Source organism: Verrucomicrobiota bacterium (genome assembly GCA_016200005.1).
In the GTDB taxonomy this organism is placed as follows: domain Bacteria; phylum Verrucomicrobiota; class Verrucomicrobiia; order Limisphaerales; family PALSA-1396; genus PALSA-1396.
The window spans coordinates 1-54661 of the sequence record JACQFP010000018.1 but is presented as its reverse complement, the minus strand read 5'-3'; the positions used below and the strand labels follow the sequence as shown (position 1 = coordinate 54661).

Here is a 54661-nt window from a genome sequence, read left to right as displayed (position 1 = left end):
GCCGCAGGCATCCGTCGCCTGCCATGTCCGGGTCGCGTCAAAGGTTGTGCCGCAATGACCGCTGGTGTTGGTCACCGTGCTGACGATCGTGATCACGTTGCCGCCGCTGTTGTCGGTCGCCGTCGGCGGATCAAAGGTCCAGGCCGTCCCCTGTTGCACAGTCTTGTTGGGGCTGGCGCTGCAATCGATCACCGGCGCCGTCGTATCGACAATCGTCACCTTCTGGCTGCATTGTGAATTGTTGCCGCAGGCGTCCGTGGCCTGCCATGTCCGGGTCGCGTCAAAGGTCGTGCCGCAATGACCGCTGGTGTTGGTCACCGTGCTGACGATGCTGATCACGTTGCTGCCGCAACCGTGAATTGCTGCAGGCTCGTCAAATGTCCATGTGGCACCAGCCTGCACAGTTTTGTTGGTCGAACATGTAAACGTCGGCGGAGTCGTATCCACAATGGTCACCGTCTGACTGCATTGGGCAGTGTTGCCGCAGGCATCCGTCGCCTGCCACGTCCGGGTCGCACTGAAGGTCTGACCACAAAGAGCGTTAGTTGTGGTGCTCACGACGCTCAGCGAGTTGGAGGCGGCGGCATCGCTGGCCGCGGGAACATCAAACGTCCAAGGGGTGCCACACTCGATTGATTTGTCGCTCGCGCAAGTCAACACCGGCGCCGAACAACCAGGGGTCACCGTTGTGAGCCATGTGGAAGTGTTATCGGCATAGTTTGCGTCGTCTTCCGAACTGAGAATCTGGGAATAATTAGTGACGACACGGCCGACGGGGGTGTTGATATTGATGACAGCTTGAAAGGTTACTTGTCCGCTGGCGTGAGCGAGGACATTGGTGAGGTCCCAGAAGATGGTGTTGCCGATGAGCAGAGCATTGGCGGAGAGACTGTTGGCGTCCACGGTGATTTCGGGTGGCAGGATGTCGCTGATCTGCGTTCCGACGGCGGAGTTGGTGGCCGCCTGATTGGTGTAGGCGAGTGAGTAAGTGATAGTTCCCCCTTGCGGAGCTGTGGCGGGTCCCGTCTTAACGATCGCGAGGTCGGGCTGACCCGGTCCGGGGCCTGGCTTGTGAATTTGGAGGTTGCCCATGGACTCCGGATCGCCCCGGAGCATCAGCGAACTGCCGGTGTTGAGGTGCGCGCCTGCTGCCAGCCGTGCGAGAAACTGGATCGTGGCGGTTTTGTTATCCGTGACGCTGACTGTGAAGCTGTAGCTCCAATCACCAACCAAAGGCGCAGTGAGCTTCGGCGGCGTGACAAAAACGACGTTGGGCGAGGCAGTGAAGTTGTAGAGGTTTTGGAAGCCGGGCGTGGTGCCGGTAATGTGAGGAAACGAGATGGTGAGCATTTGACTGTTGACGGGGCCGCCCGTGATGCGCACGCGGCACGGAATGTAATCCAGTTCCAGCCAGTTCTGAAGGTTGCCGGCGAACCAACTGCTGGCGTTACCTTTGTTTTGACCTTCCAACACGAGTGTTGAGCCGCGGCTTGCGCCGCTGACAAAGAGCAAGGCGAGTAACGCCAACACCGTCGCTGCACAATTGGCTTTCCGGTGCAAACAAATCTTGTCGTTCATAATGGGTAGAATGTCCTCATGTTTTCTTCCAACTGATGCACCGTAAGTCGCACCGGCCCACCTCACAATCGGGGAATAGCACCGATGATGCCCCGGAAAACTAACGGAATGCAGTCCAAGGGAATCCCCTGGGGTATCCGGGAAGCATGGAAGATCAGGCGATGGAGCGGGAGGTCAGGGTCGCGACCGACGTGGTCAGGAGGGAATGCCGCGCTGCACCCAGGACGTGGCGTATTGCGTCAGTGCACCCGCATCCTTCAAGGCGAGTTTGCGTTTGATCTGCTCGCGGTAATACTCGACGGTCTTGACGCTCAGATGGAGTTCGGCGGCGATGTCTTTGGTCTTCTTCCATCGCCCGATCAACTGGAAGACTTCCAGTTCGCGGTCGCTCAGACTCTTGACCGGGGATTGGTGAATGTCGGTCTGCCCGCGGACCTGTTGCTGCAGCATCTTGGCGCCGAGCGCGTCACTCACGTAAATGTTTCCACTCAATACCCGGCGGATGGCGGTGGGTATTTTTTCCAGCACCGCCTCTTTCATCAGATAACCCAAGGCGCCGGCGCGGAAAGCGATTTCTGCGTAGATGGCTTCATCGTGAACGCTGACGACGAGCACCGGCAGACCGGGATGTTGTGCCTTGATGTTGCGCATCAATTCCAGGCCGCTGCTGTCCTTGAGCGCAATGTCAGCGATGACTAGGTCGGGCTTCAACCGTTCAATGGCGCTCAATGCTTTCGAGGCGTCTTCCTCTTCGCCACAAACGACAAGGTCGCCCTGGCGGTTGATCAATTGCGCGATGCCGAAACGCACGACGGCGTGGTCGTCCACCAACAGGATGCGTTTCCTGCTGTCCTTAGGCCCGGTCTGTTTCGTATGCGCCATGTCTCACCGATCCGTTTGCCGTCCGACGTGCCACTGGGGCCGCGCACAGCCTTGCCCACACTGGACGCCGGTCATCTAACCTCAAACCTCCGCGCGACGCAAGTTGGAAGCCAGCTCGGTTCGTTGCGGCGTTGGAGGACACCACGAACAAAGCGAACACCAAAATGAGAGAAGCAGAAACCATGTTGGGTGCCGTTGCTTTGGTAAGCGGCTTTTGACCTGAAACCTGATAGCCACCGTAGCGTCACGGACGCGCGTTGACTCTGAAGTAAGCCGGTGAGGCTATCGGACCGGGCACGACGAACACGTTGGTGATCGGCGTCGGCGGTGCATTGGTGTAAATATCATTCCACGGTCCCGCAAGGCTCGCCGCGCGTTGGATAATCTGCCAAAGGCGGGTCGGACCGGTCCAGTTCAGAACCAGGTTTCCATTTTCATTGTGCACGCTGGTGAACTCGAGTTGTGAGTTCACCGCGGCGGCCAGGTCCTGTCGTGACAGGATCAAGACGCTGTACGGGCCGATGGCGATTTCACCGCTGCCACCGGACACCGTGACGCGGGCGCTGCCCAGGTTGCCAAAGTCAGAACCGTACCGGGTCGAATCAGAATTGAGATTGGCGTACCACACCCCGTCGGCCGGCCAGCCGGAAATCCAATAACTCGGGATTACGGTGTTGGCAAAGTTGAGCACGACCATCACCTGGTCATTCGGGCCGGCGCCCCAGCGATGGAAGGCGAGCAGTTTGTATGTTGTGTCATCGCGGACCACGTGCCAGGTCAGGTTCGGCCCGGTCAGGCCAAGGCTGACGCCGTCCAGGTTGCGCCGAAGTTGAATCAGGTCGCGATAAAATTCCAGCACTCCCGCATACGTGTTGGTGCGCGACCATTGGAGCGGGTTCCCGGTTCCAAATTGGTTCACCTCCAACAATTCCTGCCCCATGAACAACATGGGAATACCAGGTGTCGTCAGCACCGTTGCCGCCGCCAGCATGGAACGTTTGCGCGCCCAATAGCTGTCGGGTGTCGCTGGATCGATTCGCTTGGGCAAACGCTGATTCGCCGGACCGTTGAGGTCGCCGACCAAATCGTGACTCTCAGAATAGAGCACCCGCGCAAAACCAGCCCCGCTCATCACGGCCGACAACACATTCATGTCCCTGTCCGCGTCGCTCGTTTTGGTCACTTGAGCGATCAACGTGTCCCCGAAACCTGTGTTCCACTGCGCGTCAAAATCCATGCCAGACGAGTCGTCTTCGGCAATGCTGATGGAGTTGCTGTCAATGACGGCCGAGTTGATGTATTGGATCAGCGTGTCCGCTTCGGGAATGGACACATAACCCGGATCGTAATGTCGCATCGCGCCCACCGCATCCCAGCGGAAGCCATCCACGTGATACTCGTCCTGCCACATGCGGATGTTATCAATGATGAACGACCGAACTCCTTCGTTGGCATAATTGGGACGGTTGCCCCACGCTGTGCAGCAGATGCCTGAGTTGGTATAAACGTAGAAGCGGTTCGCTGATCCCGTGTCGAAACCAAACAGCTCGAAATCCGTCGGGCCCCAATGGTTGTGGACCACATCCAACAGAACGCGAATGCCGCGCCCGTGCGCGGCGCGCACGAATGACTTCAACCCGTCCGGCCCGCCGTAGCCGCTATTTTCAACGGCATAGAGGTCCGCCGGATTGTATCCCCAACTGTTGTCGCCGGGAAATTCCGCAATCGGCAGCAACTCGACCGCATTCACACCGAGCGCTGACAAGTGATCGAGTTTCGCAATCGCATCCATAAACTTGCCCGGCCCGCCGGAGGCAGGGGTCGGATCATGGAATGTCCCGACATGCATCTCGTAGATGACCAAATTGGGCGCGTTGACGGCGAGACGCGCATCGCCCATCCAATCGAACGCACCAGGATCGTAGATGATCGAGTTGGCGCCGGGGGAATCGTAGCCGCTGTAAGTCACCTTGCGGCTACGCGGATCCTTCCACCAATAGCTTCCATTGATGAAGTATTTGTATTCGTGACCGGCTCTCGCGGCGGGAATGTCCGCGGACCAGAGCCCTGACAAGCCTTCTTGCACCAGCGGATTCGCAGTCGTGCTCCAGCCATTAAAAGTGCCCGGCACGTTTACGGATGCGGCGTGTGGTGCCCAGACCCGAAACGTGACGCCAGTCCCCGCCGCATCAGCGTAGGGAATTGAACCCATACCCGGTCTGCTGGACTGCGCGAGGCCCAACGCCGGATCCCATGCGAACAAACCGATGAGCGCCAACCGGATCAACCAGAACTGGTGTCGCGAGAATTTACGAACGGGCGGCGCCGCGCGCTGCGTGGCCATGGCGCCCACGCGTTGCGGGTAGCACGCCGGCGCGCACTGGCCGGCGTCAGTTAGGAGTTCGACAGGCATTCGACCCGGAACGACGGTCGTCCCGGTTTAGCTGGATACCATTACTCCGATTGCGGCGGTTCGCAAGCGGGCAGGCGACGGTGCAATGAGCTTGATTTCGAATTCTCGAAACACCGAAGCAGGCCGATATCCGATGGCCCAAATACGCTCGTGCAGCAGGGCGGAGCAATGGCTCCAAAGCCAACCGCTGGATCAGGAGCGTTCGGGCTTCGGATTTCTTTGGCATCCCGGAAGTCGAACTTCGGATTTCGGGTTCCGTTCCCAGCGCTTCCATCTCGGCCGGTGTTCTTCCAGCGCCGCTTTTCTACACGAAGCGCAACCGACCAAACCTGGGAATTGGTGACAGCGTGCAAACTTTCCGGGATAGCGCAGCCTCCAAGATAGGCTGGGGAAGCCAACGAAGAGGGTTGCAATGAAACCGACGGGACCAAATCGTTTAGCAAAAGGAACTGAATGAAAATCCAAATCGTAAAAGAACTATTGGCTTTGATCGGAGCCGCGACTTTGCTGGTTGGTTGTGCAACTCCCGACCACCGCGCGGCGGGTGGAATGGGAAATGAGAGTCAAACGATGTCCGGCCGAGGTTCAAACGCTTCGGCGTTTTCCGACAACCCGTTCAGCTTCGGGGCGGGCAGCGGTATTTCACGGGCTCATTAACTGGTCGCTCTGACGAGTGGGCTTCACGGAGTCGAGTCTGTCCCGCCTCTGGGTCTGTTGATCAGCGACCAGGCCGACTCCGTGGTCGCGCTTCGCAGCCGCAGGCGGGCGCAGTGGCCTCGACGCATCGGCCGCAGGGGAGTACAAGTTCAAAAACAAGATGATCCCGGCGCGACAGCCATCGCCAGATTCGATCGAACGGGTGGAGTTGATCCGCAGGCTGCCGTCGAGATGGCACCGGACGAGAATTGCGGTGGCGCCTGAAATCGATTTGTAGAAGTATCCCAAACGCGGGAGCCTCCCCAAACCCCAATATAACTCGAGCGCGACGGCGATTTTGGTTTCGGATGAAATGGTGTAAGTTGAGAAACCATGAATTTGGACTTCTTCAAGTTTGTGAGCGAAGTGTGGCACGACAAGCCTGTCATTATCGTGCTCTGTCTTGCTGGTGTTTTCATTTTTGTCCTCCTGGTCATTGACACTTATCTCCATCGGAAAAAGCGCAAGGAGCGCCATCGGATCACGCGATTTCACTGAGAGGTGAGAGTCAGCACGGCATCGGGATGCCCGCCGGTTGGCAGGCAGTCCGCTTTCGCGTTCCGCAATTTTTATTTACTCAGCGGTTCGAGTTCGGTTATCGAATGTAAATTCAACCGAAGATGATAACTGACCAACGGCTACTGCGGCTCTGCTGGCGTTGGTCGATCCGGCTGCCCCGGCTCGTTCTCGTTTGCACGTGTGTAAACGCGACTGTCCGCGCGCGCGCGGGCGGGCCGATCAACCCAGCTCCCACCAAAAACGTCGCCGCCATCGTTACCGTTTATCGGCATAACGCGCACGCTGACGTGATCGTCAGCCGCCTGCTTCAGACCGACACGCTCGACGGCAAGGGCAAGGACTCTCCGCTCAAGCTCGTTTCGCTTTACACAGACCAGCGACCGGCCGACGACATCAGCCGATTGCTCGCCGCATCCCATCGGTTTCGGCTCAGCCAGACGATTGAAGATGCGCTCACCCTTGGCACCGGTCGGCTGGCCGTGGACGGTGTGTTGCTCATCGCCGAACACGGGGATTATCCCAAATCGCCCACCGGCAATACGCAATATCCCAAACGGCGGTTCTGGGAGGAAGTGTTGAAAGTCTTTCGAGCCAGTGGCCGCGTCGTGCCGGTCTTTATCGACAAGCATCTTTCCGACAATTGGGCGGACGCCAGATACATTTACGACACGGCGCAGGAGTTGAACGTTCCCCTGATGGCGGGGTCGTCATTGCCCGGCACGTGGCGGCATCCGCCCGCTGACGTCAAACGCAGCGCGCGCATCCGCGAGATCGTCGCCATCAGCCTGCCCACGACGGATGCCTACGGCTTTCACACTCTGGAATTCGTTCAGGCCCTGGCAGAGCAACGTCAAGGGGGCGAGACCGGCATTCAAGCCGTGCAGAGTTTTTCCGGGGAAGCGGTGTGGCGCGCGTTTGACGAAAAGGCGTTCGACGTTCAATTGTTCGAGGCCGCGTGGCGGCGACAGTCACAACCGGAAAACCACGCCCGTCCGCTCCGCGAAGTCGTCCGCGAACCGAAATTGTTTCGCGTGGAATACGCGGACGGCTTGCGCGCACATCTCTTGGAGTTGAGCGGTGCCGCGACCGGATGGACTGCCGCATGGCGCTACGCTGACGAGGATCGCCTCGAGTCCTCGCAGTTCTGGACGCAGGAAGGCCGGCCGGCGATGCACTTCGCCTTGCTGCTGCACGGCATCGAACAGATGATGTTGACGGGCAAACCGACGTGGAACATCGAACGAACTCTTTTGACCAGCGGCACCTTGGACGCCCTGCTGGTTTCGCTCAAAGAAAACCAGCGGCGCATTGAAACTCCATATCTGATGCTGAAATATCAACCCATCTGGCGCTGGTCAGCACCGCCGCCGCCACCGCCGATGCGACCCTGGTCTGAACAATGAAAACGAATTGGAAAGCCAGAAAAGGAATCTTGCGCGGCCGCCCAAGCCATGAACCCGCGCTCGACCGACCCATCCCCTACCCCTCCCAAAAGTGGAGCAAAGAACGGCGGATCGTTCCTCTCTTGGGACCGGCCAGGCGTCGGCGCACGCGAAGGGCGAGCCTGATGATGGTCTGCTTCGTCGCGACCTTGGCAATCGTGACCCTCAATGTCCTCCACGCAGCCGATGAACCCCCTTTCGGCATCGAACGCCGGATTCCCTGGACCACCTCCCGTTTGGTCGGCTCACCTGATCCACCGTTGCGGTACACCGTCGAAAGGACTTTCACGAACCTCGAATGGAAGCTGCCAATTTTCATCACTGCGGAACCGGGAACGGACCGGTTGTTCGTCATCTTGCAAGGCGGGGAGACGAACAAACCGTCGCGAATCCTCCAGCTGCATGATGACCCAAACACGGCGCAGGTGGAAACGTTCCTGGCGCTAAGTAACCGCCTCGTTTACAGCTTGGCGTTTCATCCGGGCTATCACACCAACGGCTACATCTTTGTGTTTAGCAATGGCACCACGTCCGAGCAGCAACGCACGAACCGCATTTCGCGCTACTTCGTAGCGCGTCATCCCCCATTTCGCTGTGATCCCGAATCAGCGCATCCCATCATCGAGTGGCATTCCCAGGGCCACGACGGCGGTGGCCTTGTGTTTGGGAACGATGGGTTGCTTTACATTTCCAGCGGCGACGGCTCCAGTGATTCGGATGATTGGGTGACCGGCCAGGACCTCAGCGGGCTTAACGGCGGTATTTTGCGCATCGATGTCGATCGCGCGGACGCCACGCAGCCTTACGCCGTGCCGAAGGACAATCCCTTCGTTGGACGTAAAGACGCCCGACCAGAAAAATGGGCCTACGGTCTGCGCAATCCCTGGCGACTGACCGTCGATCCCAAGTCCGGTCAAATCTGGGTGGGCAACAACGGGCAGGACCTTTGGGAAACGGCCCATCTGGTGGGTCGCGGTGAGAATTATGGATGGAGCGTCTATGAAGGCAGTCATCCTTTCTACCTTAACCGCAGGCTCGGTCCGACGCCGGTCGTTCTGCCCACCATCGAGCACAGCCATTCGGAAGCGCGCTCGCTGACGGGGGGCGTCGTCTACCGCGGCGCCGAGTTTCCAGACCTCGACGGCGTTTACGTTTACGGTGATTACTCGACCGGCAAAATCTGGGGCATGCGCCACGACGGGAAACGCGTGACCTGGCACCATGAGTTGGCGGACACCGAACTGCAAATCACGGCTTTCGTCGTCGATCAACGCGGCCAACTGTTGATCGCCGACCACGCAGGCAACATTTGTCGTCTGGTTCGATCGCCCAAACAAAGCGCGATGCCCACATTCCCGACGCGCCTGAGCGAAACCGGTTTGTTCGCTTCCACTCGCGCCCACCAGGTGCAGCCCGGGGTGATTCCGTACTCGGTGAATGCGCCGGCGTGGGCGGATGGTGCCTCGGCTGAACGATTCATCGCGTTGCCCGACGACACTCGTCTGGATTACAGCTCCACCGGCAGTTGGAATCTGACCAACGGCGCGGTGCTCGTGCAAACACTTTCGCTGGAGCGCGAGGCTGGCCACGCGGCGTCCCGCCAGCGCCTCGAGACGCGGCTGCTCACCCGTCAATCCGGTCAGTGGGTTGGTTACTCTTATCGCTGGGACGACGCGCAATCCGACGCGACGCTGGTTCAGAAAACCGGCGGGCAGAAAGAATTCGTGATCCAGGACCCTCGCGCACCGGGCGGTGTCCGCCGACAAGTCTGGCATTATCCGGGTCGTGCGGAATGCAGCGCCTGCCACAGTCGCGCGGCCAACTTCGTCCTCGGTCTGACGGAACAGCAGATGAACAGAGTGCATGATTACGGCGGCGTCAAAGACAATCAGTTGCGCACCTTGCGCCACCTCGGCCTGTTCACCAATTCGCTTCCCAAGTCCCTGACTGGACTGACGGTAGCTTATTCGCCCTCTCCCCCCTCCGACTCCTCCCTCTCCGCAAAGGTAAGGGGAGAGGAGGGTGGCACGGAAGGGGGAGAGGCCCACTTGGAATTGGTCAATCCTTACGACGTAACCCAATCCCTCGAAGCCCGCGCCCGCTCATATCTCCACGCGAACTGTTCGGTGTGTCATGTCGGAACCGGGGGCGGCAACTCGAAAATGATTCTTAGTTTTAGCACCAAAGCGGACGACATGAATGTGATTGGCGCGCGACCGCAACACGACACCTTCGGCATCAACAACGCGATGCTGGTTGCGCCCGGCGATCCAGATCGTTCCATTCTGTTGCAGCGGCTGTCGCGGCGTGGACGTGGCCAGATGCCACCAGTCGTCATCGCGACAGTGGACGAGCAGGCCGTCGCGCTGTTTCGCGAATGGATTCGTGCCATGAAGTCCGCGCAACAATTTGTGCGCGATTGGACGATGGACGACCTCCTGCCAAAGCTTGAGCAGGCCAAACAGGGACGCTCCTTCGACTCGGGCAAAGCTGCCTTCAAGCTGGCGGGTTGCGGCCAGTGCCATCGGTTCGCCGGCGATGTTGGCAGCGTCGGGCCTGACTTGACCGGTGCAGGCCAACGACTGTCATTGCATGACCTGCTTGAATCAATTGTGCTCCCCTCAAAGGTCATTGTGGAAGGATATGCGGCGACTGAGATCGAAACGAAATCCGGCGAGATCAGCAACGGTCGAATCGTGCGCGAGGACGACCAGGTGGTGGTGGTTCTTCCCCAGACGGCGACCTTGCCCCGTGGAGTATCAGCCAGCACCACGCCTGGGGTTGGCCGCCCGGCTACTCCACAGGGCGAGGATGCCATCACGATCCGCAAAACCGATATTCGCCGACGTGAGTTGTCGAAGGTTTCGAACATGCCCGCCGGGATTCTGAATACGCTCCAGGAAACTCAAATTCTCGACTTGCTGGCTTATGTGATATCCGACGGCAGTTCGAATCATGTCGCGTTCGGTTCTGGTGCAGCCGCAATTCCGTCAACAAAATGAACCTTCAACCCGCCACCTTCAATTCTTCTCTTTTCCCGATGGCGGTTTTGCTTCATTGGCCAGTTTGCGCTTATTTAACTGCGTCTTGAGATACCCATCGGGCATCGCCTGTTCCCATGCTGAATACCACAGGTCGCCCAACATCTGCCCGCCGACAACGATTTGCCGGGAAATGAATTCACGCCCGCCTTGTCCGGCCTCGCCTTCGCCGGAAAGTTTCCCCTCCTTTTCAAGTTGATACAGCGGCTCCACGAGTTTGTATTGAGCCAGCAGATAGGTCATCACAAGCGGAAACACATCGTCGTGTTTGGCCTTAGGGTCACCAGGCCAAAGCATTCGCGCCGGACGCAACTGCGCATTCATCCTCCGCATATCCAAACCGGCCTTTTGAATGAAGCCGCCGTCAATCCAGGCGTGAAATGACTTGCTGGTTGTGAAACCGTGGGGATTTGCTTCCACCCAACCGTTGTAATTTTTCGTCGTGTGCAAAGGCTGCGACCCGTCCCCCACGAAGTGACCCATCACGCCCATGAGGTAGATGATGTTCTGCTGGGCGTTGATGATTTCCTCCGGCGTGCCCAGTTCCTCGAAGGTCTTGAGATACGAGAATGCCGACTTCAATTTCGCGTAATACTCTGTGATCGTCCACGGCAGAAAACCAATCAGTTCGCGCGTGTGATCCTCGTTCCTGGCCGGATCAATCGGCGGAAAGTTCGTCGGATGAAGCGCGCGCGCCACGGCCAGTTGTGCCGCGAATTCGTACCTGAAATGACTCAGCGAACCCGGTTCCAGTTTGTAGTCCGCCAGTTCTTCGAGGTCGAGAAAGTGGTCCGGCCCATTGAAATGTTTCAACGGCAGATCGGTTGTGTTGCGCCACCGGTCTGGTTCGCCCGATAGAAAGGCAATGCGTTCCTGTGCCACCTCCGTCTTCACAAACGCGGGAAAGTCTCCCGGCAACGAGGCCAGCGCCAATTCATTCACCATCCGATGACCTTCGTAATCCCAGGCGAAGGCGAGACCGGCAATGTACAGGTAGGCAACCAGCGAAAGGACGCGCACGAAGATTCGTTTCATAATTTGAACGCCGTTAGGTTGACTCCATTTTAGGGCGGCGAATTCAAAAGGCAAAAGCCAATTTCCACTGCTAAAGCCAGGCGCGATGAGAACGGGCGTGTTTCTTCGTGTCCATCCATGTCGCTTCGTGGTAAATCATGTCCATGAAGATCATCACCGATGAACATTGCACGGGTTATTTTTCACCCGGCCATCCCGAACGCCCGGCGCGCATCACGCGGACTTTGGAAAAGCTGCGCACCCAAACCGAATTGAAACTTACTTGGGACAAGCCTGCGCTGGTGGATGAAGCCGCCATCCAGCGCGCTCATTCTCCGCAATTCATCGCCCGACTCAAGCAGCCACAGGATTTCGATACCGACACTCCGTTCCTTCCCAACATTGCGGATTACGCGCGGTTGGCCGTGGGAGGTGCGCTGGAGGCGCTCAAAGCGGCGCGCAAGGGCGAAACCGTCCTCAGTTTGTTGCGTCCGCCGGGTCATCACGCCACGCGCGACCGCGCCATGGGTTTTTGTTATCTGAACTCCGTCGCCATTTCTGTTCTTGAGGCGCTTGCCACCGGCACGAAGAAAGCGGCCGTCTACGATTTCGACGTTCATCACGGCAACGGCACGGAAGCCATCCTGCTCGATCAACCCGGGGCCGCATTCTTTTCAATTCATCAACATCCGTGTTATCCGGGCACGGGGACGAAGAAAGTTGGAAAGAATTGTTTTAATTATCCCGTCGCGCCCAACACGCCGCGCGAACAATACCGCAAGTCGTTGTCACAAGCCCTCGAAGAACTGAAGAAATTCAAACCCGATCTCGTCGCCGTGTCCGCCGGGTTCGATGCATATCGCAACGACCCCATCGCCCAGGAGACACTGGAAGCGGAGGATTACTTCTGGCTTGGCGAATCCATTCGCAAGCTCGGCATGCCGGCCTTCAGTGTTTTGGAAGGCGGTTACAGTGATGAATTGCCGGAACTGATCTTCGCTTATTTGAAGGGATTGGCCGGCTGAGCCACGGAGTCGCTGATTTGTTTCAGCCGCGCGACTGCCTTTCTGTTCTTGGGTTGCAGGCCGAGATCAACTTGTTCGAATGGATCGTTCTGGATGTCGTAAAAGCGCCCATCATTGTGCAGCAGCCAGCGTTGATCCCGCACAAAACTCTTGCCGCCCAGTTGCACGTAAACCCATTCACGAGGCCGGGCGCGCTTCCCGCGTAATCGCGCCGCGAAACTATGGCCATCAATCCTCACGTCGCGCGGCAACTGAGCGCCGGCAACTTCGGCCAATGTTGGCAGGACGTCGCTGAAATCAATCAGGTCTTCCACAACGCGCCCGGCCGGAATCGTTCCCTTCCAACTCGCGATCAACGGCACATGCGCACCAAGATGCGTCACCGTCCCTTTCCCGCCGCGGATGATCGTCGCACCGATCCGTGAAGTGACAGGCGGCGGCGTGCCATTGTCACCCGTGAACAGGATAAGCGTGTTCTCACGCAAGCCAAGTCGATCCAACGTGGCCAGGAGTCGCCCGACGGTTTTGTCCATGTAGGCCACCATCGCGGGAAAGTGTGAAACGTCGGATCTCTTTTTTTCAGTTTGATTGACGCCGTTTTTCTTTTCGTCAGGTGTCGGTTGAAACGGTTCGTGCACCAGCACCATCGGGTAATAAGCGAAAAATGGCTTCGTCTGATTGCGCTCAATGAAGTCAATGAGGAAATCGCAGAAGATGTCTTCCCCATACTTGTCACTCACGTCGTCGCGCAATTTCCCATCCTGCCAGACTGACGGCTTCCAGTATCGGTCTGTGCGTTTGCCGTCGTAAAGCCAGGTCCAGCAACAATACTCGTCGAAGCCGCTCTCGTTGACGTGCCGGGGGTGTTTCTGAAACTGGGCGAGCTGCCATTTGCCCGCCAGGGCCGTTGTGTAACCGGCAGCTTTTAACACGTGACCAAAAGTGCGTTCCTGGCTGGGATCAAAGAACTCATTCACCGCGCCCTCGCCGCGCTCAATCATGTTCGTCCAGCCGGTGCGGAATCCATAACGACCGGTCATGAGTTCAACACGCGACGGCGAACACAGCGGCGTCGCGTAGCAGTTCAGAAACCGGATGCCGCCGCTGGCCAGCGCGTCGAGATTCGGCGTTTTGTAGGAAGTGCTGCCGTAACACGAAAGACACTCCGCGCCCAGATCGTCGGCGAGGATGACAATGATGTTGGGCGGTCGCCGACCGGGCATTGCTGCAGTCGCCGAAATTGAAACGGCGGCGGTCAGCGACAGCCAGCCAGCCGCCAGCACAATTCCGCACGAACGCTTTGGCAAGGGACACTTCAAGTTGCGTAGTGATGAGGATACCTGCCGCCAGAATCTTTCCAAGCAACAAAATGATTCAACCACTCCGGAATGGATGCGCGCAAGCCGGCCCGCAGAATGGGAGTCGAGCGTCTTTCCACATCGCTTGACGGCCGTACAACCTTTTGTCTCATATGAGACAAAAGGTTGTACAAAGCGCTTCCGAATTTCGACGCCTGCTGTTCAACCGTAAAATCCGCACGATACCGCCGATCATTGAGAAACTGCGTGCCAACAGGGCGATTATCCGTTACTTCAAAGCCGTGAACGCCGCTCGTCAAATACGCAACCTCGCCCTCGTCGGTTTCATGGGCACGGGCAAATCCTCGGTCGGCCGGCTCGTCGCCGATCAGTTGCGTTTTACGTTCCTCGATACCGATGAGGTCATCGAAGCGCGCGCCGGCAAATCCATCCGCAATATTTTTGCACAGGATGGCGAGGCGGCATTTCGCGCCCTGGAGCGACGCGTGACCGAGGAACTGGCCGTTCGCAAAAACACCGTCATCGCCACCGGCGGTGGGCTCGTGGCCAGCGACGAGAATCTGGCCAGTCTTAAAAGCCACGCGCTGGTCGTCTGTCTCTGGGCGACGCCGGAAAAAATCTGGGAGCGCGTGCGCCACCAGACTCATCGACCGTTGCTGAACAAGCCTGATCCGCTCGCAGAAATCCGCCAACTGTTGCTCGACCGCCAGCCGTATTATCGCCAGGCCGACGTGTTATTGAACACCGCGACGCGCTCGCTCAACGAAGTCGCGCATCAAGTCATCCACCAGTTCAACCTCGCACGTTCCGACTCGCGGTGAAATCCGTCATTCAACAACGCGCCCGCGAACTGGAGTTCGACGCCTGCCGTTTCACCACCGCGACTCCGCCACCTAACGCGCCGAAGTTCAAACAATGGCTGGCCGCGCAGCATCACGGTGAAATGGCCTACCTCCAACGCAACGCCCACAAACGAATCGACCCTCAACGCGTCCTGGCGAACGCCAAGAGCATCATCACACTCGCTGTGAGTTATGATAACAACAACGATACGGCCAACTTTCAACCTTCAACTCTCAACTCTCAACCAGCCGGCCTCATCGCCCGTTACGCTCGCTTCACCGATTACCATGAAGTGCTCGGTGAACGGTTGAAACAATTGTCCGCCTTTGTGAATCAACTCGGCGGCAAAGGCACGCGTTCGTTGTGGTATGTGGATACGGGCCCATTGCTGGAACGCGACCTGGCCGAGCGGGCCGGTCTCGGCTTCATCGGCAAGCACACGAATCTTATTAGCCGTCAGCTCGGCAACTGGATTTTTCTCGCCGAGATCATCACGACGCTCGAACTGGAACCGGACGCGCCGGAGAAAAATCGTTGCGGCAACTGCGCGCGGTGCATCGCCGCGTGTCCCACACAAGCCATCACCGCGCCATTCCAACTCGACGCTCGTCGTTGCATTTCCTATCTCACGATTGAGTTGAAAGGCCCGATCCCGATCGAGTTTCGCGCCGCCATTGGCAACCGCATTTACGGCTGCGACGATTGCCTCGCCGTCTGTCCGTGGAATCGGTTTGCCCGGGAAGGGAAACTCATGCAGCAGCACGCGCGGCCTGATCTCGCCACTCCCGACCTGGTGGAACTGCTCGCGCTCGACGACGCCAAATTCAAGCGACGCTTCGCCGGCACGCCGATACTGCGCACCAAACGCCGAGGTTTCTTGCGCAACGTCTGTGTGGCCTTGGGCAACGTCGGCGACACCGACACCCTGCCCGCGCTGACTCGCGCCGGCAACGACGCCGAACCATTGATCGCCGAACACGCGCAGTGGGCCATCGAACAAATTCACGGAAGAGTTGCCGCATCCCCTCAAGCTGGAAGCCGATGACGGCAAAATTATGCGTGAATCCGGCCGCCGATAATGCAAGGCTGGCCGAGCATCAACACACCATGCAATGAAGCCGCGGACAAATCGCAAACCACCACTCCACCAAGTATGAAAAACACTCGTCGTTTCTCCCGCCGCACTTTCATCCGGCGCACGGCCACCACGGCCTGCCTTGCCGCCGTCGCCCCGCAGATAGTGCCCTCCTCGGTCCTGGGCGCCGATGGCCAGACTGCGCCCAGCAACCGCATCACGGTCGGCTTCATCGGCACCGGCGGCCACGGCATGGGTTGGAACCTCAAGCCCTACCTCCAGCACAAAGACGCCCAGGTGGTCGCGGTATGTGATGTGGACCATGGCCATCTGATGAGCGCCCGGGAGACCGTGAACGAGCATTACCAGAACGAGGATTGTTTCGCGACGAAGGATTTTCGCGAAGTGCTCGCCCGCAAGGACATTGATGCGGTCATGATCTCCACGCCGGACCATTGGCACACGCTCATCAGCCTGTTCGCCATCCAGGCGGGCAAGGATGTGCAATGCGAGAAACCCACGCTGACGATTCATGAGGGCCGGGTGCTCGCGGAGGCAGTCCGCAAACACAAGAAGGTGTTCCAAACCAGCACCGAGGATCGGTCCGTCGTGGAATATCATCGCCTGGCCGAACTGGTCCGCAACGGTCGCATCGGCAAGCTCCAGCGCATCGAGGTGATCCTGCCCAAACAGCCCACCGTGCCGGGCGACGCGACGCCCCAGCCGGTGCCGGCCAGACTGGATTATGAAATGTGGCTCGGCCCGGCGCCGTTTGCCCCCTACACGCGCGACCGCGTCCACTTCAACTTCCGCTGGATCTGGGATTATTCCGGGGGAATCATTTGCGACTGGGGCGCGCACCTGTTCGACACCGCGCAATGGGCCAACGACACTGAGCACAGCGGGCCGGTGGAGGTCGAAGGCACCGGCACGCATTGGGAAGGCGGCCTCTACAACACCGTCAAGGACTACGATGTCACCTATCGTTACGCCAATGGCGTCGTGATGACCTGCAAACCTGGCAACCCCAGCATCAAGTTCATTGGCACCGAAGGTTGGGTCGGCAACACCGGCTGGCGCGGGCCGGTCCAGGCCAGTTCCAAGGCGATCCTCGAATCGAAGATCGGCCCGAACGAACTCCACCTTTACACCAATCCGAAAGGCGAGCACGACGACTTCCTGCAATGCGTCAGGAGCCGCAAAGATCCCTATTTCCCGGTCGAGATTGGCCACCGCGTGTCCACGGTCTGTCACCTCGCCAACATCGCCCTCAAGGTCGGACGCAAACTGAAGTGGGATCCGGTGAAGGAGCAGTTCATCGGCGACGAGACGGCGAACGTGATGCTCGACCGGAAGCGCCGCGACCCCTGGCAACTGCCGAAAGTCTGACGGCGCGCGCGGGCGCGCCTTCTCATTGCTGCTTCTCGCCGCTCTTCAATTCCTTCACCTGAATGTTGCGGTAACGTACGAACTGCTTGGTGTAGTCCCCGCCGCCGTGCACTTGCAGGGCGATCCCTCCTTCATTGGGATGTCGGACTACGGTCTCCTGCCATTCCATGAACTTCACGCCGTTGATCCAGGTCGTGATGTGCGGGGGATTGCCGACGATGCGGGCGCGAAGTTCGTTCCATTGTCCGTGCCGCCAAAAGTATGGCCAGGCCTCGGGCAGCACCGGGAGCGGCGTGGGCGGCTCCCCGGTCCGCTTCGGGTCAATCACTGTGACCTTGTCAGTGAAACTGTAATTGCGCAAATGCGGTTTGCCGCCGAGCCCTTCACCGTAGATGCCCATCAGGTTGCCGCCCGCATGGTAATCGATCATCGCCTGCCACGCCTTGCCATCCTCGGTGCTGCGCAGAAACAAACCGCTGTCCGGCCCGAAGTCATTCTTCATCTCCAGCTTCACCTCGAAGTCCGAATACTTCTTGTCCGTGATGACGAGGCCGCCGTTGGCCGGAATATCCTGCGAGCCGACGATGGCGCCGTCCTCGACCACCCACCTGCCGCCCGATAGGTTCTTGCTCGCGCGACTGTGCCCCGTCTTCGCGCTGACATGCCAGCCGGTGAGCGACTTGCCGTCGAAGATCGACACAAAACCCGTTTCGTTGGTCTGCGCGGAAGCTGAGAACTCCACCGCGATACAGAGGATTATGAGCAGGCAGGTCTTCATAATGATTGGGATATTAAGCCGCCCGGCACACCCGGCGTCAAGCGAGAGTTCATCCGGGTGAGGGTGGTGGGGATGAAGACAAACTTTGCGAGTGAGGTGTCGATTCGTTTTTTGTAGTGCGTTAGCTTCTTGTCGAACGTCTGCCTTGCAGGGCAGAGTATTTCAAACAGTTGCCGACGCAACACTTGAAACGGGGAACGTGAAGAAGGCGGCGAGTGCGGCCCATCCGAGGAACTGGTTGGCGACCGCCGAGTCGAACTGCCATCCCGAGCAAGGCTATTGGCCTCGCTCACCGAGGAGGTCGGGATCTGAGTCGCAGAACCAGCGCCAAGTCAGCTTTGGAACACATCATTGCACACGGGCTGCCAGCGGTGAATTAGATCCTGTTCCTCCGTGCAACGAGCGCCTTGCCCCGCGGTACAATAATGGGCATGGAGATGCGTCGCACCCTTGGCAATGGCATCCTCCCGGCTCACGTGACCCTCAAGCCGCTGATGCAGACCCCGGGTTTGAGAAATGTAGATCGGCGCCCAACCACCGTCCGCCAACTGTTCGGCATAAATGTAAATGCCAGGCAACGGTTTGAAGGTGGTGTCGAGCGGATAGATCTCGAATTCATACTCCTTGCCGGACTGCCCGGGCCAATTGGACTTGGAGGGTGTTTCCTGATCCGGATGCGGGTGGTGACTGAATAAGTGTTTTATAAAGTTCACGCTATTTATATTAGACCCCGGAATCATAGGGCTGTCAAACGCTTCAGCAGGTTGTTGCCGAAAGGCGGGATTCGGATCGCGTCCGACGTCACGCGGTTTCGGATTAAAGTCAGCCGTGCAGTTCAGCCAGTCCGGTCTTGATCTCCGTTACTTTGCGCGCCGGAAGATTGTGTTGCCCGTGCAATGGAATGATGATCAGCGCCCAGGCTCGGCTGCCATGATAGACCGCCTTCTCGACCGCAGGAGAGCACTCGTAGGAAACGCTGTAGGTGGCGACTCCTCCGCGCGTCAATTGAACGACCACTTGATGGTCATGACGACAAGCCACATGCCAGCCATCGCAATCCAATTGGTGCTGGAGGTACTGCGTGGCCCGACTCACATCGAGATGATGTCCCAGCGAAAATGTCCTTCGCCGAATGGGAATGTCCTGCTGATCAGGACGGGCCGAGTTCGGCGCAGGCAGCGTGCAACTCGCCCGTGGTCGATGCCGTCGAGTAAAGGGCCATCGGCTCATTGCCGCCGCTAGCGTAGTCGTTCTGCGCTCCTGCCGACGGTGAAACCACGGTTGAAGCCATGCGATTCTCATTGTTGCAGCAGTGTCCGCAACCACCAGCCGCTCTTAACCTGCCTCATAGCAAGCCTTGCCGCAAGTTCTGACCTATTGGAGCGCGCCGGGCCTGGTGTCCGTGACGCCACTGAATTCCACATGGTCTTGCGCAACCACACCGTCCTTGGGACTCATAACCAGCAACACCTCCAAAATGCCAAAGCAAGCCGGGCAATTACTTCTTCACCGGAACGGCCAGCAATTCGGTTGCGGTCCACTGCACAGACCTGCCTTCGGTTTGTGGTCGAATGGCCTTTACTTGTTCTGCCGTCACGGGCGGGGCCTTATTCCCCCAAGCCTGGCGGACGTAACTCAGCACGGCGGCCAGGTCCTGGTCCGACAAGCCCAATTGCTTGCCGTTGACCGACATGATCAGGTTCCATTCCTGACCATTGACGGTGATCGGTCCTTGCGCGCCATCCAACGCAATCCGAATCAGCCGGGCTGGATCGGGTTCGTTGACCCACTCGGAGCTGGCCAATGGCGGAAACTGCCCCGCGGCCCCCAGGCCGGTTGGCTGATGACACACGCCGCAAGTTCTTTCGTAAACAGCCTTGCCATAACGTGGATCAAATCCACTGGTTGGTTTCGGCTCCAAAGCGCGAAGTTCATCAAGACCGCTATACGGCTCGTAGGCGAGCGCCTGAAATCCGCCGCTGTGTTGGTCAAGGTAATACATGCCCCAGTAGGTCAAGAGCAGCAGCAGCACGAAAAGAAATACCGGCGTGGCGGCGGTGCCGGCTGTCGGCTCGGCTTCGTCAGCAGCTTGAAGCAATGGTTTTTCTGAATTCATTTCGCAGGAGAATTCGTCGTGGCGCCGGCGGGCACGTTGGTCGCGGGCGCGTTCGTTGACGCGTCGGCGACGGGATTGGCCGCCGATTGCGGAAACGGCGCTTCGAACAGCGATGCTTCAATCCGCTGGTTCAGCAGAAAGGCGACCAAGGTTTTCGCCTTTGTGGTCGGCACAACTTCGTACCCCGACGGCGGCGCAAACTTGCCGGACAACTTCAACGCTTCCGGTGAGGCTTGCCGACCGATTTTGCGCTTCTCAAACAGGAAACGATACGGCGGCATGGTGGAGTTGGGCACGAGCATTCGTGGGTTGTAAAGATGCGACAGATGCCACTCCTCCGAGGGCAGCCGCAGGCCGACGTTGATGAGGTCCGGACCGATGCGTTGCGAGCCGAGCAGCACCGGATAATCGTACAAATAATCCTGCGCGACGGTGCGGCGCGGTCCCCAATTGCGCGCGATGTCCGGCCCCAGTGGAACCAGTTTGACCTCGGCCTGGGCACCCGCTTCGTTCAGGGCTTTGGCCGCCGCGTCGGCTGCGTTCTGCGCGACTCCCTGAAGGATTGGCTGGGGAATTGTTTCCACCAGCTTCTTGGCATCCGCATCGCCGAGTTCGGGTTTGATCTTACGCACAGCGTTGATGACTTCAGTCAGGTTGGTGCCGGGCTTATTGAGCACCACATCGAACGTCACACCCGTCTGACGCAACTGTCGCGTGTGGCAGGTTGCGCAACCGTTGGCGCGATAAACCTCCGCCCCTTGTCGCGCCATCCCGGCGGGAAGGGAGGGATAGATGGCGCCATAGCCTTCCGCTTTCACAGGCTGGCCGAGTTGCAGTAATTTCCAATTCTCCCGTGATTCAAGTTTGGCCAGCAGGTCGGCCTTTTCCGGTTGTTGGCCGCCGATCTCCAACTGCGGCATGAGCACCAGTCCGAACCACGACGCGGCCAGTGCGAAAAAAACGCCCAGAAAAATCAGCGCGCCACGATTCACGACGTCACCTCCATGACTTCAGTCTTGGTGAGGGATTTGATCGCGGGAATGCAGCAGGACCGGCAGCAGCGATAAAACAGCAGGCTCAGGTTCGCCAACAGGCAGCAGTTACCAATCAACATCGAAACGTCGCCTATGGTGCTAATCCGCAAAAACATCAACGTCGATTTCAAGACGTCGGCAAATCCCACGTTTGCATCGTTCAATCGAAATCCTTCCACGACGCCGCCCGCACTCAAAGGCAGGACGTAAAGCACTGTCCCCGCCGCGGCGCACCAGAAATGCCACTTGATCAACCTTGCCGACAGCCGATCGCTTTGCATCAAACGGGGAATGATGTAATAGAAAGCACCGAACATCGTCATCGCGAAGAAGCCGTAGAGCACGAGTTGCTTTTGTGCTGCCGTGAACCAGGTAAAGCGGATGATCTCGCTGATGGGGTGCAGCGAACTGGCGATGTTGGACAAACTGCCCAGCATGAACGCCGCCAAACCGAACAGGATGAATTTGAGCGGCGCGCTCTGTTGCACCTTTGAGTATTGGCCTTTCAGCGTAAGGTGCAAGTTGATCGCCAGCGCAATCAACGACAGGATCGTCATCGCGCCCAGAACCGTGCTAAGGCTCGGCATCCATGCCGGCAGCGGCGCGCCGTCCGGAAAGCCGCCCCAACCACCGAACAAGACCAGCAGCCAGAAGGCGAACCGGGCCTGAGAATTACTGTGCAACGGACGGTTGATGAGCTTGGGAATGAAATAGAAGATGGCCGCCAAACCGACGAAGCCCAGCCAGATGGAGCTGAGGTTGTTGACATACCACCAATTGATAGCGGCCTGCAGCGTGCCGCGCACCGGCGCGACGACGAGCAGCAGATTCGCCGTCGAATAAATCCACGGAAACCAGAACAGCGCCGCGAGCAAAAACCATTGCGAGACGTAGAGCCGGTGTTCCCGTCGTTGTTGGAAAGTCATCAACGCCCAGATACTCATCAGCGCATACGCCAGCAGTAAGATCGGCGAAGCGTAGCGCGGCATCTCCAGCCATTCAAAGCCCGTGCTGTCGCCCGCGAGAATGCCGAGGACCCCAATGGCGACGCCCAGGTTCCAAACTGCGGCGCTGACGGTGATGAATCCCGGCTGGAGCAGCGTCGTGCGGCCCAACCGGGCGATCAACCACAGGGCAACACCAACGCCGGCCTGGATCGCAAAGCCATAAATGAGCATGTTGACTTGCGCCGGTTGCACGCGGCCGTAGGTCAACCAGGAACAGTCTGCAAGAATGTTCGGCGAGTGGAACTTGAGTGAGTCGAGGAGCGAGAAAATCGAACTGAGCACCAGCCAACCCGCTGCCTTGGCCATCAAATACAGTACCGGATACCGGCACGAGGCGTCGCTCTCCGCGGGCGAAGCCGCCAAAGCGCCGGCGTCTTCAATGGGACTGGACTGCGATTGGGAAGCGGGCGCATTCATCAAAACAAACCGACAGACTTATTCAAACGGACTCGGTTTCTCCGGCGCTTTGGGCGGAGCTGCCGTCGCCTTTTCCACGCGCGCGATCAAATTCGAGCGAGCCGCGGCAGGATTCTGATATTCGCGGACGATGAGTTCCATCGCGTTCGTGATCGGCAGTCGCACGACGCCTTTGACTTGATCCTGCCAGTCGTATTCGGTCAGCGTCTTCGCTTCTTCGGCCCGAAGTTTCTTCAGGGTCTCGTGGCGCTCAGCGATGCGCGCCGTATTCAGCGGCGCTGGCCGGGTGTAATGAATCATCACCCCGACCAACCCGGCGACGATGAACAGCGTGCCGAGCGCGGCGACGATATACGCCACCCACGTCAATTGATTCCCGCCACGATCCGCGTTCATTTGGCACCTCCGTGAGAAGCCGCGCGGCTCCCGGCGGCGGGCGGCACATAGACGCCGAGCGATTCGGCCATCCGCGGGTCGCGCAGCGGATAGGGCGGATGCGCGTGGAACGAATTCAGGAACACCTTGATCAACACCCCACTGATGAATGCGATACAACCTGCGTCCAGAAGCAAATCCCAAGCGAGCGAAGACCATTGAACCGCATGATTGATGAGGAAGCCCTCCGGGTGAACGACCGCGCCGGTGTTGAACCATTGATCGAAGAAGCGCATCAACAACACCCACGTGCCCAGGGGAATCATGAACCAGAATTTCAGTTTCACGTCGATGCGCAGCAACAGCAGGAACGGAACAAAGAAATGACCGAAGATGATGATCTGGCCGACCCACCACCAGATGCCCGCCTCGCGCAGGACATAGTGGAAAGTTTCCTCCGGCATGTTGGCGTTCCAGATGATGAAGTATTGCGCGAAGTGGATGTAGGCATAAAACACCGTGAACGCAAACAACAGCGAGCCGATGTAATAAAAAGTGTCCGCATGCACGACGTCCCTGAGCTGACCGTTGCGCTGCAGAATCGCCGTGATGACATAAACCACCGCCAACGTCGCCCAAACGCTGTCGGCGAAATAATAGACGCCATACATCGTGGAAAACCATTCGTGCTCGAGCGCCTTCACCAGCATGATCGCCATCAGCGTCAAGGTGATCGCGAACGCGAAAATCCCCCAATACGAATACAACCGCATTTTGTTGGTGCATTCCGCCGAGCCGGTTTCGTCCTGCTTTAGCGACCATTTAAGCAGGCCAGACGTGAGCACCTTCCAGACAACGAAGCAGAACACCACCACCAGATAGAACATCGGCAGGTTGAGAAAAGCTTCCTTCGAGCGCAGCGCGTGATCAGGGGTGTGCCTGGCAAGCAGTTGCATCCACGGATAAATCTTGGGCGCCAGCACCGCGAGCGGGATGAACAAGATCGCCATCCAAGGGAACAACAAGCCCGCGAGATGTTCGCAAAAGCGCCGGATGGGCACCGACCAACTGGCATCGAACAAATGATGGACCAACACCAGAAACAAACCACCCAAACCAAAACTTAGGCAGAACATGTAAGCCAGCAGCCAGGAAAAACCAAATTGCCGGGCGTCAAGGATCCAGCCGAGCAACGCGATCACGCCGCCGACGAGAATCATCCGGTTGGGCACACTGCGCCATTTGGACAAGTTGAACGGAGCGCCAGTTTCAGGGTTTCTGCTCATAATCTATTTCTTCAACGCGCCACGTTGCGCCTCCGGCACATCATTCAGATCCGCCAGCCGGCTGCGTTGCAGCGCCCGGACGTAGGCCACAATCGCCCAACGATCCTGAATGGAAACGTTCGCGCCATAAGCGCCCATCAGGTTCTTGCCATTGCTGATGGTGTTGAAAACATCGCCATCCGGTAATTCAACAATGCGTTTGTCATGCAAATTGCCAACCACGGCCATCCCCAGTCGCTTGGTGATGCCGTTGCCATCGCCCATCGCGCTGTGACAGGGCGAACAGTTGATCTGAAAACGCTGCTGCCCGCGCGTGATCAACTGTTCAGTGACGGGAACGGGGATCGTTTCCACAAAATTCGTCGTGCCGGTGATGCGTCCCGTGTTGACCGGCGTGTCTTCGTAGGGCGTGCCGCGCGCGATGGTGCCGGGCACCGGCATTTGCGAACTGAGTTGGTCCGGAAAAAAGTTGTTGCGTGTTTGCGGACGCAACTTGGGTTGGCGATCCATGTCGGGGAAAATTTCAATCGGCGGGCGACGCGACATGTCGCCCCGTTTGCCGGCGACCACCATCACGAGCACCGTCGATAGTCCGAGGAGGAGGAGGAAATAGCGCATCAATCCCTCACTTCCTCGATGCGCTTGCTGCCGGCGGCTTCCAGCAACTTGCGGGTTTCGGTTTCCGAAAATTTCGGGTCAGCCGTTTCAATCACGACGAAAAACCGGTCGTGGCTCGCCAGTCCAAACCGCCGGTGCTTCAGCAACGGATGATGCAGGCGCGGCAGACGATTCAGAAACAACATGCCTAAGATCGCGCCGAATGAGCCGAGCAGAATCGTCAATTCATAGGACGGCGGAAATGCGGAGAAGGGGCTGAACATCGGTTTGCCACCGACGGGTATCCGGTAGTCGTAAGCATTCATGTACCAGATCATCAACATGCCCGTCGTGTAGCCGGTCACGCCGCCGAGGAAGGAAAACCATCCGACCTTGGAACTTTTCATTCCCATCGCCCGGTCCAGGCCGTGAACGGGAAATGGCGTGAACACGTCCCATTGCGTGTAGCCAGCGTCGCGCACCTTTTCCGCCGCGTGCAAAGTGTCCGCCGCCGTTTCAAACTCGGCGAGCAAGGCATAGTTGCTGGTCGTCTCAGCCATCAGTGATGCCCCCCCTCTTTGGCGCCGCCCAGCGGATGATGCGGGTCGGCCTGCGGTGTGACGCCTTTGACTTCCGCGATGGCGATCAACGGCAGGAAACGGATGAACAAAAGGAAGAACGTGAAGAACAAACCGAACGTGCCGACATACGTCATCACGTCCACCCAGGTCGGCTTGAAGTAACCCCAGTTGGCAGGGATGAAATCGCGATAGAGCGAACCGACCACGATGACAAACCGCTCAAACCACATGCCAATGTTCACCAGGATGGAAATGACGAACACCGCAATCATATTCGTACGCACTTTTTTGAACCAGAAAAGTTGCGGCGTCACCATATTGAACGCGAGCATCGCCCAGCCGCCGTACCAGTACTTGCCGAAGAGCCGCTGCCAGAACGCGAAACGCTCGTAGGGATTGCCGCTGTACCAGGCGATGAAATATTCCATTGCGTAGGCGTAACTGACAATGCAGCCGGTCGCCAGCGTCACTTTGCAGATCAAATCCACGTGTCGCAGGGTGATGACTTCTTCCAATTTGCAGACCTTCCGCAACGGCACCAACAGCGTCAGCACCATGCCGAAGCCGGAGTAGATCGCACCGGCCACGAAGTACGGCGGGAAAATGGTCGTGTGCCAGCCCGGCAGTTGCGACACCGAGAAGTCCAACGACACGATACTGTGCACCGAGAGCACCAGCGGTGTGGAAAGACCCGCCAGAATCAAATAAGCCCGTTCGTAATTGCTCCAGTGCCGGTTTGAGCCGGTCCAACCGAGCGCGAACAGACCGTAACAGAATTTTCGGATTTTGGTTTTTGCCCGATCGCGGATGACGGCCAGATCGGGAATCAAACCCACATACCAGAACAACACGGACACGGTGAAGTAAGTCGAGACGGCAAACACGTCCCACATCAACGGCGAACGGAACTGCGGCCAGATCGGCCCGTTCGCATTGGGCAACGGTAGCAGCCACCACCCAAACCAGACCCGTCCGATGTGAATGACCGGGAAGATGCCGGCGCACATGACGGCGAAAATTGTCATGGCTTCGGCGGCGCGGTTGATCGAAGTGCGCCAGCGTTGGCGCAGCAGAAATAGAATCGCGGAAATGAGCGTTCCGGCGTGACCGATACCGATCCACCAGACGAAGTTGACGATGGCCCAGCCCCACATAACCGGGTGGCCTGGCCCCCAGACGCCCACCCCCGTACCAATGAGATAGGCAATGAGACAAAACAACATGATCATGCAAAGGAAGCTCGGAATGAACGCGCACCACCACCAGAGCGGCGTCTTGCCTTCCACCACTCCGGCGATGTGATCGGAAATCCATCCCGGCCCGCGCCGATTGGCAACCAATGGAATACGCTCCAGCTCCGCAGGCGGCGGCTGGATCTTGACTGTCGGAGAAATCACAGTGTCAGACATCAGTGCGCTCCTTTCTCAGAAGTGTGTTCATGTCCGGCAGCAGCGCCATGTTCCCCGCCATGAGTTTCAAATGGGCTTCCATTTTTTGCGGTGTATTCTTTCAGGCTCAAAGGCATGTCGCGGTAATCGGGCATCGCAGGATTCGGATTGCGCAGGCGCGCCAGATACGTGGTGCGCGGGCGGGTTGCCAGAAAGTCCAATACTTTGTAGTCGCGCTCCTGGGCTTTGAGTCTGGACACGTGACTGCTCGGGTCTTTGATGTTTCCAAACACGATCGCTTCAGCCGGACATGCCTGCTGGCACGCGGTCTTGATGGTGCCATCGGGCACTTCCACGTCGCCCGACGCCCCGGCCTTGACCTTTTGCGCGATCTTGGCCTGCTCGATGCGCTGGAGGCAGAACGTGCATTTCTCCATGACGCCGCGCATGCGCACGGTCACGTCCGGATTACGCACGAGCTTCATCAGCTCCCATTCGTCCTCGCGCTTGGTGCCCTTGTCCACATCCTTCCACCACTTCAACAGGCCCCATTCGCCATCCATGCGGTTGAACACCGGACTCTTGTAGAGCTGGTCCAACGGGCGCTTGTTGTAATCAAAATAATTGAAGCGTCGGACCTTGTACGGACAGTTGTTGGAACAATAACGTGTGCCGACGCAGCGGTTATAGACCATCACGTTCAAACCTTCTTCATCGTGAACCGTGGCGTTGACGGGACACACACTTTCGCACGGCGCGCTCTCGCAGTGCTGACAGAGCATCGGTTGCGTGACCGCTTGCGGATCGGTCACTTCACCGGAGTAATAACGGTCGATGCGAATCCAGTGCATCTCGCGGTTCTTGCCGACCTGTTCCTTGCCAACGATGGGAATGTTGTTCTCACTCTGGCACGCCATCATGCAGGCGGAGCAACCGACACAGGCGTTCAGATCAACCGACATCCCCCACCAGTGAATCGCTCGCTCCTTGATTTTGTCACTGTCGAGCGGGTTGGGATAAAGCGGCTGCGTGCTGGGCGGCTCCTCCAGCTTCATATTCTTCGCAAACTCCGGATGCTCCCGATACTGCGTCAGATTCGCTTCACGAACAACTGGGCGGCCTTCCATCGACCAATGGTTTTGCGTCGTGGAGAGCGGATGCGTTGCGCCCGACGTATAAACCAACTTTGCACCCGAAGCCACGTGCGGTGCGGCACTCGTGCGCAATTGAAAAGCATCGTAACCGGACCCTCGACCGACGCGACCGGTTTGCTTGCGGCCATAACCGAGCGCCAAGCCCAGCGTGTTGTCAGCCAATCCAGGTTGAATCCAAACCGGTCCTTCAATTTCGCGACCATCCACTTGAATTTTCACCCACGGCACCTTGAGGTCATTGTTTTCGTGGTCGAGGCTCTTCTCGTTCTGGCCAATCACGCCCAGTTCAACGGCGGTTTTCAGGCTCAATAGAATCACATTCTCCCACGTCATCTTGGTGATGGGATCTGGCAATTCCTGCAACCAGCCGTTGTTATTGTAACGCCCATCGTCCACTTTCGCGTCGCGATGAAAAACAATTTCGAGGGAGTCTTTGGACGGTAGCGCGACTGGCTTCGTGGCCGTGACCACATTGGCGGTTGCGCTCCAATTAAATTCTGCCGTGACGGGCTTCGCCGCGCTGCCCGCGAGAAAACCGTCGTGCAAAAATTTCTTCCAATTATCTTCACCCTCGCCGCCGATGCCTTTGAACGTTTCCCGCACGATGTCGTAGGGATTGGTTCTGTCCAGGCCGCCGAGGCGCGCGAGGACTTCCAGTTCAGTCAAACCATCGAACAGCGGCTTGATGAGCGGCTGAATGGAAACCACTGTGCCATCGGCCGTGCGAGCGTCGCCCCAGGATTCGAGAAAGTGCGCCTGCGGTAAATGCCAGCCATTGGCGGGAAAAGATTCATCCTCGTAATAACCGAGGCGAACGACGGTCTTTGCCTTCGACTGTGCTTCCCCCCACTTCAAATCCGCCGGCGCGTTGTAAACCGGATTGCCGCCGAGCACGATCAACGTCTGCACTTGTCCGGCGTTGAGCGACTGCGCCAGTTCGGCGATGCCGCCTTCTTTGGTTTGCGGGGCGTCGTGGAAGACGACGGTCTTGCCGTGGTTCTCCAACGCGGCGTTGATGGCGTTGGCAATCAAATGCGCGGCGAGCGGCTGGCGCTGGCCGGCGAGCACCAGGCATTGACCACGATTGGCCAGCAGGTCTTTGGCGCATTCTGCAATCCATTTTTCATGCGCTTTAGCGGCTTCAGCCAGCGGCGACAATGCCGTGAGAAATTGCGGCTGACCCGCTTCCTTGCGGATTTCCAGCGCCAGTCGAGCGGCGACGGACAGCACCGCGCTCGTTGGGATTCGCAAACGATGGTCGGCGTTGGCGCCGGTCAACGTGAAGAGTCCTTCCACAGCGTACAGCCGGCTCATGGAATCAGTCGGCTTTTCGATTCGGCGTCCTTGGGCGAACCGACGGATGTTGATGTGCGCGTTTTCTTCCGTGCCGATAAAATCGCAATCGAGCGAGACGATCACCTTCGTGGTGTCGAGTTTGAAATAAGGCGCGACCGATTTGCCGGTGACCAGCGTCGCGGCCTCGCGGTGAATGTCGAAATCAACCGGCTCATAAACGTGCCAACCCGCCTTGGGCAACTTTTCGCCAATTAACTTTTGCAGACGGGCGCGCGACGGCGAACTGCTTCGTTCCAGCAAAACGCTCAAGCCTTGACCGCCGTTGGCTTGCGCTTGCTTGGACAAGTCCGCCAAGAAATCGAGCGACGCATCTCGCGACACGTTGTTGCCGTTCTTTGCAAAGCGCGTCGCGCGATCAGGATCGTAAAGATTCAGGATGGACGCTTGCGCGAAGGCGTCGGTGCTGCCATTGCCGTCGGGATGCTGTGGGTTTCCTTCGATTTTCGTCGGACGACCTTCGTGGGATTTGGCCAGCAGCGGAATGGCACTGCCGCGCACGGGCATGGCGGTCGCAAAAAACTGGGGTACGCCATGTGTGTAATTCTCCGGCATCTTGGAGAACGGCAAAATGTTTTCCTCCGGCCGCCGGCAACCGGTCAAACCGAGTCCCGCCAGCAGGAAGGACGCGGACATGATCTTGACGAAATGCCGGCGCGAAACAGGGTCGGTGAACTCGCTGGCGCCCGCCGGGAATTCGCGTTCCACCCATTGACGAAACTCCGGCGTGTCAGCCAGTTGGTCCAGGCTGCGCCAGTATTTCGGTCCGCTCTCCGGCTCAGGACAGGGTGGTGGAATTGTTTTCATCGGTGACAGGTGGAACAGGTTTGCAAGGATTGGACTCGCCAATCATGCACGAATTTCTCGCCCATTTCTTTCTGTCGCGCCGCGGCGACCTTGGGATCATCACTCCATTTCCAGTTCAAATCGGTGATTTTGTCCGGCGGCCGCAGCCGGGCGGCAGGATCACGATGGCATTGGAGGCAGAAGGACATGCTGAGCGGCTTGGCGTGCTGGACTTCATCCATTTTATTGATCTGGCCGTGGCACTCGACACAACTGACGCCGCGGTTCACGTGCACGGAATGGTTGAAATAAACATAGTCCGGCACTTTGTGCACCTGCACCCAGGGAATCGGTTTCCCCGTCGCAAAACTGTCTCGTACCAGCGCCAGCCGAGCGTCGTCCTTCAAGATTTGATTGTGACAATTCATGCAGACCGCACTCGCCGGCACGTTGGAATACCACGCTTTTTCGACGGCGTTGTGGCAGTAGCGACAATCGATGCCGAGTTGGTCAGCGTGAGTAGCGTGCGAAAAAGCGACCGGCTGAATCGGTTGATACCCGACCCGGGTGTACTTAGGAGTGAAATAATACCAAACACCCGCCGTCACCGCCGTGCCAACCAGCAGCGTGCCAACCGCAAGGTGCAATGGCAGCCGATTGGTCCACTTTGGGAAAATGTCTGACATCTAAATAGTTGTTCTGTTCGACAAAAAGATCCGGTCTGAATCGAATCGCTGAACCCGCCAACAAAAGCCGTGATTGTTGCGAAAGGCGGTCAAGCGTCAATCGTTTTTTCTGCGCACACCCGTCCTGAAATGTCCGACAACCGACGCAGTCCAAACCGCCAAAATGAAATCTCTGTTCGCTCGCCACAGATGTGTATATCTTGTCATTTGAGACCGCAAGAAAAGTTTGTGAAATTTTTCACGAATTCGGTCGGATTAATGGTTCACATAAGACGGAATGCTCAACTGCCCAGTCCAAACATGTTTTCCTCGGCACGGCGAACACCTTGGCCAAGTCGCGAAAGTACTGCAAAAACAAATCCTCATCGGTTGAGTTGGCTCGCATGAAAAAACTTATTACGCTCTTCCAGATTTTGTTGGGAGTGGCGGTGTTGAACGCCGCCGACAAACGCCCCAACATTGTTTGGATCGTCGGCGAGGACATGGGACCCGAACTCGGTTGCTACAGCGATGCGCAGGCGATCACGCCGAACATGGACAGATTGGCATTGGACGGAGCACGGTTCACACACTGTTTCACACACGCACCGGTGTGTGCGCCGAGTCGATCGGGCCTGATCACAGGTCAGTACCCAACCAGCATCGGCACTCATCACATGCGGTCGAAATTGATTTCTCCGCCACCCATGTTCACGTCGTTGTTGCGGAAGGCTGGATACTTTGTAGCGTGGCCTGGCAAAACAGATTTCAATTTCGACGTGCCGCCAGACGCATTTGATTCAACAGCGGATTGGACGAGGAAACTGCCGCCCCAACCGTTCTTCGCCTACGTCAACTTTGTGGATTCGCACGAGAGCAGCATCCGCATGATGGACAAGTTCAAGAAGTTTACTGCGAACCTCAAACCCGAGGAGCGTCACGATCCCGCAAAGATGCGCGTGCCACCGTATCACCCTGACACGCCTGAAGTGCGCCGCGACCTGGCGAATTACTACGACCTCGTCACGGCCGTGGACCACAAGGTGGGCGAGGTGCTGGAGTTTCTCGATGCACAAAGCGTAACGAGCAACACGGTGGTGTTCCTCACGGGCGATCATGGACGCGGCTTGCCCCGCAGCAAACGTTGGGTTTACGACAGTGGCATTCACGTGCCGCTGATCGTGCGCTGGCAGGGTCGCATCAAGCCAGGCAGCGTGCGCGAGGATCTGGTGAGCTTCATTGATTTTGCGCCAACGGTGCTGGCGATCGCAGGGATTTCTGTCCCCATACAAAGCAAGGAGCCGCTGACAATTCCCGGCATTAAACATCCGACCTCCGAAATTTATTCACCAATGCAAGGTACTGTCTTCCTCGGTCCGCTTAAGCAGGAACGCGATTACATCTTCGCAGCACGTGATCGCATGGACGAAACGTATGATCGCATCCGCACGGTGCGGACGAAACAGTTTCAATACGTTCGCAACTTCGAGCCGCAGTTGCCCTATGCCCAGCGCATCGCCTACATGGAAGAAATGCCGACGATGCAGGTCTGGCGACGGCTGAACGCGGAAGGAAGATTAACCAGCGCCCAGAAACTTTTCTTCGCGCCGACGAAACCGAGGGAAGAACTTTATGACTGTGACGCCGACCCGCATGAGATTCACAATCTTGCCGGTTCGCCGGGGCATCAGGCGATCTTGATGGAATTGCGCGCCGCGTTGGACAAATGGATTGAGGAGACGCATGACTTGGGATCAGTGCCAGAGACCGAATTGATCAAGCGCGGGCTGGTGAAAGATGTGTTAAGCACCTACGAGGAGCGGAAGCTCAAGTAGCATTCACGCCACACACCGCCGCTGCGCAAAATCTGCGCGTCAGTGCCGCAACTGAGCAGCTCTTGCACGCTGCGCTCCACCCAAAGAGTTGAAAACACTGCGCTTTCGCTCTGGCATCGTAACTGCAACACGATTCACACCGCAACTTACAGGCGACGGTTGGTGATTCTGTGAGCAGCGTAAGCATTAACAAATCAACGCAAACAAAACTACCGCAGGAGATCATGAATATGAAATTGAACCGATTGTTGGCGACGGCAAGTGTCGCCTCTTTATTGTGCATGGGCGCCGGCCAGCTCGTGGCACAGGATAATCCACCGCCGGGCGCGCCCGACCAAGGTCGTCAAGGCCGAGGACCGGGAGGCCGTGGAGGCAACTTCGACCCGGCCCAGATGGAGCAACGCCTGAAGGAGCGGCTTGAAGTTACGGACGACGCCGAGTGGAAGGCGATTCAGCCCCTCGTTCAAAAAGTCATGGAAGCCCGCATGCAAGCCTTTAGCGGTCGCGGTGGTCGCGGTGGTCGCGGTGGTGGTCCCGGCGGCCCTGGTGGTTTTGGACAACCCAGCCCTGAAGCCGAAGCGCTCCAAAAGGCCATCGATGGAAAAGCTTCCAGTGCAGAAATGAAAGCCGCGCTCGCGAAATACGTCGCATCACGGAAAGCGAAGCAGGCCGAACTGGAAAGCGCGCAGGCCGAACTTCGCAAAGTTTTGACCCCCCGCCAGGAAGCCATCGCGACTCTCAACGGGTTGTTGTAATTCACCACCGCAGCGTTCGCCGGAAGGGAAGCTGGCGTGGCAGACTATGAGCGAGGCCAAGACTCACGAGTCAACGTTGAAGCAGTTGCTTGATCGCATGACCGCGACCAAGCAACTGTCGTCCATTGATGCGGAGGCTTTGGCCCGACAAAACCTGCCCGGGACGACAACTTTTCAAACCGAGGAGGACGTTCTTCGCTGGCTGGCCAAGGAATATGATCTCGCTTACACCACACTTGAGGATGTCGAACCGGACCGCGAACTCCTCTCCTTGTTTCCGGCACGGATTCTCCTGAAAGAAGAATTGCTTCCCCTGAAACGAGTCAACGGGACGGTTGAAGTCGCCACCAGCCGACTCTTCGCGACGCAAGGATTGGATGCCCTCAAAACGATGACGGGTCTGCACCTTCGGCCTATCCTTGCTTCCAGGGAAGCCATCCAACGCGAGATGAAGAAGCGCCTCGGCGTGGGCGCGGACACGATTGACACGCTCGGAGAGGAAACCTCGTTTCAAGTTGTTGACGACACAGCGGGCGAAGACACCAACATCGACGCCGACGCTGAAGATGCGTCCATCATCCGGTTCGTGAATCAGGTTCTCCGCGACGCAATTGACCTGCGCGCTTCCGACATCCATCTCGAACCCTTCGAGGATGAATTTCAAATCCGTTATCGCGTGGACGGTGTGTTGCAGGAAATTCCCGTTCCCGCCCAGATCAAACGCTTTCAACCCGCCATTGTTTCACGGATCAAGATTCTCAGTCATCTCAACATCGCCGAAAAACGGCTGCCCCAAGATGGCCGCATCAAGATTCGCCTCGATGCCAACGAGGTGGACATTCGCGTTTCCGTGATTCCAATGTTGCATGGCGAGGCCGTCGTGCTGCGTTTGCTGCGACAGAACGCCACGTTGCTCGGCATGGAGGAACTTGGTCTCGACCAACGCGAATTGAAATCGTTCCGCCGCGTGCTGGGTCTGCCGCACGGCATCATCCTCGTCACCGGCCCGACCGGCAGTGGCAAGACCACGACGCTCTACACCGCGTTGAACGAAATCAACGACGCCATCCGCAAGATCATCACCATCGAAGACCCGATTGAGTATCAACTGCGCGGGATCAATCAAATTCAGGTTTCCGAAAAATCCGGGATGACCTTTGCCCGCGGTCTGCGCTCAATTTTGCGTCATGACCCGGACGTGATTCTCGTCGGCGAAATCCGTGACAAAGAGACGGCGCAGATTGCCGTGCAGGCGTCACTCACCGGCCACTTGGTTTTTTCCACGCTGCACACCAACGACGCACCCGGCGCTGTTACACGGCTCGTGGACATGGGCGTCGAACCATATCTCGTCGCGTCGTCACTCGAAGCGGTGCTCGCCCAACGCCTCGTGCGCGTGCTCTGCAAGCATTGCAAGCAGCCGGACATGTCGCCGACCACGCAAGCGATCAAAGCGCAGATCGGCATCACGGACGAAACACCCATCTTCCGAGCAGTCGGCTGTCGCGAATGCCGGAACACCGGCTATCACGGTCGCCATGCGATCTTCGAATGGATGGACATCGACAACGATCTTCGCCAGATGGTGCTGAAGAATTGTTCCGCCGGCGAAATCGCCGATGTCGCTCGCCGGAATGGACTGCGCACCTTGAGTGAAGACGGCTGGCGGCTCGTCCGCGCCGGCATCACGACGCCCGAGGAAGTTTTGCGCGTGACAAAAGATCAGGCGCTGAACTTTGCGCAGTCGGAAACCGAAACCAGCGGCGCCAGACCCGCCAAGAATCCTCATGCCTCTTTTTCAATATAAAGCGCTGCAACTCGACGGCGCGGTCGCGGAAGGCCAGCTCGAAGCGGCGGGCCGGCAGGAAGCCTTCCGGCAGATGGAAGGGCTTGGCTTGCGTCCCATCAATCTCTTGGAAAGAACAAGCGCTGCCACTGAAAACAATTCCAGCTTGCCATCGTCGTTGGGTTCTTTTTCGTTTCGTCTCAAGTCGGAGAAAATTTCCGCGCGGGCGCTGGAGAACTTCACGCGTTTGCTCTCCAGTTTGCTGGCTGCGGGAGTCCCGTTAAGCCGCGCGCTCGTGATTCTTTACAAGGAAGCGTCCACTCCAGCCGCCAAAGCGAAGTGGAAGGAAATTCACGATCTGGTCGTCGATGGGATGTCGCTCGCCGACGCGATGGCCAAATCGCCGGATACGTTTCCACGCGTTTATGTGGCGATGGTGCAGGCAGGCGAGACGGGTGGTTTTCTCGATCTGGTGCTCGCGCAGATCGCCGACTTCCAATCGCGCGAGAAGGAACTGCGCTCGAAAGTCATGACCGCGATGCTTTACCCGACCATCCTGCTGGTGCTCGCGCTGGGCGTCGTGGTGTTCCTGCTCACGTTTTTCATTCCGAAATTTCAGAGCATCTTCTCCAACTTCGGCGCTGCGTTGCCGTTGCTGACCCAGATGATCGTCCAAGTCAGTCACGCCGTGCGGTCTTATGGACTGCTCGTGGCGGTAGGCATCGCCATCATGATCCTGCTCATCCGGAGCTGGTTCATGTCAGAAAAAGGTCGGCGGACGTGGGAAGGGTTGATTCTGCGCGCGCCCATCGTCGGGACGCTGGTCGCGCATTTTGCCATGGCCCGGTTTTGCCGAATGCTCGGCACCCTGCTTGGTGCCGGTGTGCCCCTCGTGCAAGCGCTGAACGTCGCGCGCAAATCCATCGGCAACCAGATTCTGGTGGACGCGGTTTCGCAATCCATCGAGCGCGTGCAGGAAGGCGGCCAGCTCGGCGCGAGCCTCGCCGACTGCCGCGGGCTGTTCCCCGGCTCGGTGCTGGAAATGATTTCCGTCGCGGAAGAGAGCGGCAAGCTCGACGCCGAATTGGTCCGCATCGCAAACGTCACGGAGGGCGATCTCGACCGTGAATTGAAAACCGCCGTCGCATTCGCCGAACCGCTGATGCTCTTTTTCATCGCCGGTTTTATCGGAACGATTTTCATCGGCATGGTCCTCCCCATTTTCACCATGCAAGAGCACATTAAATAAATCCACCATCTGATCGAACTATGAAATGCAACCACTACCTCAAGAATAAAACCACTCGACATCGGTCGCGGGCGTTTACGTTGGTTGAAATGCTCCTAGTGCTTGTGATCCTCGCTACGCTGGCGGCCATTGTTTATCCCAAAATTGCGGGTCGTGGTGAACAGGCGCGCGTCACGGCAGCCCAGACGCAAATCTCCGCGTTCAAGACGGCGCTTGACGCGTTCGAGGTGGACAACGGTTATTACCCCAAGGGCAAGAACGGGCTACTGGACCTGGTGCAAAAGCCCCAAGACGCGCAAAACTGGCACGGGCCCTATCTCGACAAGATCCCGCCAGACCCGTGGGGCCGCGATTACCTTTACGAGTGTCCCGGCAAACACAACCCCAGTTCCTACGACGTGATGTCGGTGGGATTGGATGGCCGGGCAGGAGATGAAGATGACATTACAAACTGGGAAACCAAGCGATGAGATGCGACGCCAACACGCGTTCACGCTCATCGAATTGATTGCGGTCATGGCGCTGCTCATCATCGTTGTGGCCATCGCCGTTCCGCCGCTTGGTAATTTCTTTCGCGGGCGTTCGCTGGATTCCGAAGCGCGCCGGCTGTTGTCGCTCACGCGGCAGGGCCAGAGTCGCGCGGTGTCGGAAGGCGTGCCGATGACACTCTGGATTGATGCGCCACAACGGACCTATGGCCTCGAAGAGGAATCGAGCTACACAGAAGAAGACACCAAAGCCGTGGATTTCACACTCGACAGAGATGTGCGCATTGAGGTCCTCAATACCAACAGCTCCAACAAAATCACCGCCGCGAACACAAGCCGCTCGCTTCCCGACATCACTGCGTCCAGCGGGAAGCACGGCAATCTGCCGGCCATTCATTTTCTGCCGGACGGATTCGTGGATGGGAACAGCCTGCGGGCGGTGGGCCTGTTCGACCGCGACGGCACGACGCTTTGGCTGACGCGATCCACCAATGGCTTGAACTATGAAATTCGCAACCAGATCAACCAGTAGCACAAGCGGCAAGCGCCTAATCAGTCCTTGTAGCCGCCGACGTGAGGAGGCGGAGTTGCGTCGCAAATTCAAGCCGATGAACCACCTCCTCGCGTCGGTGGCTGCGAGTGGGTTCACGCTCGCCGAGGTGCTGGCAGCGCTTTTGTTCATGGCCATTGTCATTCCCGTGGCCGTTCAAGGGCTGCGGGTCGCGAGCCTGGCCGGCGAAGTCGCCGAGCGCAAAGGCGCCGCCGCGCGGATCGCCGAGCGCATCTTGAACGAAAACATCGTGACGACAAATTGGAACACGTCAGTCCAAACCGGCACGGTGGAAGAAGGCGGTCGTCAATTCCGCTGGACGTTGCGCAACGAGCCTTGGAGTCAGGACACGATGCAACTGCTGTCGATCGAAGTGGCCTTTGCCGCCCAGGACAAGGACTGTTCCGTTCGCATGAGCACACTGGTGAGTTCGCCATGATGAAACTGAACCTGAAACTGCTCAGACAGCGTAGCCGTCGACGTGAGGAGGCGGACGGCGAAAGTGTAGCTTCGAGTCCGCCTGCTCGTGTCGGCGGTTACAAGGCAATTGTCTCCCCTGCTTTCACACTGATTGAAGTTCTGTTGGCGGTAGCCATTTCTGCTGTCGTGCTTGCGGCAATCAACACCGTCTTTTTCGGCGCGCTGCACTTGCGCATGACCACCTCCCGCTCGCTCGATGCCTCCCTGCCCCTGGAGCAAGCGCTGACGCTTTTGCGCCGGGACCTGCAGGGCGCGCTGCCGCCGGGGACCAACGGTGACCTGATCGGCGATTTTAAGAGCGGCGATGCGGCCAATGGTTTCGGCATGACTCAGAACGGTGGACTGGAATTCTATACCGCCACCGGAGTCATCAACGACGACGCGCCTTGGGGTGACGTCCAAAGAGTCTTTTACCAATTGAGAGACCCGGCGAACCGGACGGCGTCACCGGGCAAAGACTTGATTCGCGGCGTCACGCGCAATTTGCTGGCCACCGCCATGGAGGAACCCGTCGAGCAGCGGCTGTTGGGCGACGTGGAGAGCCTGGAGTTTGCCTGCTACAACGGTACGGACTGGCGCGATTCGTGGGACACGAGCATGGGAGATTCCGGTTTGCCGCAGGCCGTTCGCGTTCGCATTCTCCTGGCCGCCAACAACACCGGCAACAACCGCAACCGCCAACCGCTTGAAATGCTCGTGCCCCTCGAATCCCAACCGCGCACCAATCAAACCACCGGAGCTGTGCAATGAAGCTTGACCTGCCAATAAACCGTAGCTGGAGTTCAAGCTTTAGCTTGTCCCGCAGCACGCTGAAGCGTGAACTCCACCGCGTCGCGGAAGTGCACAGTTACGATTGCGCCTCGCCGCACCACCAGCGCGGTTCCGTGCTCGTCATCGTTCTCTGGATTGCCTTCGGCTTGGTCGCCATCACGCTCTATTTTGCGAATTCGATGAGTCTTGAACTGCGCGCTTCGGACAACCGCGTGTCGGGCGAAGTGGCCGACCAGGCCATCGCGGGCGCCGCCCGCTACGTGCGTTACGTCCTGTCGAATTGGGGAACCAACGGCCTGGTGCCGGACGTGACCTTGTACGCGCATGCCGCGGTGCCGGTAGGTGACGCGCATTTCTGGTTAATCGGGCGTGACACCAATAATCCGGTCAACGCCGGCGACCTTTTCTACGGCTTGGTGGATGAGGCCTCGAAGCTGAACCTGAACACCGTCACCAGCAACATGCTCATCACCGCGCTCGAAGCCATGCCACAGATCAACCTCGACCTGGCGTCGGCGATCATTGACTGGCGCGACACCAACGGCACCGGCCCGTCCCAGACTTACTACGCCATGCTCCATCCGGCTTATCAATGCAAGAGTTCTCCCTTTGAAACCGTGGACGAGTTGCGCCTGGTGCTCGGCGCGGACATGGCAACGCTTGTCGGCGAAGACGTGAACCGCAATGGGGTCCTGGACCCGAACGAAAACGACGACAACCACAACGGCCTCCCGGACTGCGGCCTGCTCGATTACGTCACCGTTTACAGCCGGGAGCCGGCCACCTACAGCAACGGTGTGCCGCGCATCGACATCCGCGTGGTCACCGGCACCACCGGGCCGCTGGCTTCGCTGTTGCAAGCCACCTTCGGTGCCGGGCGGGCCAGCCAGATCCTCACACAACTTGGTCTCGTCAGCGGCGGTCCGCCGCCGCCACCCGGCGGTGGTCAGGGCGGCGGCCGTCCACCGCAGGTGCCAAGGGCGACATTCACCAGCCCTCTCCAGTTCTATCGCATGAGCCGAATGAAGCCGGAAGAGTTTGCGCTGGTCGCCAACGCCATCACCGTGAGCGCCGAGACGAACTACATTGAAGGCCGGATCAACGTGAACACCGCGCGCGCCGCCGTGCTCGCTTGCCTGCCGGGTTTCACCCTCGACCTGGCGCAACAACTCGTGACCTATCGCCAGGTGAACCCCGACAAGCTGACCTCGATCGCCTGGGTCGTGGACGCACTGGGCCAGAACAACGCCACCACTCTCACGGCGCTTGAAGCCGGCGATTACATCACCACACAAAGCTACCAATTCACCGCCGACGTGGCGGCCCTCGGGCCGTACGGACGCGGTTATCGTCGGACGCGCTTCGTGTTCGACACAAGCGATGGCACGCCGAAAATTATTTATCGCCAGGACCTCAGCCATCTCGGCTGGGCGCTCGGCAAAGAGGTCCGCCAGACCTGGCTGGCCAAGGCAACGCAATGATTGATCTGACTAAATTCAATTTGCTGAAACGCCCGAATCCTTCCGGCCTGTTGGGACTTGGGCTCGACGGCAGCCGGCTCGATGGCGTTGTGCTGCGCCGGACCAACGGTTCATTGCAACTGCAGCAGTCGTTTTCGACGACGCTCTCACTCGATCCACTGACCAACGAGCCGGAACTGGTCGGGCGCGAAATTCGCAATCACCTCGACGCGGCAGAGGTGCGCGAACGCCATTGTATTGTGGGCCTGCCATTGAAGTGGGCGCTCACGGCGCACACCAAACTGCCGGAATTGCCGGAAGCGGACATCGCCAGCTTTTTGCAGATCGAAGCGGAACGCGGATTTCCGTGCGATGTCGCGACGTTGCTACTCGCCACCTCGCACTGCCAATCGGCTTCGGGCGAACGACACGCAACGTTGGTGGGAATCCCACGAAACCACGTCGCGTTGCTCGAGCGGGTACTGCGGGCGGCGCAGTTGAAGCCGGTGAGCTTTTCCCTTGGCCTCACAGCTTTGCAACCGGCGGAAGTTGAAGCCTCGAACGGCATCTTGGCGCTCGTGATCGGTGAGAGCCACGTCGGTTTGCAGGTAACCTGTGGCGGTGGTGTGGCGGCGCTGCGGGCACTCGAAGGCGCTCTCGAAATCGAAGGCGGCCAACGCCGCCTGTACGCGGACCTCGTTGCGCGCGAGGCGCGGATCACCTTGGGACAGTTGCCGGCGGAAATGCGCGACACCGTGCGCCGCGTGCGCATCTTTGGCCCGCGCGACCTGGCCCAGCAACTGGCCGACGAAATTGAACTGCGATTGGAGGCGATGGATCTGGAGGTGGCGGTGGTTTCCAGTTATGCCGCGCGCGAGTTCGGCGTTCAACTGCCGCCGGACGCAACCGTCTCACCCGCGTTCAGTCTGGCCGCGGCGCGGTTGGCCGGTCGGAAGACGCCCTTCGAATTTTTGCCGCCCAGGGTCACAGCCTGGCAGCAGGTCACCGCGCGTTATTCCTCCGGGAAACTTCGCACCGTGGGTGCGGTGGCGGCCGCGGTGTTGTTTATCATCGCGAGCTTGTTTTCGTTCCAACAGGTGCAACTCTGGCGGTTGCGGTCGCAATGGTCCAGGATGCAGGCCAAGGTACACGAACTGGAGTCCATCCAACAACAAATCCACAAGTTCCGTCCGTGGTTCGATGAGTCGCTGCGCAGCATGACGATTCTGAGACAACTCACGTCCGCGTTTCCCGAAGACGGCGTCGTGTCTGCCAAGACGGTGGAAATCCGCGACCCGAATACCGTCACCTGCTCGGGCGTTGCGGGCAACAACCAGGCGCTGCTCAAAACGCTGGAACACCTACGCGCCACAGGCGAAGTTGCCGATCTCAAGGTGGACCGGATCCAGGGCCGGGCGCCGGTGCAATTCACTTTCGATTTCCACTGGGTCGAGGGAGGACGCCATGCAAATTAAGAACCGCGAGCAAATGCTCGCCCTCGTTGCGATTGCCGCCGTCGCGCTTTTCGCAGGCGACAAAGTGATCCGGGCGCCGCTGACGCGCCTTTGGAAGGCGCGCGCCGAACAGATTGTGACCCTGCGCAAACAGGTGGAGGAAGGAAGGAAATTAATCCTTAATCGTGACGTCAGTCTCCACAGCCGTTGGGAACAGATGCGGACCAACACGCTCCCGAACAACACTTCCTTGGCCGAGCAACAGGTCCTCAAGGCCTTCGACACCTGGGCGCAGGAGAGCCGTGTCAGCGTCACTTCCATCTCGCCGCAGTGGAAACGCAACGCCGATGACTTCATGACGCTCGACTGTCGCGTGGAAGCGTCCGGCAATCTCGCGACAGTGAGCCGCTTTCTTTACGACATCGAAAAGGATGCCATGGCCTTGAAGCTGGACTCGGTGGAAATCACCGCGCGCGACAAAGACGGTCAACAGATCTCACTAGGCCTCCAAATCAGCGGACTGGTCCTCAACCCGCCGGAACAAAAACAATGAACGTGACGCGAAAACTTGGTTGGAGTCCAAGCTTCAGCTTGTTCGGAAGCACGCTAAAGCGTGAACTCCAGCGTGCGTGGCTCCTCGCGCTCCTGCTGGTTGCTGGTCCGCTCGCCACCGCCCAGCAAACGAACGCGCCCGCGCGATTGAACTACGAATCTTTCAAGCTCATCACTGACCGGAATATTTTTAATCCGAACCGCACTTCACGATCGCCGGGAATTGTCAGGAGAGAAACGCGACCGGAAGTCCGGGCGGAGTCCTTCGCGCTGGTCGGCACCATGAGTTATGAAAAAGGTCTGTTCGCTTTTTTCGACGGCACCAGCTCCGAATACCGGAAGGTCCTCAAACGAGCCGACACCATCGCGGGTTACAAGGTTGAGGACATTACGCCGAATCACGTCAGGCTCGCATCCGGGACGAATGAGATCGACCTGCCCGTAGGCATGCAGATGCGCCGCGAGGAAGAAGGCGGGTGGCTGCTCAGCGCCCGCACTGAGACACCTGCAGCCGCTCCAAGCCAGACAAACGTCGCGCGTCCAGCTTTACCAACCGCCACCGCCGGCGCAGGGCAGCCTGCGGTTGCCACCGCCGCGGAACCAACGATAGTAGTAATTGATGGACAATCCGAAACCATTGTCACCAATGCAGAACCTCAAACCGCATCGGGTGGCAGTGAAGACGACATACTAACCAAATTGAGGCAGCGACGCGAACAGGAGTTAAATCGATGAAAACTATTCAATTACTCATCTTGCTTGCGGGTCTTTCCACAGGCATCTCCATCATGGCGGCAGAACCTGCGACCGACGCAACCGCCAAAGACAAATCCGCCGCGCCAGCGGCAACTGCTGTGCCAGACGCGGCCAATCCCGCGCTGCCAACTTCCCCGCCGACACAAACGGCAGAACCTGCGCCCGCGGCCACTGCTCCGTCGAACGACACCAATGCAGAGGGCGGGTTAAGGCTGAACTTCCGCGGCGCGCCGTTGGAGACGGTCTTGAACTATCTGAGCGAAGCGGCCGGTTTCATCATCGTGCTGGACACGCAAGTGAAAGGAAAAGTGGATGTCTGGAGCAATCAACCATTGAGCAAGGACGAGGCGGTCAACGTGCTCAATTCGGTCCTGAACAAGAACGGCTACGCGGCCATTCGCAACGACCGGACGCTCACCATCGTGAACAAGGACGAGGCGAAGACGAAAGGCATTCCCGTGGTGAGCGGCGGCGATCCGGAGACCATTCCCAGGACGGATGAGATCGTCACGCAGATCATCCCCGTTCGCTATGTCGAAGCCGCGCAATTGATCAAAGACCTGCAGCCTTTGGTCTCCACGCTGACGACGATGACGGCCAACGAGTCCGGTAATTCCATTGTGATCACCGACACGCGCGCGAACATTCACCGCGTGGCGGAAGTGATCAAAGCGATTGACTCCAGCGCGGAGGACGAGACCCAGGTGCGCGTTTTTCCGTTGAAACACCATGACCCGACGGAAATGGCCAATCTCCTGACCGGGCTGTTTTCTGATCAAGGCAATACTGGCGGCGCACAAAGCCCATTCCGATTCGGCGGCGGTGGTGGAGGCCGGGGCGGTGGCGGCCCTGGCGGCGGTGGCCCCGGGGCATTCTTGGCGCGAATTGCGGCTGCCAGCGGTGGTGCGGGTGCCGGTGGTCAGGCGGATCGGCTTAAGAAGCGGCAGCGCGTCGTGGCAGTAGCGGATGCGCGCACGTCATCCGTCGTGGTCACCGCCGCCAGAGACTTGATGGGGCAGATCGAGACGATGGTTGAGCAACTCGATCACGAATCTCCAAAGGTGTCGAAGGTGAGCGTCATCCATCTCGACAACGCCGATCCGCAACAGGTGCAGCAGGTCTTGCAGGACATGTTCCAGAGCACCACGACGCGCAATCGCAATTCCTCGACCCAGACCAGTCCCTTCCAGACTCGCATTCAGCAGAATCAAAACAACACGGCCACTGGCACCGGGATCGGCACCTCCGGATTCAATAACACGCGCGGCAGATAAACCCCCAACGAAAAGGCAACCATGAACACTCAACTTTTGACGTCGAAACAATACTCGGCGCTACTTCTCGGATTCTGTTTGTGCTCGGCGGCGGAACTTCAGGCGCAGCAAGGCTTCGGCGGCCGCCCCGCCACCAGCACCAGCTCCATCCAACAACAATACAACCCCAGCGGCGCCGTGGGCAATGCCACCATCTCCTACGATCCGGACACACACAACATCACCATCATCGCCGACGAGGACACCACCCGCTACATCTCGGAGGTCGTCACCAACCTTGACCGTCCCCAGCCGCAGGTGCTCATCAAGGTCGTGTTCATGGAAGTCACACATAACGACTCATTGGACATCGGGATTGAAGGCGCATTTGGGAAGCAGGTGGGCAGCACGAACAATCCGCTCAACGTCGTAGCCGCTAATGGGTTCGGCGCTTCGCCGCTGGGCACCGCCTTTCCAACAACCAACTTGAACGCGTTCGGTCAGCAAATTGGAAATTTTGCGCCGGTGCCCCCCGGCGCGGGACTCTACCAAATCCTCGGCACCGACTTTCAAGCAACGTTGCGCGCTATTGCCACGGCCGGCAAAGCGGAGTTGTTATCGCGTCCGTCGGTGCTGGCCCGGAACAATCAGCCGGCGACCATTCTCGTGGGCCAACGGGTCCCCTTGATTAGCGCCGTCAATTTCACCACGTTTGGCAATCAGGTCAACTCTGTTACTTACACGGACGTGGGGATCATTTTGAAAGTGACACCTTACATCACCAGCGATGGCATGGTGCAGATGATTGTCCAGCCCTCTACTTCGTCAATCGATCCGAGTCTTACCATTCCGATTACCACGGGCGTCAATGCCCCGGTGATCGACACGCGCTCCGCGGATACAGTCGTGCTGACCCCCGACGGCCAGACCGTCGTCATCGGCGGCCTGATGCAAAAATCAAAATCCTCCGGCGAGAGCAAGATTCCTTTTCTCGGCGACATTCCGTGGCTGGGAAATCTGTTCAAGCGAAAAACCAGGAGTGGGTCAAAGACCGAGTTACTCATTTTTTTGACGCCGCACGTCATTCAGGCGCCGTCCCAACTGGCTGCCTTGTCTGACAAGGAAAAGAACCACATGTTAACGCCGAAATCGTATTCCGAGCAGGAACTGGATCGGTTTCTCGACAAGGTGCCGGAGAAGAAGCCCGACAAAGACGATTCCAAATAATCTGAGAATTCGCCAAGCCGCCCAAGCATGGAAATCACCCGCCGAAGTTTTCTGGTTTACGGATTGTTGCTGGCCGCCTGGATTCTCGTACTGGGCTGGCAGGTCGCCGAGCACTCGCGCGTGCAAAGGGCAGCACGCGATAAGTTGAGATACAGCGCGATGTACACCTCCAAGACCCTTGAGATAGTGCTAGGCTCCCAACGTCGCTTCGGCGGGGTGATCTCCAAGGAGCGATTGGAATCCGCGCTCGCCGAATTGATCCGGCCCGGCGAATTGAATGGCGTTGCGCTGCTCAACGAGGCGGGCGAGAAGGTTGCCTCCGCCGGCGCGCCCGTCGAGGTCCAACAGAAAGCCGTCGTCCGGCCGGCTGAGTTGTGGGAAGATCAGACCGTGACGCTGATGAACCCAGTAGTCTTGGGTACGAACTTGACCCGCGAACTCGAGGGCACTAATCCTCCAATCATTTTGTCCCGGCAGGACTTTCCCACCAATCGACCGCCGCGGCCACCACCGGAGATGCGGACCAATGAGCTTGGCGAAGTCACCCCGGTTTCCGGTTCTAATTCGCCGCCGACAGCGGGCCGGTCCAGATCGCGCGGGCCGGGCGATGGGCGACCTCGCTTCGGCCGTCCGTTCTGGATGAGCGAAGACGAATACAAGTCCGTCCTCCAGAAACAAGGCGTCCATAGCTTCCTCATCGTGATGTCCACGCAATCCGTCCGCGCCACCCTCCATCAGGACCTCTGGCTGCGCTCGATCATCGCCGTCCTCGCCACGGTCTCCGTCGTCGGCTCGGGCCTGGCCTGGCGCAACCTGGGCAAGTCCTCCGACCTTCAAATCCGCCTTGTGCGCGCCAGCGAATTGAACCTCCACCTCAAGGAACTGAATCTCGCCGCGGCCGGCCTCGCCCACGAAACCCGCAACCCGCTCAACATCGTCCGTGGACTTGCGCAAATGATTTCCAAGCAGGACGACGTCTCGCCGGAGATTCGGAACAAGTCGCGCGAGATTATCGACGAGACTGATCGCGTCACGGCCCAGTTGAATGAGTTCATCAATTACTCGCGACCGCGCGAAGTCCGCCGCTCCGTTCTCACGCTCAGTTCAGTTGTCGGCGAATTGGTCCGCACCTTGAATCACGACTTCGATGAGAAAAACATTTCGTTGGAGGTCAAGGTGGATCAATTCACTATCGAAGCGGATGAACAACTGCTCCGGCAGGCGCTGTTCAATCTGCTGCTCAACGCCATTCAGGCCGTCGCCACGAATGGAGAAATCGAGATCGTCGCCCGCAAGAACAATGCCTCGGACGCGCTCCTTGAAATTCGCGACAACGGTCCAGGCGTTCCCCCCGACCGGCGCAGCGAAATCTTCAAACCTTACTTCACCACCAACGAGAAAGGCACGGGGCTGGGACTGGCGGTCGTCCAGCAAATCGTGCTCGCGCACGGTTGGGAGATCGAATGTCTGCCCAACGAGCCGTGCGGCGCGATCTTCCGCATCACTCACTTGAAACTCGCCGCTTAGACCTGATAGAGTTGAGGACATGCCAACAGTGACCGGCTACTTTGACGCTTCTGTACTCCTTGGCAGGTAAATGATTAAATCGTTCCAATCCCAATGCTGGGCTTCGTTCCAGAACTCGACCAGCAGGCGGGATTGCTTTCCGTAATCCATCTGCGACACGCTGCGGCGAAAAAGGATCACGCCGGCATGGCCCGCGCCTTCCTTGGTCAAGTCCCCCGCGTGCATCGCCATGGTGCGCCGATCAAAGCCGACCAGTATGAGGTTGTGCTCGCGCAACACCGGCAACAGAACGGGATCTTTGGACATACGGTGCTTGCCGCCCAACCAGTCCGCGATGTGGATAACGGGAAACTGCGGCTGAAGGCGAACGCACGCCGCCACAAAATGCCGGGAGAGGTGGCCATCAACCACAAGGCGGATCACTCACTCACCTCCGCCTCCCGCTGCGCGGCGATGTGATGTGGATAAGCTTTCGCGAAAGCCAAGGCACACTTTACGAGGTAATCCGGCCAACCAAAATGATCAGCGGTTTTCGCGACGGACTTCGCCTCGCGATAAACGTCCGACACTTCCCACACCGCCACCCGGGAACCCAGCACGCAGGCTTCTCGGCCTCCGATACCGTCCCGAAAGCCGATTCCCGGAAACTCCTCCTCCAAAGCTTTTTCGCGGAGATACAGAGAAGACAACGCGGCCAGCTTGAGTTTTTTTCGTTTGGCCTGGCGTGCGAGCAACGGCGCAACCTCGTTTTCGATCCGGCACGAATGAAGTGTAGTCGGCATGGTGTCATTGTCGTACACAATGTGGACGACGTCAAGGTTCAACGCACGGGGCCAACTCACTTGAAGCCCATTGACTAAAAATGCTAAGGTCACAGTCATGCCGTCCGATGCTCGCCAGAACAGTCCGAAATCGCCCCGAATCCTGATCGTCGATGACGACGCGGGTCAGCGCAGTCTCCTCGATTCGTTCCTGAGAGGCCAGGGCTTCGAGACCGTCCCCGTTGCTTCCGGGGAACAAGCCTTGGAGATTCTTCGCACCGAAGAAATCAGCATGATGATTTCCGATGTGCGTATGTCCGGCATTTCGGGATTGGAAACATTGCGGCGCGCGCGGCAGGAGCATTCCGTGCTGCCCGTCCTGCTCGTGACGGCGTATGCGGACATCCGCGAAGCCGTGGGCGCCATGCGCGATGGCGCGGTCAATTACCTGGCCAAACCGATTGATCTCGATGAGTTGCTGGCTTCGGTTCAGCAGGCCACCGGCCTCTCGGAATCTGCGCCGCTAAAATTCATTGCCGACAAACAATTGCCCGCTCATGTGATCGCCCGAAGTCCGCTGATGCAGGCGGTGTTTCGCGATGCGTCGCTGGTCGCCGCGTCCGAGAGCCGCATCTTGATCACTGGCGAGAGCGGCGTGGGCAAGGAAGTATTGGCGGATGTCATTCACACGTGGAGTCCGCGTGCCGCCGGCCCGCTGGTGAAGGTCAACTGCGCGGCCATTCCCGAAAACTTGTTGGAGACCGAACTCTTTGGGCACGAGAAAGGCGCATTCACCAGTGCCATCGCCCAACGAATCGGCCGCTTTGAACAGGCCAACGGCGGCAGCATTTTCCTGGACGAGATTGCGGACATGTCCCCGCCGCTCCAGGCGAAACTGCTCCGCGTGACACAAGACGGACGCTTTCAGCGCGTCGGCTCGAACAACGAGACGCAGACCAACGCCCGCATCTTGGCCGCCACGAATCGCAACCTGGAGGAGGAAGTCAAGGCGGGCCGATTTCGCGAAGACCTCTTCTACCGGCTGAATGTCGTGGAGCTTAACGTGCCTGCGCTCCGCGAACGGCCGGAAGACATTGTTCCGCTGGCGAATTCGTTCATCGCGGAATTTACCCAGGGCAAAGCGCGGTTTTCCTCCGCGGTGGCCGATTGTCTGGCGCGCTACGCCTGGCCGGGCAACGTGCGCGAATTGCGCAACGCGATGGAGCGCGCCGCGCTGCTCTCCCGAGGCGAACTCATTTTGCCCGAACACCTGCCCACGCGAGTGCGGGCCACGGTGCAGCCGGGCACAGCGGTTGACGTGGCCGATGCTCAACATCTGGAGGAAATCGAACGGCAGGCCATCTTCCAGGCGCTGCGCAAATGCAATTTCAACCGCACGGAGACGGCGAAAGCCCTTGGCATCAGCCGACGCGCGCTTATCTACAAGCTGCAGCGCTACCGCGAACTGGGACACCAAGTCGATCCGGCGTGAGTGAGGCAAAACCCACGAGCCAAAAGAAGAAAGAAAATCAGTTGACGCGCCCTGCCCTGCTTGCTACTTTCGCCACAGTGAATCGCAATTTGAACATTCGACTGCTGCTACTTAACGCGCTGCTGCTGGGCCGCGCGGCAGTCGGGTTCTGATTTTCATTCACAGGAATTTTCCGAACCCCACTGCCGAATCGGCAGTGGGGTTTTTGTATTTCAGGACTTAATCTTAATCTTCCTCTTAATCTTGCTCGCTCGGTTGCCGGGACTGAGAGCAAGATGAAAATCAAGGGAAAGATTAAGAGTAAGATTAAGAAGAAAGTAGAAAGCCATGTTAAGAGACCCGACGAAAAAATATCGCTCGTTTCCACCGGTGGCGTTGCCTGACCGCCAGTGGCCGAACCGCACTCTCACCCGCGCGCCCATCTGGTGCAGCGTCGATCTGCGCGACGGGAACCAGGCCCTCGCCGTGCCGATGAATGTTTCGCAGAAGCTCGAACTGTTCAACACGCTCGTAAAATGCGGCTTCAGGGAAATCGAGGTCGGCTTCCCGTCCGCGTCGAACACCGAGTTCACGTTCAACCGCCGGCTTATCGAGGAACACCGCGCGCCGGACGACGTGTGGCTTCAAGTGCTCGTGCAGGCGCGCGAGGAGTTGATCGAGCGCACGTTCGAATCGCTCGTGGGCGCAAAGAAAACCATCATCCATCTTTACAATTCGACTTCGCCCGCCCAACGCCGCGTCGTGTTCGGGATGTCGAAAAAGGAAATTGTCCAGGTCGCGGTACGGGGCGCGGAGTTGATCAAGGCGCGTTTGCCGAGGCTCAAGGGCACCGAGGTCGTGCTTCAATATTCGCCGGAAAGTTTCAGCGCCACGGAGGTGGAGTTCGCCAAGGAGATTTCCGAAGCCGTCATGGACGTGTGGCAGCCGACACCGCAACGGAAAATGATTTTGAATCTGCCGGACACAGTCGAGGTAGCAATGCCTAATGTGTATGCCGATCAGATCGAATGGATTTGCCGTAACATCAAGAACCGCGATTCGCTCATCATCAGTTTGCACACGCACAACGACCGTTGCACCGGCACCGCCGCGACCGAGCTTGGTTTGCTCGCCGGCGCGGACCGTGTCGAGGGCACGCTCTTTGGCAACGGCGAACGCACCGGCAACCTCGACATCGTCACCGTCGCGCTGAATCTCCACATGCACGGCATTGATCCGAAGCTGGATTTCACCGATCTCGGCTCGATCATCGAGGTCTATGAACGTTGCACCGGCATGACGATTCCGCCACGCCAACCTTATGCCGGCGAACTGGTCTTCACCGCGTTCAGCGGCTCGCATCAGGACGCCATCCGCAAAGGTCTGAACGAATGGAAAAGCGGCGCGCGCGAATTCTGGGACGTGCCTTATCTCACACTTGACCCAAACGACATTGGCCGCGAATACCGCGAAGTCATCCGCGTCAACAGCCAGTCCGGAAAAGGAGGCGTGGCGTATTTGCTGGAAAGTGAATTCGGCATCGAACTGCCCAAGGAAATGCAGCCGGGCCGTTGGCCGCACTCGTGCACGGCTTCGGTAACGTCGGCGTGCCGCGTTTTGAAATCGCGAATTACAGCGAGCACGCGTTGAGCGCGGGCGAAGAAGCCAGCGCCATCGCTTACATTCAAGTCAAGCACGGCGACGGTCGCACCCGCTGGGGCGCGGGCGTGGACACCAACATCGAGCTTGCCTCCGTGCGCGCCGTGCTCAGCGCGCTGAACCGGTCGTGAGCAGATTGAACCAGGACTCTTGGGCTATCCGGCAACAAACGCGTCACAATTCAGGAACAAGCTGGAAGACTTTTTGACCAAAGCTGAGAAACATGAACCGAGCGAATCATGAACTGTCATTGCCGGGCGAAGCGCTTGTCGAACAAGGTCTCGCCGATCTTTTGCAGGGTCGGATCACCGATCACTCGCTGCTGGTTCTCATCGCCGCCCCGCGACTGAAACGGCTGGGAATTGAAATACCGGACCAAACTCTTCCGCAGCCCTACGAACACGAACTCTACGCGCGTCTCGCGGAACGACTCGGCGACGCAGCCCACTCGCATTACAACAGTCTGATTCGGCGCATCGTCAGTTATGTGCGCGCCTTGGAGCAGGAACAGAGTCGGAAATAGTTGCCCTGCGGTCCTGATCCTCTACGGCGGAAGAATGCAGTTGCGCTGGTATCGAGATTCGCCTAGTTAACCATGCAAATCATGAATCTCTTTTGTCGCTTTTCACTCGCGTTTCTGTTGTGTCTTTTGGTTTGTCCCATTTCGTCGCGGGCGAGTGACTGGCCACAATGGCGCGGACCGGAACGCGACGGACATATTCCCGCCGGCACTCCTGTCCCGACAACGCTCGCGAGCGAGCCGAAAGTTTTGTGGCGATTGAACATCGGCGGCGGCTTTTCTTCACCGGTGATTCAAAGCGGCAAGCTGGTTTATCTCGACGCACAAGAAGGACAGGAGGTCGCTCATTTGATCGATGCCAAAACCGGCAAGGAATTCTGGCGCGTTCCGTTTAGCGACATGTATGGCGATGAATGGGGCGTCGGGCCGCGCAGCACGCCGATCATGGACGGCGACCGCGTCTATGTGCAGTCGTGCAGAGGCGAGTTCCGCTGTCTGAATCTGGCCGATGGAAAAGTCTTATGGGGTACAAGTTTCACGAAGGATTTCGGCATCGTGTTCGTCGGCAGCAAAGTGTTGGAAGGCACTGCCCGCCGTCGCGGCAACAACGGTTCGGGCGTCGTGGATGGCGACCGGATTTATGTTCCCGTCGGCTGCACCGACGGGGCGACGATTGTTTGTTACAACAAGCGAACGGGGGCGATGCTTTGGAAATCCCAAAATGACGAGGCCGCCTTTTCCTCACTGATGGTGGCGACACTTGCCGGGGTGAAGCACGTCGTCATGCTCGATGATGAGGCGCTCATCGGAGTAAATGCCGACAACGGAAAACTCCTCTGGCGATTGCCTTTGGAGACTTACGCCAAGCGCCACGTCGCCACGCCTGTCATCTTCGGCGAGACGGTCATGGTCAATTCGCACACGTTTGGACTCCTCTGTTTCAAAATCATCAAGGAAGGCGACAAGATAAAGGCCGTCGAGAAGTGGGCGAACGAAGATTTGAAGATCAACATCGCCACGCCGGTGGTCGTCGGCAATTACGTTTACAGTCATGGCCCACGAAAAGATTTCGTCTGTGCCGACGCTCTTACGGGAAAACTCCTGTGGTTGCACGGTGGCTTCGGTGAAAATTATTCCTCGATTATTGTGCTCGGCAAGAATCTGCTGGTGTTAACGGATCTTGGTGAACTGATTTTGATTGCAGGCGATCCGGCCAAATACACCGAACTGGGCCGAACGCACGTATGCGGCAAAACCTGGAGCCATCCCGCCTTCGCCGATGGCAAGCTATACGTGCGGGAAGGATTACGCGAGGCTTGGAAGCTTACCTCTTTCGACTTGATACCTTGATCGCAGAGGCGGATCACCACATCGTAGTTCGACGCTCCATAACAATCTCACCGAATCCACCCCGCCTGCGCCGCCGCGAGTCGGGCAGCGCCGATCAGGGCCGTCTTGTCATTCAAAATGACGCGCACCGGCATGGCTTCCATCAACTCTCTCATCCGTCCGGCGGCACAGAATGCCTTCATAAAATTTCCGTCCATCAGTTTGTTGATGATCTTGGGCGCGATGCCGCCACCGACATACAGGCCGCCGATGGACATGATTTTAAGCGCGAGGTTGCTGGCTTCCGTGCCGTAGTAAGTCACGAACAAGTCCAAGACCTGAACGCACAGTTCGCATTTACCCTCGAGGCCGGCGTGAGTAATGACGGACGGTGAATCGCCATTCTTAAGCTCCGCCGTCAACCACGCCGGTTCTTCACCGCGTCCGGTGTCGCGCAGGAATTTATAAATGTTGAACGCGCCTGGCCCAGAAAGGACACGCTCCCAACTGACGCGACCGAACTGCGCGCGCAGATGACGAAACAGTTCCACGTCCAGATCAGTGCGCGGCGCGAAGTCGCTGTGGCCACCTTCGCAAGCCAGCGGAAGATGACGATGCCCGTCCCAGAACAGTCCGGCCTCACCCAGTCCTGTGCCAGCGGAAATGATGGCCGCGTTGCCTTTCGCTTCCGGATCGCCTTGGTTCAACGTGACGAAATCCTTCGGCGAAAGTCCGGCGATGCCGTAAGCGTTCGCCTCCAGATCATTGACCAACCACGCGTGCTTTAGCCTCAACTCGTGCGTCAGCACACGGACATCAACCACCCACGGCAGGTTGGTCAACTGCGCGCGACCCTTTTTCACCGGCCCGGCGATGCCGAAACAGGCGTAATCCACCTTGAGATTGTGAGTCGCAAGAAATTCGCGGACAATTTCCTCGAGGCTGGCGTGTTGCCGGCTGGGGTACGTGCCCGCGACAGTTTGCGTGACCTGTTGCCCCGCGACTTCAAAAAAGGCCAGATTCACCTTCGTGCCGCCGATGTCACCCGCTAAAATCATGGGAATTTGCCATTGCCTTTCCGCAGTCGGCGTGGGAGCAGCAACGCAAACAGAATATGGCGAATCATGGCGGAAAGCTAAGCAGGTTGGGCTTCGACCGACAAGCTGTTTGCCATCCGGTGCGAATGCAAACCAATTAGAAGCGTTGTGCAAGGACTGTAGCGCCGTAGGCGCGACCTATTTATAGCGTTTCATGTCCCCATCGAAACAATGACTACAAATATGCCGCGCCTACGGCGCTTGAGGATTCGCGGCGACGTTCAACAGCCGGGCGGACATTGGAAATTCACACGGGCTTTATTGACTAGGGTTGCGGTGATAAACACGTCATGAAAAAAACCAGTTGACACGACTTTCCAACTGTCCTATTGTCCTATGACAATAACACACGACATGCTGCTGCAGATCAATTATAAGTCCGGCAAGCCAGTGTATCTCCAAGTCGTGGACCAGATTCGGGCGGCCGCGGCTTCCGGCCACTTGCAAACGGGTGAGCCGCTGCCGGCCATCCGTCCCCTCGCCGAAGAGTTGCGCGTGAACCGGAACACCATCGCCAAAGCCTACACGGAGCTGGAGAGCCAGGGCGTCATCGAAACGTTGCCGGGCAAAGGTTGTTTTCTCAAAGCGAACAATTCCCCGCTCAAGAAGGACGTTCGCCGCAAGCTCTTGATCGAGGAGATCGACCAGGCCGTCGTGCAAGCGCATCACTTTCAAATGCCGCGCGGCGAGTTTATCGAACTGGTCCGCGAACGCCTCGATGCGCTCGAAGAGAAGAAACGAGTCAACGACACTCAAAAATCCAACTGAAGGTTTTTTATGATCGCAACATCACCCGTAATCGAAATCAAGAACCTCACACGAAGCTACGGAAAACTCGACGCTGTGAACGGACTCAGCCTGGTCGTGAAGCCGGGCCGCTGCTACGGCTTCTTCGGGCGCAACGGCGC

The 54661-nt window shown here is 58.3% G+C and carries 50 protein-coding genes and 1 pseudogene; 28 read left to right on the top strand and 23 right to left on the bottom strand.

The window, feature by feature from the left end; genetic code table 11:
- From HY298_05785 to HY298_05775, 3 genes are all read right to left on the bottom strand, one after another.
- The coding region (locus tag HY298_05785; GenBank protein ID MBI3849787.1) for an HYR domain-containing protein at window positions 1-1578 on the bottom strand (1578 nt) is incomplete at its 3' end.
- Window positions 1579-1773: 195 nt separating this feature from the next.
- Window positions 1774-2460: a response regulator transcription factor gene (locus HY298_05780; protein ID MBI3849786.1), complete on the bottom strand. Its 687-nt coding sequence runs from the start codon at window positions 2458-2460 to the stop codon at window positions 1774-1776.
- 244 nt (window positions 2461-2704) lie between these two features.
- Window positions 2705-4873, bottom strand: a complete 2169-nt coding sequence (locus tag HY298_05775; protein MBI3849785.1) for an alpha amylase C-terminal domain-containing protein — start codon at window positions 4871-4873, stop codon at window positions 2705-2707.
- A 453-nt stretch (window positions 4874-5326) separates the two neighbouring features.
- Here HY298_05775 and HY298_05770 point away from each other — a divergent pair, with 453 nt between their 5' ends.
- On the top strand, window positions 5327-5530 hold the full coding sequence (locus HY298_05770) for a hypothetical protein (protein ID MBI3849784.1): 204 nt from the start codon (window positions 5327-5329) through the stop codon (window positions 5528-5530).
- Here the strand turns inward: HY298_05770 and HY298_05765 are convergent.
- Window positions 5516-6046 (bottom strand): hypothetical protein, encoded by a 531-nt coding sequence (locus tag HY298_05765; protein MBI3849783.1) that lies wholly within the window; start codon window positions 6044-6046, stop codon window positions 5516-5518. The two genes, HY298_05770 and HY298_05765, sit on opposite strands and share 15 nt — an antisense overlap.
- A gap of 143 nt (window positions 6047-6189) precedes the next feature.
- Between HY298_05765 and HY298_05760 the strand changes: the two genes are divergently transcribed.
- Window positions 6190-7491, top strand: coding sequence for a hypothetical protein (locus tag HY298_05760; GenBank protein ID MBI3849782.1), 1302 nt, complete (start codon window positions 6190-6192; stop codon window positions 7489-7491).
- On the top strand, window positions 7488-10532 hold the full coding sequence (locus tag HY298_05755; protein MBI3849781.1) for a PQQ-dependent sugar dehydrogenase: 3045 nt from the start codon (window positions 7488-7490) through the stop codon (window positions 10530-10532). Before HY298_05760 ends, HY298_05755 begins: the two co-directional genes overlap by 4 nt.
- Before the next feature lie 18 nt (window positions 10533-10550).
- Here the strand turns inward: HY298_05755 and HY298_05750 are convergent, their stop codons facing one another.
- Entirely contained in the window at window positions 10551-11606 is a 1056-nt protein-coding gene (locus HY298_05750) for a hypothetical protein (GenBank protein ID MBI3849780.1), read from the bottom strand.
- 143 nt (window positions 11607-11749) lie between these two features.
- On the opposite strand from HY298_05750, the gene HY298_05745 reads away from it, so the two are divergent.
- Window positions 11750-12610, top strand: coding sequence for a histone deacetylase (locus HY298_05745; GenBank protein ID MBI3849779.1), 861 nt, complete (start codon window positions 11750-11752; stop codon window positions 12608-12610).
- On the opposite strand, the gene HY298_05740 is transcribed toward HY298_05745, so the two are convergent.
- A complete protein-coding gene (locus HY298_05740) occupies window positions 12586-13917 on the bottom strand; it encodes a sulfatase-like hydrolase/transferase (GenBank protein ID MBI3849778.1) in 1332 nt (443 codons plus the stop codon). The genes HY298_05745 and HY298_05740 overlap by 25 nt on opposite strands.
- A gap of 293 nt (window positions 13918-14210) precedes the next feature.
- Here HY298_05740 and HY298_05735 point away from each other — a divergent pair, with 293 nt between their 5' ends.
- The 3 genes from HY298_05735 to HY298_05725 all read left to right on the top strand — a co-directional run bounded on the left by HY298_05735 (window position 14211) and on the right by HY298_05725 (window position 17236).
- A complete protein-coding gene (locus HY298_05735; GenBank protein ID MBI3849777.1) occupies window positions 14211-14750 on the top strand; it encodes a shikimate kinase in 540 nt (179 codons plus the stop codon).
- Window positions 14747-15817 carry a tRNA epoxyqueuosine(34) reductase QueG gene (gene queG, locus HY298_05730; GenBank protein ID MBI3849776.1) on the top strand — a complete coding sequence of 357 codons (1071 nt, stop codon included), beginning with the start codon at window positions 14747-14749 and terminating at the stop codon, window positions 15815-15817. Before HY298_05735 ends, queG begins: the two co-directional genes overlap by 4 nt.
- Window positions 15818-15925: 108 nt before the next feature.
- Window positions 15926-17236: a Gfo/Idh/MocA family oxidoreductase gene (locus HY298_05725; GenBank protein ID MBI3849775.1), complete on the top strand. Its 1311-nt coding sequence runs from the start codon at window positions 15926-15928 to the stop codon at window positions 17234-17236.
- A 22-nt stretch (window positions 17237-17258) separates the two neighbouring features.
- Here HY298_05725 and HY298_05720 read toward each other — a convergent pair whose 3' ends face one another.
- The 14 genes from HY298_05720 to HY298_05655 all read right to left on the bottom strand — a co-directional run bounded on the left by HY298_05720 (window position 17259) and on the right by HY298_05655 (window position 30794).
- Complete coding sequence (locus HY298_05720) at window positions 17259-18014, bottom strand: DUF1080 domain-containing protein (GenBank protein MBI3849774.1); 756 nt, start codon at window positions 18012-18014, stop codon at window positions 17259-17261.
- Window positions 18015-18346: 332 nt separating this feature from the next.
- On the bottom strand, window positions 18347-18727 hold the full coding sequence (locus HY298_05715; protein ID MBI3849773.1) for a hypothetical protein: 381 nt from the start codon (window positions 18725-18727) through the stop codon (window positions 18347-18349).
- Window positions 18728-18836: 109 nt separating this feature from the next.
- Complete coding sequence (locus HY298_05710; protein MBI3849772.1) at window positions 18837-19109, bottom strand: hypothetical protein; 273 nt, start codon at window positions 19107-19109, stop codon at window positions 18837-18839.
- 55 nt (window positions 19110-19164) lie between these two features.
- Complete coding sequence (locus HY298_05705) at window positions 19165-19305, bottom strand: hypothetical protein (protein MBI3849771.1); 141 nt, start codon at window positions 19303-19305, stop codon at window positions 19165-19167.
- Window positions 19306-19512: 207 nt separating this feature from the next.
- The gene (locus HY298_05700; protein MBI3849770.1) at window positions 19513-20130 is read right to left on the bottom strand and encodes a cytochrome c; all 618 of its coding nucleotides are present in this window, start codon (window positions 20128-20130) and stop codon (window positions 19513-19515) included.
- Complete coding sequence (locus HY298_05695) at window positions 20127-20717, bottom strand: cbb3-type cytochrome c oxidase subunit II (protein MBI3849769.1); 591 nt, start codon at window positions 20715-20717, stop codon at window positions 20127-20129. Before HY298_05695 ends, HY298_05700 begins: the two co-directional genes overlap by 4 nt.
- 401 nt (window positions 20718-21118) lie before the next feature.
- Entirely contained in the window at window positions 21119-22588 is a 1470-nt protein-coding gene (locus HY298_05690) for a cbb3-type cytochrome c oxidase subunit I (GenBank protein ID MBI3849768.1), read from the bottom strand.
- 18 nt (window positions 22589-22606) lie between these two features.
- Window positions 22607-22984 carry a hypothetical protein gene (locus HY298_05685; protein ID MBI3849767.1) on the bottom strand — a complete coding sequence of 126 codons (378 nt, stop codon included), beginning with the start codon at window positions 22982-22984 and terminating at the stop codon, window positions 22607-22609.
- Window positions 22981-24249 (bottom strand): hypothetical protein, encoded by a 1269-nt coding sequence (locus HY298_05680; GenBank protein MBI3849766.1) that lies wholly within the window; start codon window positions 24247-24249, stop codon window positions 22981-22983. Before HY298_05680 ends, HY298_05685 begins: the two co-directional genes overlap by 4 nt.
- Window positions 24250-24252: 3 nt before the next feature.
- Window positions 24253-24867: a cytochrome c gene (locus tag HY298_05675; GenBank protein ID MBI3849765.1), complete on the bottom strand. Its 615-nt coding sequence runs from the start codon at window positions 24865-24867 to the stop codon at window positions 24253-24255.
- Complete coding sequence (locus HY298_05670; GenBank protein MBI3849764.1) at window positions 24867-25406, bottom strand: DUF3341 domain-containing protein; 540 nt, start codon at window positions 25404-25406, stop codon at window positions 24867-24869. The genes HY298_05675 and HY298_05670 overlap by 1 nt, the downstream gene beginning before the upstream one ends.
- Entirely contained in the window at window positions 25406-26836 is a 1431-nt protein-coding gene (gene nrfD / locus HY298_05665; GenBank protein MBI3849763.1) for a polysulfide reductase NrfD, read from the bottom strand. Before nrfD ends, HY298_05670 begins: the two co-directional genes overlap by 1 nt.
- Window positions 26836-30129 (bottom strand): TAT-variant-translocated molybdopterin oxidoreductase, encoded by a 3294-nt coding sequence (locus tag HY298_05660; protein ID MBI3849762.1) that lies wholly within the window; start codon window positions 30127-30129, stop codon window positions 26836-26838. Before HY298_05660 ends, nrfD begins: the two co-directional genes overlap by 1 nt.
- Window positions 30126-30794, bottom strand: coding sequence for a cytochrome c3 family protein (locus HY298_05655; GenBank protein MBI3849761.1), 669 nt, complete (start codon window positions 30792-30794; stop codon window positions 30126-30128). Before HY298_05655 ends, HY298_05660 begins: the two co-directional genes overlap by 4 nt.
- 383 nt (window positions 30795-31177) lie before the next feature.
- Here HY298_05655 and HY298_05650 point away from each other — a divergent pair, with 383 nt between their 5' ends.
- The 15 genes from HY298_05650 to HY298_05580 all read left to right on the top strand — a co-directional run bounded on the left by HY298_05650 (window position 31178) and on the right by HY298_05580 (window position 46916).
- Window positions 31178-32608: a sulfatase gene (locus tag HY298_05650; GenBank protein MBI3849760.1), complete on the top strand. Its 1431-nt coding sequence runs from the start codon at window positions 31178-31180 to the stop codon at window positions 32606-32608.
- Window positions 32609-32832: 224 nt separating this feature from the next.
- Complete coding sequence (locus tag HY298_05645) at window positions 32833-33363, top strand: hypothetical protein (GenBank protein ID MBI3849759.1); 531 nt, start codon at window positions 32833-32835, stop codon at window positions 33361-33363.
- 76 nt (window positions 33364-33439) lie between these two features.
- The gene (locus HY298_05640; GenBank protein ID MBI3849758.1) at window positions 33440-35170 is read left to right on the top strand and encodes a type II/IV secretion system protein; all 1731 of its coding nucleotides are present in this window, start codon (window positions 33440-33442) and stop codon (window positions 35168-35170) included.
- The gene (locus HY298_05635; protein ID MBI3849757.1) at window positions 35151-36398 is read left to right on the top strand and encodes a type II secretion system F family protein; all 1248 of its coding nucleotides are present in this window, start codon (window positions 35151-35153) and stop codon (window positions 36396-36398) included. The genes HY298_05640 and HY298_05635 overlap by 20 nt, the downstream gene beginning before the upstream one ends.
- Before the next feature lie 20 nt (window positions 36399-36418).
- Window positions 36419-36868 carry a type II secretion system major pseudopilin GspG gene (gspG, locus tag HY298_05630; protein MBI3849756.1) on the top strand — a complete coding sequence of 150 codons (450 nt, stop codon included), beginning with the start codon at window positions 36419-36421 and terminating at the stop codon, window positions 36866-36868.
- Between the two features lies 1 nt (window position 36869).
- Window positions 36870-37418, top strand: coding sequence for a prepilin-type N-terminal cleavage/methylation domain-containing protein (locus tag HY298_05625; GenBank protein MBI3849755.1), 549 nt, complete (start codon window positions 36870-36872; stop codon window positions 37416-37418).
- Window positions 37419-37494: 76 nt separating this feature from the next.
- Window positions 37495-37875, top strand: coding sequence for a type II secretion system protein (locus HY298_05620; protein MBI3849754.1), 381 nt, complete (start codon window positions 37495-37497; stop codon window positions 37873-37875).
- On the top strand, window positions 37872-38666 hold the full coding sequence (locus tag HY298_05615) for a prepilin-type N-terminal cleavage/methylation domain-containing protein (GenBank protein ID MBI3849753.1): 795 nt from the start codon (window positions 37872-37874) through the stop codon (window positions 38664-38666). Before HY298_05620 ends, HY298_05615 begins: the two co-directional genes overlap by 4 nt.
- On the top strand, window positions 38663-40168 hold the full coding sequence (locus HY298_05610; protein ID MBI3849752.1) for a general secretion pathway protein GspK: 1506 nt from the start codon (window positions 38663-38665) through the stop codon (window positions 40166-40168). Before HY298_05615 ends, HY298_05610 begins: the two co-directional genes overlap by 4 nt.
- Window positions 40165-41622, top strand: coding sequence for a hypothetical protein (locus tag HY298_05605; protein ID MBI3849751.1), 1458 nt, complete (start codon window positions 40165-40167; stop codon window positions 41620-41622). Before HY298_05610 ends, HY298_05605 begins: the two co-directional genes overlap by 4 nt.
- Complete coding sequence (locus tag HY298_05600; GenBank protein ID MBI3849750.1) at window positions 41612-42154, top strand: hypothetical protein; 543 nt, start codon at window positions 41612-41614, stop codon at window positions 42152-42154. Before HY298_05605 ends, HY298_05600 begins: the two co-directional genes overlap by 11 nt.
- Window positions 42151-42888 (top strand): hypothetical protein, encoded by a 738-nt coding sequence (locus tag HY298_05595; protein MBI3849749.1) that lies wholly within the window; start codon window positions 42151-42153, stop codon window positions 42886-42888. The genes HY298_05600 and HY298_05595 overlap by 4 nt, the downstream gene beginning before the upstream one ends.
- Window positions 42885-44183 carry a hypothetical protein gene (locus HY298_05590; GenBank protein ID MBI3849748.1) on the top strand — a complete coding sequence of 433 codons (1299 nt, stop codon included), beginning with the start codon at window positions 42885-42887 and terminating at the stop codon, window positions 44181-44183. Before HY298_05595 ends, HY298_05590 begins: the two co-directional genes overlap by 4 nt.
- 21 nt (window positions 44184-44204) lie before the next feature.
- Window positions 44205-45389, top strand: coding sequence for a type II secretion system protein GspD (locus HY298_05585; protein ID MBI3849747.1), 1185 nt, complete (start codon window positions 44205-44207; stop codon window positions 45387-45389).
- Window positions 45390-45416: 27 nt separating this feature from the next.
- Entirely contained in the window at window positions 45417-46916 is a 1500-nt protein-coding gene (locus tag HY298_05580) for an ATP-binding protein (protein ID MBI3849746.1), read from the top strand.
- 36 nt (window positions 46917-46952) lie between these two features.
- Here HY298_05580 and HY298_05575 read toward each other — a convergent pair whose 3' ends face one another.
- Entirely contained in the window at window positions 46953-47339 is a 387-nt protein-coding gene (locus tag HY298_05575; GenBank protein MBI3849745.1) for a hypothetical protein, read from the bottom strand.
- Window positions 47336-47698 carry a hypothetical protein gene (locus tag HY298_05570; protein MBI3849744.1) on the bottom strand — a complete coding sequence of 121 codons (363 nt, stop codon included), beginning with the start codon at window positions 47696-47698 and terminating at the stop codon, window positions 47336-47338. Before HY298_05570 ends, HY298_05575 begins: the two co-directional genes overlap by 4 nt.
- A gap of 97 nt (window positions 47699-47795) precedes the next feature.
- Here HY298_05570 and HY298_05565 point away from each other — a divergent pair, with 97 nt between their 5' ends.
- From HY298_05565 to HY298_05550, 4 genes and pseudogenes are all read left to right on the top strand, one after another.
- Window positions 47796-49169 (top strand): sigma-54-dependent Fis family transcriptional regulator, encoded by a 1374-nt coding sequence (locus HY298_05565; GenBank protein MBI3849743.1) that lies wholly within the window; start codon window positions 47796-47798, stop codon window positions 49167-49169.
- A gap of 327 nt (window positions 49170-49496) precedes the next feature.
- Window positions 49497-50938 (top strand): annotated as a pseudogene (locus HY298_05560) (2-isopropylmalate synthase).
- A gap of 92 nt (window positions 50939-51030) precedes the next feature.
- Window positions 51031-51330, top strand: coding sequence for a hypothetical protein (locus tag HY298_05555; GenBank protein ID MBI3849742.1), 300 nt, complete (start codon window positions 51031-51033; stop codon window positions 51328-51330).
- An 81-nt stretch (window positions 51331-51411) separates the two neighbouring features.
- Window positions 51412-52677 carry a PQQ-binding-like beta-propeller repeat protein gene (locus HY298_05550; GenBank protein ID MBI3849741.1) on the top strand — a complete coding sequence of 422 codons (1266 nt, stop codon included), beginning with the start codon at window positions 51412-51414 and terminating at the stop codon, window positions 52675-52677.
- A gap of 47 nt (window positions 52678-52724) precedes the next feature.
- Here the strand turns inward: HY298_05550 and glk are convergent, their stop codons facing one another.
- A complete protein-coding gene (gene glk, locus HY298_05545; GenBank protein MBI3849740.1) occupies window positions 52725-53714 on the bottom strand; it encodes a glucokinase in 990 nt (329 codons plus the stop codon).
- Between the two features lie 375 nt (window positions 53715-54089).
- On the opposite strand from glk, the gene HY298_05540 reads away from it, so the two are divergent.
- Together HY298_05540 and HY298_05535 are read left to right on the top strand one after the other, a co-directional pair.
- Entirely contained in the window at window positions 54090-54521 is a 432-nt protein-coding gene (locus HY298_05540) for a GntR family transcriptional regulator (protein ID MBI3849739.1), read from the top strand.
- A gap of 9 nt (window positions 54522-54530) precedes the next feature.
- On the top strand, window positions 54531-54661 hold a 131-nt coding region (locus HY298_05535; protein MBI3849738.1), incomplete at its 3' end, for an ABC transporter ATP-binding protein.

Coding starts and splice junctions, on each gene's coding strand:
- HY298_05780 (MBI3849786.1), bottom strand. CDS start 2,460: ATGGCGCATACGAAACAGACCGGGCCTAAGGACAGCAGGAAACGCATC.
- HY298_05775 (MBI3849785.1), bottom strand. CDS start 4,873: ATGCCTGTCGAACTCCTAACTGACGCCGGCCAGTGCGCGCCGGCGTGC.
- HY298_05770 (MBI3849784.1), top strand. CDS start 5,327: ATGAAAATCCAAATCGTAAAAGAACTATTGGCTTTGATCGGAGCCGCG.
- HY298_05765 (MBI3849783.1), bottom strand. CDS start 6,046: ATGGCGCTCCTTGCGCTTTTTCCGATGGAGATAAGTGTCAATGACCAG.
- HY298_05760 (MBI3849782.1), top strand. CDS start 6,190: ATGATAACTGACCAACGGCTACTGCGGCTCTGCTGGCGTTGGTCGATC.
- HY298_05755 (MBI3849781.1), top strand. CDS start 7,488: ATGAAAACGAATTGGAAAGCCAGAAAAGGAATCTTGCGCGGCCGCCCA.
- HY298_05750 (MBI3849780.1), bottom strand. CDS start 11,606: ATGAAACGAATCTTCGTGCGCGTCCTTTCGCTGGTTGCCTACCTGTAC.
- HY298_05745 (MBI3849779.1), top strand. CDS start 11,750: ATGAAGATCATCACCGATGAACATTGCACGGGTTATTTTTCACCCGGC.
- HY298_05725 (MBI3849775.1), top strand. CDS start 15,926: ATGAAAAACACTCGTCGTTTCTCCCGCCGCACTTTCATCCGGCGCACG.
- HY298_05720 (MBI3849774.1), bottom strand. CDS start 18,014: ATGAAGACCTGCCTGCTCATAATCCTCTGTATCGCGGTGGAGTTCTCA.
- HY298_05705 (MBI3849771.1), bottom strand. CDS start 19,305: ATGGCTTCAACCGTGGTTTCACCGTCGGCAGGAGCGCAGAACGACTAC.
- HY298_05700 (MBI3849770.1), bottom strand. CDS start 20,130: ATGAATTCAGAAAAACCATTGCTTCAAGCTGCTGACGAAGCCGAGCCG.
- HY298_05690 (MBI3849768.1), bottom strand. CDS start 22,588: ATGAATGCGCCCGCTTCCCAATCGCAGTCCAGTCCCATTGAAGACGCC.
- HY298_05685 (MBI3849767.1), bottom strand. CDS start 22,984: ATGAACGCGGATCGTGGCGGGAATCAATTGACGTGGGTGGCGTATATC.
- HY298_05680 (MBI3849766.1), bottom strand. CDS start 24,249: ATGAGCAGAAACCCTGAAACTGGCGCTCCGTTCAACTTGTCCAAATGG.
- HY298_05675 (MBI3849765.1), bottom strand. CDS start 24,867: ATGCGCTATTTCCTCCTCCTCCTCGGACTATCGACGGTGCTCGTGATG.
- HY298_05670 (MBI3849764.1), bottom strand. CDS start 25,406: ATGGCTGAGACGACCAGCAACTATGCCTTGCTCGCCGAGTTTGAAACG.
- nrfD (MBI3849763.1), bottom strand. CDS start 26,836: ATGTCTGACACTGTGATTTCTCCGACAGTCAAGATCCAGCCGCCGCCT.
- HY298_05660 (MBI3849762.1), bottom strand. CDS start 30,129: ATGAAAACAATTCCACCACCCTGTCCTGAGCCGGAGAGCGGACCGAAA.
- HY298_05655 (MBI3849761.1), bottom strand. CDS start 30,794: ATGTCAGACATTTTCCCAAAGTGGACCAATCGGCTGCCATTGCACCTT.
- HY298_05650 (MBI3849760.1), top strand. CDS start 31,178: ATGAAAAAACTTATTACGCTCTTCCAGATTTTGTTGGGAGTGGCGGTG.
- HY298_05645 (MBI3849759.1), top strand. CDS start 32,833: ATGAATATGAAATTGAACCGATTGTTGGCGACGGCAAGTGTCGCCTCT.
- HY298_05635 (MBI3849757.1), top strand. CDS start 35,151: ATGCCTCTTTTTCAATATAAAGCGCTGCAACTCGACGGCGCGGTCGCG.
- gspG (MBI3849756.1), top strand. CDS start 36,419: ATGAAATGCAACCACTACCTCAAGAATAAAACCACTCGACATCGGTCG.
- HY298_05625 (MBI3849755.1), top strand. CDS start 36,870: ATGCGACGCCAACACGCGTTCACGCTCATCGAATTGATTGCGGTCATG.
- HY298_05620 (MBI3849754.1), top strand. CDS start 37,495: ATGAACCACCTCCTCGCGTCGGTGGCTGCGAGTGGGTTCACGCTCGCC.
- HY298_05615 (MBI3849753.1), top strand. CDS start 37,872: ATGATGAAACTGAACCTGAAACTGCTCAGACAGCGTAGCCGTCGACGT.
- HY298_05610 (MBI3849752.1), top strand. CDS start 38,663: ATGAAGCTTGACCTGCCAATAAACCGTAGCTGGAGTTCAAGCTTTAGC.
- HY298_05605 (MBI3849751.1), top strand. CDS start 40,165: ATGATTGATCTGACTAAATTCAATTTGCTGAAACGCCCGAATCCTTCC.
- HY298_05600 (MBI3849750.1), top strand. CDS start 41,612: ATGCAAATTAAGAACCGCGAGCAAATGCTCGCCCTCGTTGCGATTGCC.
- HY298_05595 (MBI3849749.1), top strand. CDS start 42,151: ATGAACGTGACGCGAAAACTTGGTTGGAGTCCAAGCTTCAGCTTGTTC.
- HY298_05590 (MBI3849748.1), top strand. CDS start 42,885: ATGAAAACTATTCAATTACTCATCTTGCTTGCGGGTCTTTCCACAGGC.
- HY298_05585 (MBI3849747.1), top strand. CDS start 44,205: ATGAACACTCAACTTTTGACGTCGAAACAATACTCGGCGCTACTTCTC.
- HY298_05580 (MBI3849746.1), top strand. CDS start 45,417: ATGGAAATCACCCGCCGAAGTTTTCTGGTTTACGGATTGTTGCTGGCC.
- HY298_05570 (MBI3849744.1), bottom strand. CDS start 47,698: ATGCCGACTACACTTCATTCGTGCCGGATCGAAAACGAGGTTGCGCCG.
- HY298_05565 (MBI3849743.1), top strand. CDS start 47,796: ATGCCGTCCGATGCTCGCCAGAACAGTCCGAAATCGCCCCGAATCCTG.
- HY298_05555 (MBI3849742.1), top strand. CDS start 51,031: ATGAACCGAGCGAATCATGAACTGTCATTGCCGGGCGAAGCGCTTGTC.
- HY298_05550 (MBI3849741.1), top strand. CDS start 51,412: ATGAATCTCTTTTGTCGCTTTTCACTCGCGTTTCTGTTGTGTCTTTTG.
- glk (MBI3849740.1), bottom strand. CDS start 53,714: ATGATTTTAGCGGGTGACATCGGCGGCACGAAGGTGAATCTGGCCTTT.
- HY298_05540 (MBI3849739.1), top strand. CDS start 54,090: ATGACAATAACACACGACATGCTGCTGCAGATCAATTATAAGTCCGGC.